We start from the raw sequence: 53,116 nt of genomic DNA on the forward strand, positions 1-53,116 counted from the left end.
AGGCTTTAAAAAGAATGGCAACTACGCCATCCACCGCCCCGAATTCATTCTCCTCTCCCTTTTTACTCACATTAAAGTAAGCACCCGGTCTGATCTTTGATTCTCCAACCGAAAAATATCCAGCCATCTTCTACCTCACTTTCCTTTTCATAAACGTTTCAACTGCCGCCTTTGCCGTTTTCACATCCAGCATCTCCGCCTTCAACGGCTTCAGTGCAGCAACCGCGCACTCTTTCCTTGTTCCAAAGAGCCTTTCGCTCTCCGCGATCAATTCCGCAACCGGGTACACCGCTGCTCCTGTGTTTTCCTTTTTTCCGCCACCAGAAGCCCCGGACTTTGATACAGCCGCTTCTTTCTTTTCTTCTGCCATAATCTTCTCCTTTCGCAGATCAGTAATCTGTAAATCCCATACCAATGAAATCCATATTATGTTTCTTTTCCGCGCCTCTCAGACATCCATATTTTCCAGTTACCAGAAGCTGTCCTTCCCGGAGATAATCCGCTTTATTATCCATCCGTAATTCCCGGATCATCATTGGAGACTGGTCTGGCATGATGATCTCTTCATTGATCTGCATAATCTGGTTGATGGAAGCGATCATCTTCAGCCGTGTGAGCGCCGTCGGATATAGTAAATGCACTGCCACTCCCGCGATAAACCATGAGACGGTATGCATACATGGGCCAGTTGTTCCATGGATGTCCTGCAATCTGCAGTAAAACACCGGTTTATCTGCCGGATTAACAAAATCCCCAATCCGGTCAACACCCAGCACGACTGCGTCCGGAAACATTTTTTTAATAAATTCTGCTACTGCCATCACCGGATCCGGATCCGTCGTTTCCTGCGCAGGAAACTCAATGACGTCGAACAGGATATCCCTGCACAGCACTGCAGATCCATACATCTGATAGGTTTCCGTTCTGGCCCATGCCACACAAAACGGCGCCTGGTCTGACGGTTTCATCAGCACATCTTTCAGACATTCCCTGACCTGTGTCTCCAGTTCCTCAATGATCCTTGATGTTCTGTCTGTGTAAACCGCAACATGCAGCGTTCCGGAAGAAGACCGCTCCTGGTTCACCTGCATATCTGTACGATAACAGATACGCGGATACTGATTCATTCCACCCCATCCTTCCTGCTGGTCGGACGGGAATTCTGTGTTAAAAATAGCCGGACCATCTGCATAGACAGCCAGTTTTTCTCCCAAAGCTCTGCACTCTGCCAGCCTATGATAAATCATCTCATCCAGCAGCATTTTCATCACCCCCTGCGGCATCCCGGACCGTATAGGTTAAAACGCTCTCAAGTCCATCAGATGAATACCGGATCTCCCATTCACCTGCTTCTACCTCACTGGCAGGAATCATATAATGGTTCCGGACATTCTGGATGGAAGGTAAATACTGTACCCGGAGCAGCGTTTCCGAAGCCTCTGTTACGATTCCCGGCTGTCCCTGCGTCCATGTCCTGTGCCTTGCACAGATCAGTGTCCCGCGCCGTATTTCCGTCAGATTAAATCCTGCAACCTCTGTCTTTACCAGCAACATGCCGTCAGCCTCCTATTTCTCCAAATATACGCATAATATCCGGCTCTGCCGTCTCCCGTATCCTGTCCACAAACGGCCTTGCAGCCATCCTGGAAGTACCTTCGTCAAGATACCCCGCATAATGAGCATAGCTCCGGATACCGAAAGAGCACGACGTACCGCCTCCGCTGCTAAATGCAGACCATGCGTTCCGTAAAATACCGGTCCGGCGTCCCGGAGGCATCCCCGGCGGCGAAGGACTCTGGTTTCCCGACAGGACCGTAAGTTCTGCATTCCTCAGCGCATTCGCTCCTCTCGGACACCGTATCCTTGCCTGGACCTCTGTCACGCGGCGTTCAATCTCCACGGATACCCGTACTGCTTCTATCGCTTCCGCCGGTCTCATCTGATATCATTCCTTTCTTCCAGATAGATCAGACCACTCGCTCCAAGATTTCCGATATCATCACACAGAAGTACCAGAAATCCTCTCTCCTGTGCTATGAGCTGATCTCCTTTCTGTACGTCAGCCCTGCCCCTTATTACCAGCGTGTGCGTCAGAGAATGCTGCTCCTGGTTCCATCTGTGTCTTGTGCGGTCAGCATCAGTAGCGGATGCCTCCGCAAGAATACCCGACAACACTCCACATGCCACATACTCTGTGACGGCAAACCCATTTTCATTTCTGGAAACACTGCGTCTTACCTCAAAATCCGTCCACAGATTTCCAGGACGGAGATACATCTGTCCAAACGGGCTTATCATATATCTCTCCCCTCACTTTCTTCTGTGGACATCATTCCTGCATAAAAATACGGTGGCGTAACAGCGCCGGTTTCCGGATTATTTACCTGCGCAAGTATGCCTCCTGCTGACGCAGCGCAGGCTTTCAGGTCATTTTTCAGCTCATCATACATTTCTTTCCACATTTTCGCGCGTTCACCGAACCCGAGCGATAGCGGTCCCACTTTTGTGTCCGGTTCATATGCAAATTTCCGCATGATACTCTCCAGGCACCGCAGCTTCGCCCTGTTCCATTTTCTCGCAGTGCTGATGTTCCCGGGAATCACGGCTCCATACTCTTCATCGCACAAAGCGCAGGTCTGTTCCCGGCCTTCCACCATTACATCGCCAAGCTCAAACCTCATACGGTCCTTCCCGTAAGCATTGATTCCGGCAGGATCATAGGTATATGTTCCCGGCATCACGCATCACCTTTACTTTCCTCCGCCCCGGCAATCTCTTTTGCCTTCGCCTCAGCTTCTTTCTTTATCTGCACACGTGAATCTGCCGCATCCAGAATGATGAGCACTGTATCATCCGTTACAGCGTCTCTGATATGGGCTACAGCATCCCTGGTACCCATCTGCATGGTTTTTATTACCTCGCGTATCTGGGCTTCCGTAACGCCAATCTCAAACATCCCATCCTCTTTCATGATCTGGATGGAAAATGTGACCTCCGGCATTCCTTCCTCTCTTCCATTGCTTTCCTTCCGGATGCCATCATGGATCACATGGATGATCCCCATTTTTTCAAGGGCTGCGGGATCCAGAATCTCATCCGGAGGGATTTCTTCGCCAATGAAATATCTCTTTCCGCCCATATTGCAGGGCTTATTTGCGACAAATCTCATTGCGCCCTCCTTCCTCAGACAACTTCTCTGTAGAATCTGCCGAGATCCGCGGAAGTAATTTTCATGTCTGCTGCCATCAGCCCCTCGATATACTCCGTATGCGTTCCCTGCTCGCCCAGGTAATTCAGAATCGGGAGAATCTGCCCATTTCCGAGCATGTCCCAGGAAAAGATATATCCGGCAGACGGTTCCTCAATACTTGGTGCATTGGTGGCATAAGCCAGCAGGAAGGCGTCTGGATCACCGATATACTGCATGTCTTCACCGGCACCCGTTTCAGCCTTATTCATGATGGACTTCAATACGACTACTTTTTCCACGCCAAAAAGCTGTGCCAGTACATTCGCCGTTACTGACGCCGGGTTTGCAGTGCTGCCGCCATACTTTACTCTTTCCAGGATTGCCGGATGGATCTTGAGTTTATTAAACACATTGATGCCAAGACCAAGGCGGTTCGGCATGCGTCCAGTCTGCTGGTTCATTTCTGTTTTCTCTGCATCAACAAAAGCAATCGGGTCTGAATTTGCATTCGAAAACTTGATAAACTGCCCCGAAGCCGGCGCCGTCGAATCGACACCTGCCTTTTCATTTGCCCAGACGCCTGCCTTGAAATAATTCTCGGCAAACAATCTGTCCTGGTGGATATTCGCCTGCTCCGCGATTGTCTTTGTCCTCTGCTGCTTTGGCTGCATAACAGACGGTCCCTGCCTCCTTGTCAGATCTGTCTGCCGGATCTGGTCAATGCCCATAATCATCTGGTCCACCTTGCAATTATAAGTTTCCGTATGCTCGGATACAACGGTCGGAGAGACCTTGCCATATGCCGGTTTCCGCTGCCAGCTGTCCCGGAGCAGATCTTCTTTGTCAAAGACATAGTAATTATCAGACGATAAGTTTACCGGGCATACCGGGAACATTGATTTTGCAAAATAATTCCCATCCGCCTGGTAATATGCCAGCGCCATGTTCGTCAGCGCTGTGTGAGGCCGGAAGATTCCCTTCGCAATCTCCGACTGTATTCCTGCTGTTGTGTTTCTATTATTTGCCATATTCCACTCCTCCTTAATCAGTTGATGTTCCGCCGGATGCCGCGGCTTTCTGGTATTTTACAATCTGGATCCTGCAGTATGCGCCTTTGCCTGCATTGCAAAGGGCAATGCCCAGAACATAGTTTCCCCCTGTCGCCGGGGAAACGGTTCCGCCAGTGCCTGCCGTCACTTCCTGCCCCTTCTTGATATCCGCTCCCGCAATGGCGTATCCGATATCCTTGATCTGGATATCAATGTCCTCTCCCTTTTTCACCTTTCCGGAATTCCCACCGGAAATATCATTGTATCCGGTCTCGATGATCGCAACGCCCAGCGGAATATCTGTTCCGGCTTCCGCAGGTACGACGTTTCCGTCCTCATCATATTTCATGACACGGTTACGGGCATCATCAATATCCATGCCAGCTTTCTCCACAATACTTACGGACTGGTTAATCTGCGTTCCATTGTAGTTCTTACCCATTTTTTCACTCCTCTCTTTAATATCCTGCCTCATCCTCATAATCGGCCATAAGTTCCGGATGGTTCTCCCAGGCTTTTGCAACTGCCGCTGCCATGGTCATGGATGGATCCTTTTCTATGTAGGATTTTGCAATCGTGTCGATCTTTCCCTCTGCAGATGATTTCGAAACGATTGTCTGTCCGCCTCCGGAGAAAGATTTCCCGAACTCAGTAAAAATCCCCGATTTCTCAACTGCTGCCACAGTTGCATCCAGGGTGTCGATCATATCCGCATAAGCACTTCCTCCGGCTGCCTTCAGTGATTTTAACGTCTGTACAAGTTCTTCCGGCTTCTTTCCAATGATCTCATACCTCTTCGCCACCTCCATCAGCTCCCGTGTCTCCGCTTCTTCCCGGAACTTTTTCAGCGCCTCCAGCTCCGACCGGACAGCCGGATGGAGTCCTTTGTACAGGTCTTCTCCTGTCCCGTGTTCCTGCCCCTCCTTAATATGAGTTGCGGATTTCGCACAGCTTTTCTTCTTTTCAGCCCCCTCTTCCTCGACCTCATCCGGATCTTCCTGCGGTTTTACTTTCCCGATATCATCGGGATCCTTCTCTTTTTCCACATCTACCGCATACTTTTTAACAATATCTTCATATACTGCTCTTTCCTCTGGCGTCATTTTTGCTTTATCGATCTTCAGCATTTCCTCCAGTTCTCCTTTCTTATTCCTTGATTTTTCAATAATCATTCCCAAATTCTCATGAGCCTTCATGATCATTGGCAGGTCCGTTTCATCCGGTGTATCAAAGCTTTTCCGGATGTCTGCCGTCGTTCCGGCCATCCATTTGGACGCATACAAATGGATGGCTGTCTGGAACTGCTCAAGGCTCTGTTCCATGGCGGACTGACGGGTCTGGCCATCCAGCTCCGGATCACACAGAATAGAATTCAGTGCATTCTGGAGCGCGTTACATACATACCAGATTTCATCCCGGATCTTATCCATACTCACCTCGTTAATCTGTTCATCAAACGTGGTAGCTGATTTCTTCACTTCACCCGTCAGCCAGTTCATAAACCTTTTAAACAGCCCGGTTTCTGCATCCGGTGTCTCTTCCGGCGTCCCCTCCCTGCTTTTCAGCAGTTTAATGTCTGCCCGCTGGTTCGCCCCTTCATCTACAAAATCCACTTTTTTCACATTCAGATTCTTCAATCTGGTTGCCATTCCATCTCCTCCTTTCTCCTGCAATTTCTGCTTATCATAAAAGCCATCTTCTAATTTCCGCTCCCCTGCTGCCCGGACACTTCTATTCTTTCGGCTTCTCCCTCAATGGAAAACATGCTGTATGTTCCATCCTTAACCTTTTCCCATACCGCTTTGTCCGTGATCTGGAATCCGATCCACCACCCGACAGGCAGTGTTCCTTCCGGAATTCCCATGGCCCGCATCTTCTCGGTCGTGAGGACAACACTTTCAATAAGGACAGCTGCTCCCCCGCGCAGGTGCATTTCCCCGCCTTCACGGTAAAGCTTTACATAGTTATATGCTGCCCTTTCCAGATCCTCCGGATCCAGAAGATCGCCCTGCCAGTCCTCAATGGTTACTCCCTCTTCGGTTATGGCTACGCTTGCCCAGCCGAACGCCTGCATTTTCCCATCATCGGACTTCTGTATCCGGAAACGCTGCTTCGCCATGGAACCAGCCTGCGTTTCTGGCTCATCCCTGATCTTGAGTATTTCGTTAAATGTCTTCACTCTTCTGCTTCCTTTCCGCTAAAATGGTACAAAAAAAGCACCCTGTAACCAGAATGCTTTTTCGTAACTGCCAGTAAGTTTTTATATATTATTGCACTTACAATGAATCAAAGTCTATTTCCCCGGCAAGCTCATTTAAAGACTTCCCACTGAAGAACGGTTCGGACATCAGAATATCAACATCGTCAAAATCCTTTAACTTATCCCCATGCCAGACATGAAATACAGGGATATAATTATTTACCTCAGCCGTTATCCCGGAAGGTTTCCCGTTATATGAGAATACCTGGTCGCTGCAACATTCAGAAATAATTTCTCTCAGCTCACTTGCACTCATAAAATATCACCGTTCTCCTTTCGCTCTGTCTCATACACTTCCCTGACGATTCTCTTCTTTAATCTTCCATCAGTATCCCATGCATAGATGTGAACATGTTCACCATTTTTTCCGTACGGATGCTGTCCGGAATTTCCATGATCTGTCGTATGCACCTCCCGACGCTTCATCCCAAGTGAATCGTAATATGTTCTGATATCTGCTTTTCCATTTTTTCCGATATGATCTATTACCACACCCGGTTTTTCTTCTTTAGGTGCTCTGTCATGTCCCTCAATAATTTTATCTGCCCTTATTATAGCATCTTTTCCGCTGCTTTCAACATATTTTATTGCGCAGGCGCAGCGTGGATGAAGCGGCGGAAGCATTTTTGTGATGGTCCTTTTTCCGGATTTTACAGAAAATTCTTCCTCCATGTCAATCGCAACTCCCTCAAGCGCCATACACGCGGGGCACACCTTGTCATCCAGAGAGGTAGACCATTCTTTTCGCATCCTGGGAAATGCATTATTTCTGATCCCATCCCTCACAGCCCGGTCATTTCCCTCATGATACGCTGTAACAATCTCTGTCCGGGCAATTGTTTCCGCTCTGCTCCTGTGCTGCTTTGACGCATATCTTGCCGCAGACTCCCTCGCCTTTCTTTCAATTGTTTCCTTCTGCATTCGCGGATGATTCTCCATCATCTGCTCTTTTATACTGTTATAATATTTCATATTTGCAGCAGTCTGACTCTCTGTAAGCCCTATAACCGGTCTTATGTACTGCGCGGTTTCTGCGGAACCCATCTGGTAGCGGACTGATTCCCCCATCACATAGCGTATCGCCTGCACCTGCTCTTCTACCAGATTCGTCACAAGCTCGGCGCCGTGGTCTGCAATCCAGTCTTTTGCCAGAGCTGCAGCGTCTATCTCCATGCCGTCCAGAACCGGATTCGACCGTACCCCTGCTGCCATCGCCGCTCTCCATACAGGTGTCACCTTATCTGCAATCAGCTTCGCGTAATCCCTCTGCCAGTCATCAATGACTGTTCCCGGAATATTATCTTCTGTCACGATGGCTCTTAGTTCGGCATAGGTAAGCACCATCGCCTGGTCACGCCAGAATCTTTCCAGCAGGCGCACAGGTCCTTCCTGCGCTTCCTCCAGACACTCCTGCAGCCGGTCCAGCGCTTCCTGCGATTCCTCATTTTTTTTAACAGATATCTTTCTTTTCTGAGGATTTATAAGGCAAAGTGCCATATCAGCTCCTTCCCAGACGTTTTCTCGCCTCTTCCATTTTTCCTGCATTGTCTTCCGGCGTTACTTCCGGTCTGTCCGCAGTCTTTTCAGGTGCGCGTCTCTGGTTTTCCCGGGTTTTATCTTTCACCCTGTTTTCACCGAATCTGCTCCTCTCCGGAAGATTTGCTGCTTCCCGCACATAGTCCTCCAGATCTTCATCCGGTATGAGTATCCCGACACCTACCATATCCCTGAGTAATGTCGAAAGCTTCGTGAGATCTCTCTTATCCACATCTCCATGGGCGAGCGAGGGATAATCCGTAATCCCGTCAAAATACGCTCCGTTCATGTCAATTAACCGCGGTATCCCCTGGTTATTAAAAGTCTCGCATATGACATCAAGGAACGCTCCAAGAGCAGATGAAAACAGCTCCGTCTTATCAGAACTGAGTGCGAAGCTTCCCGTTTTTTCATGCCCGAGCATAATAAAGTCTGCGAGAACAGTCTGCGCGATTTTATTATCATATCTGTTAATAATTGCATTTGTGTCAAACTGGCGTGCCCCGCCCGTACTCAGCAGCTCTGCTTTATAACCATGCGGGAGTACCAGACCCTCATACTCATTTCTCCGTATATTTTTGACCATCGAAATCAGACTGCTGTTAATTTTCACAAGATCCTGATCGCTGTCATCCCATATATCAACATCCTGCGCCGCATACAATACCGGCAGCCCGGCCAGGTCCCTCTCAATGCCTATCGCTTCAATTTCCTGGATACGGCGCTTGAAATACCACGGACGGTAGGCATTCCTCAGTATGCTCCTGCCCTCCGGATTATCTTTTACGGATTCCGTCCGGAACAGCATTGCCTTACTGATGGGAATTGTGAGCAGACCATAATCCGGTGGCGGTTGCTGCGTCATACCGATCAGATTATCCGCAGAATCGTATTCCCACCGGAAAAGCGTGTCCTGTGCCCTTGGCGGGATCTTCTGCCATCCGATAAGACCATCAGAATATTTGCTTGATGCATGCGGGTTTTTCGATTTTCCATTTCTTCTTTTGTAAACAATTTCGTGGAAACTCCATCCGTATACAAGAAATGACAGTATTTCCGAAACCGTATCCGTCCACGTATTCTGCATATCATTCATGCAGCTTTCTATGAACCGCGCTGCTTCTGCATCTTTTTCCGTATTCCCTCCGGGATCTGTCCGCCATTTTACCTGCCGGATCAGCATCTTGATCGCAAACATAACGGCTCCTACCGTATCATCGTTCTTTTCCATCTCCTGGTATACTTTAATACCCCGCATTCCGGACAGCTCTGGGAGGAACTCTTCTGCAAACTGTCCCTCCCAGCGTTTCTGCCCTATACGGCCATACTCTTTCAATGCCCATCACCTCCTCCAGTAATTTTCTTTTGTAAGCTCCCGTGCCGCTTTCTCATTTGGCGCCGCTCCGGTATGTTTCTTGATTTTCCCTAAATAGCAGGACAGCGTTAATGCATCCGCTCTGTCTGGCGAATCAAGTCCTCTTTTCTTCATTTCTTTCTTTGGCTCGATTTCTATTTTCCCATTACTGGCTACCGTGTATTTTCTCATGGATAGCTGCGCTACAGTTTCTGCATCATCTTCGATAACAATCTCCCTCTTTTCCAGCAGTTCTCTAACTGCCGCCCACATATGCGTAGTCAGATTATTATAGTATTCTGCTGCTTCTTTGCCGGCTTTTGTATCTGTTTCTATTTTTTCTGCCGCGTTTATCGGGATGATTACCATTCTTGTCAGTTTTTGTTCTTTTTTTACTTCCCGCAGCCGGTCTGTCACGCCTCCGCCCAGTCCGGTATCATCAATGTTTATGTATATTTTCCCATCAAATCCCGGATAGCCATCTACAATGTGCCTGTACTCCCGGACAATGTCCCCGGCAGTAGCCATAAGGTTCTGACCACGACGGTTTCTCACCATTTTTATCCTGCCCTTGAAATTTCTGTAAATAACAGTCTCATCATTTCCATAACGGGCAACATCCACTCCAAGTATAACCTGCGCCATCCCTCTGCTTTCCGGAAGCTCATACTGGCGGCTTGTGCACTGGTCAATAAGTTCCTGCGAAATAAAAACATCATCATCCTGCTTCGGGAAAAGTCCCTTAACGCGTACCCGGACGAGATTACTGTCCTCACCGTACTTCCGTATCAGTGCATCAATATTGTTTTTATCTGTGCGGCTGGAATCCAGGGAAGATACCGTGTGACAGGCAAATATGGAGCGGTCTTTGGTAAAGGCGTCATAAAATGTACCGGTTGTCCTTGTCGGGTTTCCGCACATCAGCAGCTTATTATTTCCGCCGGATAGTGTACCGAGAACCGCCTCCATGATCGGATCAGCGACACCGGAAGCCTCATCCACAATAAACAGCATATTATCCTCGTGGAATCCCTGCATGTTCTCCGGTTTTGTTGCGGTTCTTGCCACCGCAAACCATCGCTTTTCGTATCCTTTGACATACACATATGTCTTGGTCCATCTGAGGATAGCTTTTAAGAGCGGAGACCGTTCCTGCCATTTCGCAATCTCGCTCCACAGTACATCATGGAGCTGCTGCCTGGTCGGCGCCGTAGCTACTACCCTCGCATACCTGAAGCAGGACAGAAACCAGAGCACCGCTACCGCCTCTATTCCGGTCTTTCCGACGCCCTGTCCGGATTTCACTGCAACTCTTGACTCCTCCGCCAGATCCATCAGTGCATCCCTCTGCCACTCATCCGGTTCAAACTGCAGCACTTCTCTTGCATATAATACCGGATCTTTCCTGTACCGCGGGATGCGTTCCCTGAAGAATTTTCTCCTGCGTATCCTGTTCGGAGGCAGTTCTTTATCCATCTGCATTTCCTCATTCCTCCGCAGCATCGTCATTTACTGCATCAATCCAGTCCTCCACCTCTTCGTTTCCAGTGCTTACAGCATCTGCTGTCTGCGCTTTCAGCAGTTCGATTCTGGCACGCTGTTCGGCTGTAGCCAGATCCATGTGATCGGTCAGCCACTGCAGGGCTTTCATCCTGTCGGCAAGCTTTATACTTGCTCCGTCCCGTCCCTGCTTGACTTCGGAAATCAACGTGCCGTCTACGTCTGTGTGTTCCCTGAGCCGGACGGAATTTACTGTCTTCATCAGCGGCACCTTTTTTCCTGTCTCCGGATCAGCAACCTGTACCGGTCCATACATAGATATAACATGTATCTGTTCCTGCCCAAACTCTACGAAATCAGTTATATTAGCAAACGCAATGTCTATGTATTTCTGGAATATGTCATGCTCATCCAGCATTTCACGGTTCAGCCTGTCCTTCTTCAGCTCCCGGATTTCTTCTCTGACCCGAGTATTTTTGAGTAATGCCGATCCGTTTGTCAGCGCTGTTTCGTAGCTGCACCCATATGCTTTCTGATATGCCTTTGTAGCATTAAAGCAGCGTATATACAGGCAGCAAAAAAGCCGCTGTTTATCAGTCAGATCCGGATTTTCCAGTACCTGCGTGACTGCTTCAGCGATCATTTTTCTTTTTCTGTTCTGTTTTCTTTCCGAACGTTCGCTTTTCGCATCCGAACGCTCGTTATTTTTATCCGAACGTTCGTTATCGTCACCGTTCGGATTTTCCCATTTATATGTGCTCTTCCAGCGTCGGATTGTCCCTTCCGGCAGATTTAGCCGACCTGCAATCTCAACCAATTTCATGCCTCCGAGAAACATCTCTTTTGCCTGGCTCATTCTTTCATCTGGCTTCCGCGGCATTCACCTCACCTTCCTGTCTGATTGATTTTATGCACTAAAAAACCAACCACCGATATTGATGGCTGGTAATGTATCATATTGCCTTAAATTGTTCATAAAATTCCATAGCGGTTTTATGACTTTCTAAAAATCTCGGCAAAACAAATTTATCTTTGCACAATTCCTCAATCGCTGCTACAAAACCCAAATACTGCATAAGGTTATATTTACTATTATCTTCTTTAGTTATTTCATCTACGGTAATATATTCTTCGAGTGTTCTTGCAAGATTTTCAAATACGCCTTGACGCTCCTCTATGAAATCATCATATGCCATACCGGAAGATTCAAACATCTTTTCGTACAAATATCTCGTAGACATCTTTCTTGCCTCAAACTCGTCCCAATTCACAAATAAAATGTGTGAATAAAGTCTGTCATAATTTTGCCCTGTTCTATTACGATATTCTACTACATTGCGTACATGAACCATTTCATGCCACAAATTATACGTAACTAAGTCTGAATTAACTACCAGAATATCAAACCTATTTTCCGATAACGGAGGTATTATAATACAACCATCTGCGCTACTGTACTTATCCGACTGCAACACTTTCTTCATTCGCTCATCTGAAGTCATCTTTATTCTCTCTTCGCACATCCTACTACTGCTTTCGAATATATGCACTACCAGTTCGATATCTTCTGGAAACTTAATATACTGTTTAAAGTCCTCAGTAAACATATAACACACCTCTCCACATTTTTTTTGTGTATTATACATCGCTGGCAATTAATATTCAATTGTTAAAATATGCTGTATTGTCCCACAAGGCGCTCACAAATAAGAAAACTATGGGGAGAAAGGTAAAAGAAAAGAGACAGGTCGCCCTATCTCTCACTTCTTTCAGTTTACACTATAACACAGGTTGAGTATACCATTCCATACCATTTTACAAATTTTTTTATTTTTTTTATTTTGCCCCTACTTTTTCCATTAATGCTTCCTGCAGGACCTGTGAAAAATTAATGTTCTGCCTTATTGCAATATCATTCAGCCATTCCGGTATGCTCAATGTTTTCTTCACGGCCCTGGAGCAATGCTTCCGTCTGTATTCTGCCATGTCAAACTCAATGACCACAAGGAACGCACCATCTTCTGTCTGTATATCCTGCGGACTCGATGCATCCGGCACTGTTTCTCCACCGTCCTCCATTGATGCCAATGAGAACCCCAGTGCTTCAACCGCCATCTCATATGCCTGCTGCATATCATCCCCCTGCGTCAGACATTCCGGGATGTCCGGGAATTCGACCCAGAATCCCCCTTCTTCCGCCTCATGAAACAATGCCGGATAAAATAATTTATTCATGCGTGATACCTCCTGTTCGCAGTTTGCCGTAACCTGCTCCGTTTTTTATGCTGACGGCAGGGGCTTATTTCAGCCCCGCCTGTTTAAGTATTGCCTGCTCCAGTCCTTTTTTAAGGTCTTTGCAGTGATAAGGAACGATTACCGTTCTTCCTGTTTCTCCGTTTCTCAGCTTTACATGGGAACCATTCTGGCTGATTTCTTCGAAACCATTTTTCTTTAGGAGTTTTGTCATCTCCCTTGGAGTCATTGGCATCTTTTGTATCTCCTTTCCTTATCATGGCTCTATTATATCACGTATTATTACGTATGTCAATCATTTTTACGTAAAATTACGTATATTTTCATGTTTTCCAATGCCCTGCTATGAATTCTATGTGTCTGTGTCCACTTCTTTTCAACTCTCACGCTTATATCTTCCCAGCTCATCAGCCTCAGATACCGGTACGACATCACTTCCCGCTCATCCGCCGTCGGAAGCCGCTCAATCGCATTCCTGATCTCTGCAAACACCTTCATCCGCTTGTAGCGCGCTTTCTGGATTTTTCTCCATATCTTCTCCCGTTTTACCATCGCATCCGACAGATCAGCCTGTCCTCCTCCGCCCTTTGGCATATCGGAATACCGAATTGCGCCGGCGCTCTCCTGTATTTCTGTCAGTTCTTCCAGTTCTTCCTCCAGACGCCGGACATCTTTCTTCGCTTCCCGGTAGCGCCACAACCATGCCTTCACCTGCTCATTCTGCTTTCTGATATCATCCCGGTTCACGCCGTGCTCCTCTGAACATGTCCTGCTGCCCTGCACCTGCCCCGGTTCTTTTTTATCCGGCATGCCGCTATGTATTTTGCTGCCCTGCACTGTAATCACCCCATTCCCATACCATCATGCCATTGCGTTCGACTCTCTCCGGCGCATGTGCGTGCCGCCGCAGATACCAGCGGCTGAAACACTCCCTTGTTCCGTGCCGGTTTACCAGCAGGACAACGTGTGGATATATGCCTGCCACTGTCCAGATCTGGCAGACCACCGCTTTCTCGTTCGCTTTTCCGCAACCATCAGTTTCCTTTCTGACGAGTCTGAATAACTTTATTCTGTCTCCTGTTTTCATTTCTCCTCCTTGGCGCTTCTACCGTTTCCGGCTTCTGATTACCCTGCTGTCACCCTTGCTGCCCCTGGTCATCCGCATATAACCGTCCCGCTTTGCATCAGACAGCTCTTTATCTCTCATGCGCCGTGTATTTACCGTCCTGCTTTCCCTGGCATTCTGCGCCTTTGCGGATAAATACCCTTCGCAGGAAGCATGGCAGTTTTCACAACGCTTAGTGCACGTCCTGCACGGATATTCCGTCATCCTCACACCTCCGAATAAAACCTTGCCGCCTGCTGCACCTCTGTGCTCATAAGCGCTTCCTCCGGCGTAATGCCGTGTTCTCTGGCGTACCGGTTTACGTATTCCCTAAAATGCCTGTTGAATCTGTATTCGTTTTGTATCATTTTCACATATCCTCCAGTCTGTAAATTCCTTCTCCCGTTTCCAGATACCGCATCCCTGTTTTCGGATCCAGCAGGATTGTTCCGTCATAGTCACTCTCTATCACGATGTATTCCGGTTCCTCAGACTGCGCACTCCCCGTGGACAGCAGGGCTGCAAGTATCAGTAATATGCATTTAATCATAGCGCCTCTCCCTTCTCCCGCAGCTCCAGCAATACCCTGTGCACATATCTTCTGCTTACTCCCAGCCTGTGGGATATGTCTTTCTGGCTGATGCGCTGGCGTAACATTTCGATGATTCTGGTTTTTTCATTCATTTTGTCAGTCCTCCTTTGGGTGGTATGACTGCGGAAGCGGCATCCATGCATTTACATACAGATCGTTGCCGATGCATGTATCATCTCCGTCGCAGTCTCCCAGATAAAACGCTCCGCCCTCCCTGTCTGCTTCGTATCGACCTATCAATGGCATCGAAAAATTAGAAAACGAAAGAAGAACGTATGTGTCTGTTTTTGGTGGATATTCTACGGGAATCCAGTTATCTTCCGCACATCCAAATAATCTATACATCATCACCTCGTTGACGGGCTTCGCAATATTTTCTTCCGGAGAGATATATGCTGTTTCCGCAAATACATCATCCTCCATGCTTCTGAAGGTAAATTCCCCATTTTTGTATATTGCTTCGCAGATCTCCATCCACTCCGGATGTACTGTTTTTTCTTCCTCCGGTACCCAGTCCGAATCATAATCCGCAATCCATTTGTGATGTCTGATAAGCGCCTGCACCCTCATGGTTCTTTCTGGCAGAATTTTTGCTGAGATCCACTCACCAACTGTAGGCTGATTGTCAATAAACTCACATACCGATACACCATCAATCGCGACAGCAGGTTTTCTTCGTGGCATTTCCTGTATCGGACACCAATCTGGTTTTGCGAATAAAGTACATGGATTCCCTGTTCTCGAGCAATACGACCCGGCTCCCCAATCATCATTTTCCCTGTATTCCTCAAAATCGCAGTCTTTACAATTTTCCGGCATATCTACCACAATAATTCCTTTTGCCATAATCATTCCTCCTTTGGGCGGTAAGGCAGTGATGGCATCTTCCATGCTATGACATCCAGAATCCCATCATCGTCATATTTCCACCATTCCTCCCTATCCCTATCGTAATACCCAATACTTCTATACGGGGTTTTCAATATTTTAGGCTTAATAGTAACCTCTGCAAGTTCTCCTTCTGGCGGCAGATTCTTCCCATCCCATATAATCCACCCATCATCTTCCATGTGGGAGCGGATGATTTCTGCAATCCGCTCAACAGCTTCATTCCATCCATATGCTGCCGCTTCATACCTGTCGGTAATTCCGGCATCTTCCAGACCGCACCCGATTCCCTCTGTCGGATAAGGCATTTCTTCAATCTCTTCCAAAATCTTCTCTAAATCCTTCATTTCCAATCCTCTTCTGCCTTTGTGTCATAGTTCTTCTCATGTTTCATCCGGATTCCTTTTCTCCTGCAATAGCTTTCCCACGTTTCCGTTCTGTAGCATCCGCCATATACATATCTCTGCTGGAATTCCAACTGCACTGCGTCCGGCACAATCCCAATCCGTTCATTCCGCTCTGCCTGTGCATACAGATTGATTCCCCGGTATGCTTTCAGTGCTTCCACCCGTTCCGCAGCGTCTTTGATGTCTTCCGTCACCAGAATATACACGAAAATTCTGTACGGTCTGATTCCGTGATTTCCCAGAAGCTCTATGGTCCGTTTCACCGGCCCGATCTGCGACTTCTGATCGCACGAAAACCGGATAAACCGTATCCATTCCAGTTTTGACAATATGCCTGCTATCCGGTCATCTACCAGACGTGCATCCATTCCCTGGTTGAGATCTATCCGGTATCCGCTTCCGGCCATGCTTTCAAGCTGTGTGATTCCGTGATCGCTTGCAAGAATATTGTTGTCCATCAGCACCAGCTTATCTGTGTCCGGACGTACCAGCTCTCTCCATGTCCGGTATGGTCTTATCTTTCCTTCCTTCTGCGGAACCACACACCACCGGCAGTTGCGGATGCAGCCTCTCGTCAGATATCCGATCGCATAATCACAATCCGGGTAAAGGCTGTAATCCGGGAACATGCTTTCAACTTCCGGCGGAAGTTCTGCATCTGTCGGGATGTCACGGTATCCTGTTCCTCCTCTGACTGTATCTTCTGGAAGGTATGGGTCTTCTGGTGTGAAATCGAAAACTTTGCTGCTGTACACCCTGTCATACCTGCACAGTGGATTCCACCACTCCACAGTATCGCCTGCTGCCTTATGCCTTGCTGATATTTTCATCAGTGCGTAATTCGGGAAAGTTTTGTGCCTCAAATAATCTCTTTCTGCGTCATGTAATCCAATCAACATCTTTCCCTGTTTATTGTCTTTCATCTCTCGCTTCCTTCCAGCAATCCCGGATTATCAAATACATTCCCAACGACCTCACACTCACAGCTGCGCAGATAACCAAAACCAACTATCAGCCCGTTTCCGCTAAGCACAAACATCACGTCATCATCATCCCATCTAACGGTAAAATATCCATCTTCCTCATTGATGCCGTAGCCGTTAATAATGCAGATGTCATTCTCCCATATCTTCCTTCCGTTTCTGTCGGTCTTACCGGTATACTGGCAGATGGTTTCCGGATCACATATCCAGTCCCCTCTGTATTTACCCTTTATGCGGCATATGTCTTTTTCCAGACGCGTCAGCAGCCCATGGTACCATATTCCTGCCGTCTGTCCTTTTGCCTTAAACAGTATTTCCCTCATTCTGCATTTCCTCCGTAATATTTTCTTGCTTTTCCATCACGCGCGCACTATAATATCCATAATCACACCAGTTCTGGGAGGAGTACGGTATGCCGTATCGGAGGTGTCCGGTCTCACAATGTTAATCCCGGTGACACGCTCCGGCTGGTGTGGTCTTTATGCATTTCCCGATGCCGCGTCTTTTTCCCGCGTGCTTCCTGTGTGCTCCCTTCCTGTCTTATTGATCAGAGCGCAGCTCCATCGGTTCATGCCCGTAATATCTCCTTACCGGATTTATGGCATCTATCCACCTCTCCGGGAAATCCTGCATCATCTGCAGCTTGTGCCCGGTACCCTTATCGTCCAGGGCGCCTTTACTGATATCCTGTGTCAGCTCATATACTGTCTGTACCGGGATATGCAGCTCGGCTGCGATCTGCTTCGGCGGTTTCCCCTGTCCGTATAATCCGAGGACAGTATCTTTAACCGTGTTTCTGTCCATTGTTTTGTTCTCCCTTTTCGTCCTGCAGTCTTTCTATCTCGTCCATAACAAGCAGCAGCAGTCCCTGTACAAACTTTGTATTTCCGTATTTTTCCGCTATCATGTCAGTTTCCCGGATTATACTTTCCCATACCCCGTTGGAAATTACTGATTTACGGTATTTCAGAAACAGCCGCCAGCAGTCTGTTACCATCCTGTAATACTCTTCTTTCTGCCCGTCATTCATCGCAGTTCCTCGAGCCTTATGTAGATTCCCGGGATTTCCGCCCAGAATTTCTCTGCAATCTCCGATGCCACCTGTGCATCATCTTTCCAGAAGCCTGTGGCAGTCATGCAGTCTTTCAGCAGCTTCTGCAGATTATCCGTATCCGGCTTTGTTGTCCGGTATGCGCCGTCCGGATGCCGCCCTTTTGGGAAACACCATTTCACAACCAGCCTCACCCCGCCGTCATACATTTTTTCCGGTCTGTGCTTTGCCAGATGCGCCTGCAGTTTCTGACGGGCTGCTTTCACCTCCTGTGGTTCATAAAATACCGGTTTCCCATTTACCACATGTATCTGTTTCTCCTGGTGTGTACAGGTCGGCGGATCCATTGCCATGAAAAATTCAGTCATCATCTTTTACTTCACCCCTTTAACGTGCGAAATTCCAGGAACGATCTTTTATGTCCTTGGCTGCGGGTGTGGGGGAGGCGTCGTGCGTGAGCTTCCGCACGACTCGTCCCACCCCTGCAAGGACCCCGTGAGGGGGACGAACGGAATATATATACGTAGTATATATACTGGTCATTCGTACCCCCTTAACGACCATGGTCATTCCTGGTCGTTCCTGTTTCCGCGAATTACCGGAATAATCATGGTCATTCGCACTTCGCGCAGATAAGAACCACCATGGTCATTCTTATTCTTCCCGGTACGAACCATCATGGTCATTCCTGTTCATTCGTGGACGGAACAACCATGGTTATTCTTAGTTGTTCCTGTTTCCGTTTTTTTCTTTGCGGTAAATAATACCGTTATCATAATAATAGGAATTACTGTTTTTCAGTCTCTTTTTGACTGCATCCGGCGTGATCCCGAGGGACTCGGCAAGCGCTTTTACGGAAACAGGTCCGTCCATTTCGATGGCTGAATATGCCATTTCAAACTCAAGCGCCTGTTTTTCCCTTTTGCTTTTTGCGCTTTCTTTCCGTCTGTCTGCCGCCCTCTGCCACACGGGTTTATCCTCTTCCGGATGTATATCATTCAGTGCCCCGGATCTTTCGATCCGGTGCGCCGGATGGTCAAACCACAGGTTTACCGGATCAAACTTCGGGAATTCACGCAGTGTCCCTTCAATCCTCCACGCTGTCATTTTATTCACCCTTTCCAGCTCCTGGTCTATGTTGAACTGCAGTGTTGCCATCTGTCCGGATTCCAGCTTTTCACGGCAGTATTCCAGCATCTTTGTCCTGCTGCACAGATCATCCTGTGACAGGTCATCCTGCCATGCGCGGTGGCTGTCAAGATACATTTTGCATACCCTGCATACCGCCTTGTTTTCTTCCTGCAGCATAAGAGCATCGTTTGTTTCCAGTTCGATGAGATCCAGAAGTGCGTCCGGATCACGCGCAAACACGCCGGACCCGCTGGCGCGGTCCATGGAACGCTTGCTTCCCTGGCTGCCTTTGCTGTGATGATGGCAGTAAATGACAGCCGTGCCAAGCTCCGTACATATTTTGTCAAACTGGTTGCAGAATTTCGCCATCTGGTCCGCACTGTTTTCATCCCCGGTAATTACCTTGTAAATAGGGTCAATGATGACTGCTATGTAATCTTTCTTTGCTGCCCTTCTGATCAGCTTCGGTGCAAGACGGTCCATCGGCACGGATCTGCCCCTCAGATTCCATATATCGATGTTCCGCAGGTTATCCGGACGTATGCCCATTGCCTTATACACATCACGGAACCGGTGCAGGCAGCTTGCAGGATCCAATTCGAGATTCACGTACAGCACCTTTCCTTTTGCACAGTCCCATTTCAGCCATTTCCTGCCTTCCGCAATGCATACGCACATCTCTATCAGCAGGTACGATTTTCCGGCTTTTGATGGTCCCGCGATCAGCATTTTATGCCCCTGGCGGAGCACACTCCCGATCAGCGGCGGTGCCAGCTCCGGCATGTTGTTCCATGCTTCTTCCAGGCTTTCCGGATCCGGCAGGTCATCGTTCACTCCCTCGATCCATTCATGCCACTGCTCCCAGTTTTCTTTCCCGATGTCCGTGTCCACAATAAACTGTTTCCTGCCATTTCTGAGGACACCTGGCATCCTGGACAGCCTTGACGGGTTACGGTTCTGCGTATCGACCTTCATGCCGTTTCTGCGGCATACATCATACAGATAATCGACCCTTTTCCTGTATTCCCCGTAATCCGCAGCATCTATCCTCACAATTGCATGCAGGCTCTTTCCGCCCGAATAGACCAGGCAGGCGATCGGGAGTTCCAGTTCACGGAGTACGGCATTCTGCTCGCCGATCTCCATGCCGTCAGATTCCACGAGGGCATAACGGAAATCTGTCACATTTTCATTCCGTACCCCTTTCCCGTCCAGCGGATTGAAGCGTATCCACGCCCCTCCTTCCTGGTCATAGTCCCCGATGACATTCCCGATATCCCCGTCATGGCACTTCGACAGTGCTTCTATGAGCTGTCCGGCAGTACGGTCATAATTCCCCCTGTCCTTCGGCACATGACGTCCTTTTTCATTTTTCATGCTTCCGGATACATATCCGACATTTTCCCCTGCTTCAAACAGTGTTTCCAGATACTTTATAAGCTGAGCGGCCGGATCCCATTCCGCCGGTTCGGCAATATCCCTTCCTTCGAGCCAGTTTCTGTTGACTACCATGTGCGCATCATCATACCGGATTGTATCATCCCAGCCGAGTTCATGCCCGGTATCCGGTACCCATCCGCGCTCTTTTGCAAGCTGCACAATCGTACCGGCTGTAACAGGCGCACTGTTTCCGCGGAACCCGTTCCACTTCCGGCCGCATTCCCCTTTGTGGTAACGGCTGTCATTCCGGCTCCATCCGTCCCAGACAGATACATCAAAGCCTTCTTCTTTCAGCGCCATCCCTACGGCGCACCATTCCGTATAGCTCAGATCCGCCGGATTTAAAAAGTCCAGTGCGCTGAGCAGATATTCTTTATTGTCATGCATAGCTCTTATCCTGTTATATCCTTTTTATTTTTCTGCGCCATGGCAGCTGTTCTCAGACAGCCGCCTGTCCGGTATCCGGTCTGTACTCCTGCGGACTGATGCCTGCAGGTGTGCGCCATCCATTGGCAGCAATCCTGTCAATAAGGTTTTTTGCGGAATCAAAATCCCATGTACCGACGTGCCGGAACCCGCGCCCCTCCAGGAAACGGATCTGTTTTGGTGTCGTCAGATTCTCCGCCCGGCGTCTGTCAAGACGGTCCAGGAGCTTTGCTGCTTTTCCTGCATTGTCGATCACATCCGGAAGGATTCCAAGTTTCTCCAGTGTCTTTTTCTGTCTGTCGGTTGGCGGTCCCATCTCCCATCCGAACACGGGCACATATCCGGAAAGATCTTCCGCCTGTATGCTCATTTCGAACTGCAGGGGATCCACCAGCTTTTTCCTGCGCATGCGCATTTCTGCAAGCTGCTTCGCGAGTGCCTCCTCGCGCTGCGCGACAACATCCGCAGAAGCGGTCTTCTCTGCTTCCTCTATGTCTACCGGGCAGCCCGCGGCACTGATATTCTCCGTCATTTTCCTGGCAACCTCCTCATCCTGGCAGATAAGGCTTGCCGGATGGCAGAGTTCGTGGCGCTCCGTGTGCCACAGGAAGTCCAGGACGAGCAGGCTGTCCTTGCCCGGCGCCAGTCTCGTGCCGCGGCCCACCATCTGGCTGTACAGGCTGCGTACCTTTGTCGGACGCAGGACGATGACACAGTCCACATCCGGACAGTCCCATCCTTCTGTCAGCAGCATGGAATTGCACAGGACGTTATATTTTCCCTTTTCAAATCCTTCCAGTATCCCTGCGCGGTCCGCGCTGCCGCCGTTTACCTCGGCTGCCTTAAAGCCGCTGTCGTTCAGTATCTGGCAGAATTTCTGGCTTGTTTTTACAAGCGGAAGAAATACGACCGTCTTCCTTTCCATACAGTATTTCCGCATTTCCGCCGCGATCCTGTCAAGATACGGATCCAGTGCCGTGCCGATATCCGCCGCCCTGAAGTCTCCCGCCTGTACACCAACGCCTGTCATATCCAGTTTCAGTGGCAGTGTGAGCGCCCTGATCGGCACAAGATACCCGCTCCTGATTGCTTTCGGCAGCGTGTATTCATAGGCAAGCGACTCAAAATACTGCCCGAGGTTCCGCATATCCCCGCGATCCGGCGTGGCTGTCACCCCGAGCACATGCGCGCCCGGGAAATGCTCCAGCACCTTCTGGTAGCTTTCAGAAAGGCAGTGGTGCGCTTCATCTATGATAATGGTATCGAAATACCCTTCTGCAAACCGGCTGAGCCTTGTTTCCCTCATCATGGTCTGCACGGATCCCACAGTAATACGGTACCAGCTTCCCATACAGGTCTCTTCCGCCTTTTCGACCGCACATTTCAGACCGGTCGCTTTTGCAATCTTGTCGGATGCCTGCTCCAGAAGCTCCCCGCGGTGCGCAAGGATGAGCACCCTTTCCCCTCTGCGCACGCATTCTTCCGCTACTTTTGCGAACACGATCGTCTTGCCGCATCCCGTCGGGAGTACCAGGAGTGTCTTCTGTACCCCTTTTTCCCATTCCCCGAATACTGCATTTCTTGCCTCTGTCTGATAATCTCTCAGTTCCATGTTTTCCGCCTCTTAAAATTTGCCTGCTTCAAACTTTTTCGGTTCTTTCGGGTAAAGCTTATCAATATGGTTGTATTTTTTTGACGGGTCATTCCTGTCCGGTGAAAGAGTGACATGGGCACGTCCCGTCAGTCCGGGCAGTGCATTCCAGTTCATTCTCAGCTCTTCGCCCTTTTTCTTCAGTCCCACGCTGCAGAACAGTTCCGACAGTTTCCATTCCAGTTTTGAATGAAGAATGAAATTTTCACGGATTGTTGCCATGCTGCCATCCGGTCCCGTAATGTTGAAAAATACGGTTGCCATGTTGCTGGGAGGCAGCTTTTCGCTTCCTTTCGACCTGCCGCGCTCGTAATGATCGATCACAAAATCATAGTCCCCTTCCGGCAGTTCCACAAAGCTGCTGTCATTCTGTATGCTGTCATCCCAGTCCAGTTCTCTTCCTTCTGTATTCATTTTCTGTCTCCTCCTTATCCTTAATCAAACGGAATCTCTTCTTTTTCTTTCATGTCTTTAATCATTGCATGCACCTGCGGCCACGCTCCAACCAGTACCCCGGAAACGAAATCGGCAGGATAATCCCTTACAGGCATGTCCGGCGGGAAATATCCGCGTGCCGCAACCACGTTCTGGATATCCCATTCCAGTACCCTGTGCATCTGCATAAGATCACGCAGGGCTTTCGGGATCTTTGGATCCGGTTCCGGGAAGCTTTCCCCGCTGCTGCACCCTGGCAGCGTCATCTGTTCTCCATCTGCCGGAATATCCGGTACATTTTTTTCCGTCTCCGCCTCATCTTTTTTCTGGCTGTGCTGTCCCAGGGCGTTACTGGCGCCGTATTCCTGCCCTGCTGCCGCGTTCGCTGTCCCGGATATTTCCCTGGCAGGAGCACTGTTTTCCATGATATGGGCAATGGAGATATACTCAAACGGCACCTCATCCGGCAGTCCGTACCGGTTTTTTGCATCCCAGCAGTTATGGTGCGTCGTGTACATTACGCGCTTTCCACCCTGCGCTTTGTTCTTTCCTTTCTGCGCGCCCTGCCCGTCCACATTTACGACAATTGTTTTATAATTTGCAAACAGAACCATATCTGCCCATTCTTTTACCATGGGCGCAACCTGTTTGGACAGTTTCATTTCCCACCTGTCATACGCACCCATCTCGTCCGGCTGTTCAAATTTGCGCATTTTAGCATGGGCAGTCAGCACAACGTGTATCTTTTTCTGATCTGCCAGCTCCGTGAGAAGATTCAGAAGTCTTCCGAATTCTTCCTGCAGATACACGTAGCCTTTCCCGTATCCGAAATCCTCTATGCTTGTTTTCTGGTAGTGGCCGCAGACATGGAGTACGCAGAGCTGCTCTGCCCAGTCCGCAGTATCAATGACAAGCGTCCGGCACAGATCCGGATGCGCAATGACATACTTCACTTGCTCCATGAGCATCGCCCACGTTCCTGGTGCCGGGGTTCTGGAAACATCCATATCTTTTGTGCTTCCTTCCGTATCAATAAACAGCGGGTCCGGGAACCGGCTGGCGAGCGTACTCTTGCCAATTCCTTCGGGACCATAAATGATGGTCTTTTTCGCTCCGGGAAGCTTTCCCTTGATAATCTCCATTTAAAATTCACCTGCTTTCCATGCTGTTTTTTTCTCTTCCATGACAGGATGTGCCTGCCCTTCTATGTATCCGTCGCTGATGATGACGGAGCATTCATCCCCTGTTGATACCCTTGTTGCAATCACCTGCAGCCCTTCCTTCGTCAGCCATTCCCCGAATTCTTCCAGTGTGGACGGATCCATCTGTTCCAGCTTGTCCATCAGCACAAATCCACACTTCGGATTCAGTTTCCGCACAATTGCGGTGGAAACTTTCAGTTGGTCAGCACCGGACATGTTATCCCATCTCTGTCCGTTGTAAACGAGTTCCCGGTCATTAACTGATAATCCGGGCAGCGGAAGCTCCGCCTGGTCCAGCAGGGCATTTTTTCTCTCACGGACCTCCGTTATCTGTCCGGTCAGTTCGTTGTACTGGCGCTCATAGTAACGGGCATCTTCTTCCGCCTTGTCCTTATCAAGGTTTGCCCGTACCTTACGGTTTATTTCCTCTATATTGGCAAGGTCAGCCTCAAGTTCAGCGGTAGATTCATCCTGCAGTTCTTCAGCCGACTTCCGGGCATCCTCTATGTCGGAAGCCATTCTTTTCCGTTCAGCCTTCATATCTGCAAGCTGTTCTTCCATGCCGGCAATTTTTCTGTCCAGTTCCTCTGACTGCGCCTGCATCTGCTGCAGAGCATTCCGTTTCCTCTGGTTCTCGCCGTTCCGTGCCAGGATCTCCTGCTGCCTGCGGATAAGTTCCGACGGGGATACAGGTTCACGCGGTGCATCCGGATAAAAGACCTGCTCCCTGGCGTATTTCTTTTTCTGGTCCGCAATCCGCCCGACCGCCTGCCGGTCACTGTACAGATCGGTCTCTTTCTTTTCCAGAGCCTCAACCTGGTCGCCAACACCGATCAGCCGGAGCAGCGTTTCTGCCTTTTCCTTCCCGGATGAATTCATGAATTTCGGAAGATCAAGTGCAAGCTGTTCGATAAATTCATTCAGAAGCTGCTGCCCTGCTTTTTTACCGGAAGGGTCTGTTACTTTCAGATCACTGTTTTTCCCCTTCCGCTCCACCACAAGACCATTATCCATTGTGATACGTATGTATGGATGGATTACGGATCCGTCCCGCTGCGCGCGTGATGGTCTGTATCTGTCCCCGCCAAGCGCCCACGTAATGGAATCCAGCACAGAAGTTTTTCCCTGCCCGTTATTTCCCCCGATGATGGTCAGCCCGTTCAGAGCTGGCTCAACTTTTACTGCTTTTATGCGTTTTACATTTTCAATCTCAAGCTGGTTGATTTTCAATGATCTGCATCTCCTTCCGGCATGATATCCTTTTTCACTGCTTTGCAGATTACTTCCACGATTCTTACGGCTTCTGCTGCATTTTCGCCAGTCAGAGCGAACGCTGTATGCTCAAGCAGGTTTGCTATGCCGTCAAACACATCTCTCCTCTTGCCGCTGACCGAAACACTTACTGCCGGAGCACCTGCAATATGCTCTATACCCACCCGGAACGCACCGATATTCTCCGCCATGATCATAGCAAAACCTTTATGCTCTATGCAGGCATCGGTTTTTCCATCTGCAGTGTCATCCCCCTGTTCCGTCAGCCCGCACCCGCTCTCTCCGCGGGAACCAGATGCGCATTCTCCCTGTCCAATGCTGTCCTTCCCAGACATCCTCATGATTCTGCTTGCACATTCCTCCGCTGTTTTCTCCGGGTCGGCTTCGTTGCAGATTTTTGCCGCTCCCATTAAAATTTCTCCTAAAATAGTTTTCATAACTGTCCTTTCTGTGCTATAATGCACTTGTCATATTTTATTTACTGCCCTGTGGTTTTTCCGGAACCACAGGTATCCGTGCCCTGGTGATTCCCTTTAAATCCCGGGGCATTTGCCGTTCTTACATGCTCCTCTGATGGACTGCTGCACGGCAATTTCTCCTGTCTGCCTGTCAATAATATGCACCTCACGCTGTTCCAGTACTCCCCGGTCAATAATGTGCAGGTACCTGTTATCCTCATAACGTACCAGCCATTTCTCCGGATCCAGACCAGCGTCTGCAATAAGTTTTTTCTGCGCCAGTGTCGGCTTCTTCGGCTGTTTCATTTCTCCCTCCTGCCTTCCCGTGGAACCTGCGGTCTGCTGCTGATCCGCACCTGCTCCAGCGAAAGATCCGGTATATACTCTTCTTCCTTCATGTTAACGTATACCGTTTCTTCTCCTCCGTCTTTGTGTATCCAATGCTGGTAGCCCTGCTCTTCTGTCGAGACGCTTGCTGAGCCGACTCCTTTGCCCGTTACAAAAACGCTTATACTGACGCCTCTCTGCTTCGCCTCCCGGCGGATGTCAATCATCGTGTCCCTCAGCCATGTCATAAATTCCATATCTGTCATAGTTTTCGTATCTGTCGTAGTTTTCATATCTGTCATAGTTTTCATGCCTCTCCTCCTTATCTGCTTACCACAATGCGCAGCTCTTCCATGCCGTCGCATGTCTCTGATGGGATCCACTGCGGCTTCCCTTCCAGCGTATATATCTGCAGTTTTCTTTCCGGCTTTTTATGTTCCCTTATGCGCACCCTTCCCGGATAAGCTTCTGTCAGTACCATAAATCCCGATGCTGTGATGGAAAATACCAGCATTCCGGCAAACAGCAGGGAGCAGATGTCCATGTCTGTATTTATCCAGAGTATGGATGCTGTCCCGGCTCCCAGAAGCAGCCCGGTTGCGACTGCCGCGTAAGTTCGTAAAAACTGTATGTACTTCATTTTCCAGCCTCCCATAAATCCAGATTCTCCAGCACCTGTTTTATCAGCGCCCCGAAAACATATGTTACTGCATTTTTTCTGAGCTTTACGGCGCGCTCTCTTGCGCTGTGTACCTTCCTGGCATCCACCAGTATCGCTTCTGTCAGACCGGATCCGGTACTATCTACTGTATCAATGCCCATATATGCTTTTTTCTGCATTGGCTTGCCCTCCATCATCACAATTCCCTTTAGTCTCCGCTGCTGGATACTTTTCAATAAATCTCTCCAGATCGCTCCCTCGTATCTTTTTCTGCCCCAGGTTCAGATACGGTAGCTGTCCCGTATTCATTAGCCCATATACAGCCGAAACATTCATCAGCAATATTTGCGCCGCCTGTCTGACTGTGTATAATGGTTTATATGCCTCTACCATCCTGTCCCTCCTCTCTTTATCATTTTCCAGACATGGTTCATTGGATTAGCAGCCATATACTACCTATCGCAATAAGTCCTGCAGTTACCCATGCAGCAAGCCATCCCAGCATGAGCCCTTCGTGCGCTATTCCGATAGTTAATGCAGCGAACATTATCACAAGAATCAAAATATCCACCGCTTTCCGTATCCTGCGTTTTCTGCGTAGTGCTTTTATATGCCGCGCTCTTTCTTCTTTTTCCCTCATGAACTTCTCATAGTATTTGTCCATTGATCTGTACTCCTGTTCATTAATTAATTACATACATTTACGTTATTTGCATAAAATTGACTATGGCTATTACAAGTGCAATCAAGGAAATTATCAGCAATCCCCACTGAATCACCTCATATACAACAGGGTGCTTCTCCTCTAACCACGTCCACATAATTCTCACTCTCCTTTATTTGTATATTTCATTGACATTGTTCCGCTTTGCTCCTATTCTTGTCTTACAGGCTGTGCCGCAGCCGAGTATAAAAGAAAGGAGTATCCTGCAGATGCTTGATAGCGAAACAGCAAAACGCCTTGAGCACAAAGTTCTTGAAAAAATGAACTTTAATCAATCAAATATCTCTAGATCCGATTTGCTTTTAAAAACGATTTCTGAAATTGCCATTAAGACCACCATTATCACACTGCAAGAGTATGAGCGGCTCAATAATGAAGATGCTGATTGAGTTTTTGCAAAGATTCAGTCATCCTTTTATTGAGAAGCATTTCAGCATTTTCAAGTAAATTATTTTCTGAAATAACACTTAGCCATCTGGCGGACACAAGCTCCGCCAGAGCTTTTGTCATTTCTGGAACCACGCTACCATCGTACATTCCGTCCGACTCCTTAATTTGAACCTGTATCCAGTCACAGATAGATTCAATTGTTTCATCTACTTTATCCATTCCCCCGCTCACCACCTTTCCTTTTTACGGCTCCCGATCAGTGCCTAAATAGACTTTTTATATATAGATTTCAAAATCGTATTTAGCCAATTGACTTTCTCATCAATTTCTACTATTCTTTAATTGCAAATACTAAAAAATATACAAATTAACGAAAGGAGTCCAGTATGAATTCAAATTCTGCTACACAGAGCAGCGATTTAACCGTTGAAAAAATACTTCGTTCAAGCATCAGAGTCTCTGTAACCAAAACATCTGGCGAACAACATTACGGTACCGCATTCTTTTTTAACTTTATGATTAATCAGTCACCGTATCCCGTATTGATTAGTAACCGCCATGTTTTTGAAAATGCGTCAGAAATGTCATTTTTTGTTAACGCCTCCTGCAGCAACTTATCTTGGGCAGAACGTTGCAAACATAATGAAAAAAAACATTTAATTTACGCACTACCTAAAATTATTTTTCATCCAAATCCAGACATTGATCTTGCTTTATTTCCGATGGAAACTACTATTAATCAGTTCGCAGAACAAGGTATTTCTTTTGTTCACTGGTACTTAGATGAAAGTATTATTCCATCGGCTCAAGAGTGGTCTCGCTTATTACCGCTTGAGGATGTCATAATGGTCGGATGTCCAGATGCTATATTTGATTTAAAAAACAATCTTGCTTTGATACGTAAAGGTATTATTGCCTCCCATCCTGCATATGACTTTAACTATAAGCCTGTTTTTATCTCTGACATTGCATGTTTTCCAGGCTCCAGTGGCTCTCCTATTTTAATGCGTGATACCAGTCCCTTTTTCTCCGATGAAACACTGTACTTAGATTCCTCTCGCTACGCCTTATTAGGAATTCAAAGCCGCGTTTTCCAGCATAGCGAAAATTATTTCAATAATCTCGCCATCGCGATAAAATCTACCGAACTACTTGCTTTCCGGAACCTGCTCTGGTCCTGAACCTTGATACACTATCGGCAGTGACATGTTAATTAGTTTTACGCCTGTTTCCAAAACCATAATTCTTATTTTTATGTCCTCTAAATACTCTAAGCTTCTTCTTATGTCACACAAACTTTCATTTATTGCTTGGAGTTCCTTTTTAATAGATTTCTTTTTTCTCATGCTATATCACCTCCGCATTATTAATCGTGGGCTTATCAGTCTTCTACCGTCTTATCCCCCCGTTTTCTTCTATATGCTTTGTTGATTTTAAATCATCTTTTGTGCAAAAAAAATTTTTTCTTTTTCACTCAAAGAATCAATCTGCAGTAATTCACATAGCGCTGAAACCTCACTTGTCTTAAACTCCTGTTTGTTCTCTACTTTAAGCTGAAATCCATATGCAGATAATCCTAAATACTCTGCAACATATTTCATTTTCAGCCCCTTTTTGCCAATCAATTCTTTAAGCGCCACTGTATCAGTCAATTTCTCACTCCCTTTCTTTTTGATGATTTTAAATCATCTGTTTGTAATATACCATCTTATTGATTTAAAGTCAACTATTTTTTTAAATTTATTCAAAAATAATTGATTTTAAATAAACAATATGATATGATACGATTATCAAGGAGGAAAAAATATGGCCGAAATAGGAATACGAATACGTGAACAGCGCGAAGCTATTGGAATGACCCAAGAGGAACTGGCTTCAAAGCTTGGCTACAAAAACAAATCATCTATAGCAAAAATCGAGACTGGTGCAAACGATATTGTGCAGAGCAAGGTTATTGAATTTGCCGACGCACTAAATACAACCGTTTCTTATCTTATGGGTTGGGAAAAAACCAATGTTAACTCCAGGAAAAAAGGCGTAACTATCAACGTCCTCGGTCGTGTCGCCGCTGGCATCCCGATCGAAGCGATTACAGACATTATAGATACGGAAGAGATTCCGGAAGAAATGGCAGCTACAGGAGAGTTCTTCGGGCTCCAGATTCACGGCGACAGTATGGAACCAAAATTTAGCGAAGGCGATGTCGTGATCGTCCGGCAACAGGATGATGCGGAATCCGGTGATATTGTGATCGCAATGATAAACGGTGACGATGCAACCTGCAAACGCCTAAGAAAGTATAGAGATGGAATCGAACTGGTATCCACGAACCCAAGTTATGAGCCGATGTTCTTCAGCAACGAGGATATCGAACAGAAACCTGTGAAGATTATCGGAAAGGTCGTAGAATTAAGAGCAAAGTTTTAAGTATGAAACACTTCGATGTTTTAACAAAATCAAAGGAAAAGAGGGAATGAGTTATGAAGAAAAAGATTTTGATTTTCAACATTATTTTTATACTGTTTTTATTAATAGGCATCACGGCAAATAGTGCGGAACAGCAAATTACTATTGACGAACAAGTTCTGGTGGACGAAAACGGGATAAAAATAAAGGCAACAAAATACGGCGAATCCTTTGATTTAGATTCTCCATACATTGCATTAGAGTTAATAAACAATACTGATTACGACTTAACGATCAGTTTGAATCGCACATCTGTAAATGGAATCATGTTCCAAGATGCTTCATTATATAAAACAATAGCAGCCCAAACAACCGATAAGGCAACTATTAATTTTATGTCATTTTTATTGGAGGATGTTGGCATAACAACGATAGGAGAAGTTGAAACTTCATTCAAAATTATCGGAGAAGGTAAAGATGCGCCCAATTTTGAAACTGATATCGTAAAAATACGTACTTCTGCTTATACCAACCTTGTTCAGTCGTACGACGATTCGGGTGAAATAATATTTGATGAAAATGGAATACGATTGATAAAAAAAGATTTGTCTATTACAGAATTTGTAACAGGACAAGATTTTTATATTGATAATACTTCCGGAAAGCGTATTCAAATTATTGCTACAGAAAACAAAGTAAATGATACTTTGATAGACTCAACTATAACTTTCCCAGCTATTGAAGTTGATAAAAAAGCGAATTACACACTATCATTTATGAAAGATGATCTTGATAAGACCGGTGTAGACAAAATAGAAAGCATATCCTCACACTTTGCATTTTATGATGCAGATACACAAGAGATGTTGATAGAAAAAGTTGTCACCTTTAAGCAGGAATCACAAGGTATGATTACTGCATTAAATCTTAAAGATGAGCTTGCCTACTCCGATGAATATATCCAAGTAAAAGCATCAAATATGCAGATTGATAATCTCGGAATCACTACGCTTGATCTTGCAATAAAAAATATGTGCAACGAAACAATCACCTATTCTGGCGGGAAAATACAAGTAAACGGAAAAGAAATAAGCGGATCTGTTGGTGCATTTGGAAATCCTGATTTTTTAGTAGAAATAAAAAGTGATGAAGAACATTTAACTGTCCTTCGCATTAAACGTGACAGTTTAGCAGAACAGGGGATTACGGAAATTTCTTCAATTGCATTGGAACTAGGTATTTTCGTAGGATATTCTAAAACCTACGATGCGATCATAAACATTCCATTTGATGATGCTTCAAGTGTATCAACCAGTGTAGCTACCAATCTTTCAAATGTAGCTGATGAATATATAGCAAATACATATATCATTCGTAATACAAGTAAACTTTCTGTATTATATGAATTGAAAAACATAAATGATGAAACGATATCTCTTCGTGGCACATTAAACTTTAAAGATGCCGATGGAAATGTTATTGATACCAAAGAAGATTTCATTGATTACATGTCTCCTAATTGCTACAACTTTATGATATTTTCAACAACAGAATCAGCGGAAAAAGTTAGTCTTTCATTAACTCCATCGATATTTACAGATAAAATTGCTTCTCTTTCTTATGACGTTGATGATTCATTGGAAAATATCTTAAAGGTTAAAGTTACAAACAACAGCGATAATATTTCCAGCAATACCGTGCTTACAGTTATATTTGCAAAAAACGGAAAAATCAATGGATATTCCAGAGGTCTTTCTGGAAAGAAAATTATAGATATTAATCCGCACGACAGTCTGGAAAGTACAATATCTGATATGCCTTATGACGATTATCGCATTTATTTAACCGGTGTAGTTAAATAAACCGTAGCCTACCAGTACAACTTTCTATTTACAAATTATCGGCAGGGTCGTGGAACTGAGAGGAAAATTTTAGATTAAACCGCTTCGGCGTTTAAAGAATGAAGAGCGGCGACCTTTGCTGCCATCCAAATTATAACTAAAAAGGGAGGGCTATAGTATGATGTATCCATACATGACACTAAATGACAATACTGAAATTACACATTCCGAGATGAAACCGGATGGACGGGTGAAAGTTTATATTGAAACCCCTGTATATGGTGGTTTTCATGATGCCACATGCTGGCTTCCAGAATATACATGGGAGTTTCATGGATACTCCGAAACCGAAATGAGTTATTTCAAGCAGCTAATACGTGATAATGCTCATCTAATGATGGAGTTTTCACAAGAAGGAGGTTCTAGTTATGCCCGATAAATCATCTGCACCCAGCCCGCAAGATATTAAACGGTTCTTTGAGTTGTTTCCCCAGCTTTCCGTGGAAATGCAGGAATTACTTATTGATCTTGCAGAGAAGGCACTGAGCAATACGCTGTCTACTGAAGAAGTGATGGAAGAGCTGAGAAAGTTTGAGGATTAAACCACTCCTGTGGAGTGCACTTTGACAACATAATATATTTAACCGGGCAGCCGGGAGGGCGTGCATATCATCCGCCTAAGTCTTGAGAGGAGGATGATGCTTATGAGTACATATGAGGAATTCATGGTTATCATAGCTATTGCTGGATTGATTGTTGCGATTCTGAATTTAAAAAATAAGTAAGCCGCCCTGTCCCTGGAAAAGATAGGCGGCTTCACTTAGCTTATACTTCGCCGGGCGGATAGGTGTGCTCTATCTTTCGGCTGTCTTGTTAAGTATATTATATGTCAAGCAACAGCATTTGTCAAATGCAAAACCGCCCCTGCGCCAACAGGAACGGTTTCACATAGATTCTATACAGGCACGGAGCCGGTACAATCATCTATCAGCAAGAAGATTATACCACAATCCTCCGGCACCTGTACAGGTGTATTTTTTATACTCATTTTCAAAAAGGAGGAATCACTATGGGACAAGTTACAGCCAGAAAACGTGGAAAGACCTGGGAATATGGCTTTGAAGGAGCCAAAATTGCAGGCAAGCGCAACAGGATCACGAAAGGAGGTTTCCGAACTAAAGCCGAGGCTCTGGAAGCCGGTAATAAAGCCTTAGTGCAATATAACAGTGCCGGTCAGAGCTTTTCTCCGTCAGAGATAAGCGTAGCTGATTATCTTGACTACTGGATGGATAATTACTGTAAAATGAATTTAAAATATAATACACAACTTGGCTATCTTAATATCATCGAAAACCATTTAAAACCTAAATTTGGTCAATACCGTCTTTGTGCGATAAGTGCCGCTCCTATACAGGAATATGTTAACCATCTAAAAACACAAGGATACGCCAAAAGCACTGTTTCCGGAATCATCAGCACGCTTTCCGGTGCATTTAACTATGCGGTAGAGCCGATGCATTATCTCCAATATAATCCATGCAATAATATCCGTTATCCAAAATTTAGGGATACCAAAACAGAAGCCCGTTATATTATATCCCCGGAAGATTTCCAGCGGATCATTGCCCGCTTTGATTCCAGGAGTCAATACTACCTCCCTCTGATGATTGGATATTATACGGGTCTGCGCATTTCAGAAGCATTTGCCCTTACATGGGATGACATAGATCTGGATAACCGGACGCTTTCTGTCAATAAGATTACCCTCAAAAGAAATTATGGTGTTGATGTACGAACTGTACTGCAGAATAAGGGGAAGAAAGAAGAGAAATCTGCCTGGTATTTTGGCACGCCCAAAACCGCCGGTTCAGAGCGAACCATTAAATTCGGAGACGCTCTTTATCACGCTCTAAAGTACGCGAAAAAAACGCAGTTAGAAAACCGGCTGCACTATGGGGAATACTATACTGATATCTATTTAAAGCCCGAGAAAGATGAAAAGGGCGACGAAATATTCCGCTTAATCGAAACTGAACGCAGCATACCATGCGCATTGAATCGCGCTAACATGATATGTGTCCGTGAAAACGGTCAATATGTTTCTACTGACAGTTTTAAATATTGCGCGCGCGTAATCCATTATGATTTAAAAATTGCATTTAACTATCACTCGCTCCGGCACACACATGCAACGACACTGATCGAGAATGGAGCCGATATAAAAGATGTCCAGGAGAGACTCGGGCATGACAACATCCAGACAACGATGCAGACTTATGTCCACAATACTGACACCATGTCCAGCCGCTCCGTAGACATCTTCGAGCAGGCAGTAAGCCAGAAACTTGTCAACCAATGAAAATCCGGTTGACAAACGGTCGACAATACATCTTTTTTTGTACGCAAAAATATTCAGCTTCCTTATTTTATGCGGGATAAACGGCACACAGTCTCAACATGATATGTTCCCGGAAAAAGGTCTACGCAGCAGACGCGCTCCGCCTTATAGCCATGCTGCTGCAGAACGGCAAGATCCCTCGCAAGGCTGGTCGGCTTGCAGGAAATGTAGACGATTTTCTCCACGCCGAATGCAATGATTTTGATAGCCGCGTACATTAGGGCAAAGAAACATACATATTATCTTTTTCAAATATAACATAATGGAGGTATCAAATGCAAGGTTATAAAGTGCCACATACTACGCAAATAAGCAATTTAAAAATTGTACGCATAAAAAAGGGAATGAAGCAGTCTGATTTGTCTGCTGCTTCTGGTGTCCCCGTTAAATGTATTGGAAATTATGAACAATTACGACGAAATATTAATCATGCCAGAGTAGATATAGTTTATCGTCTGGCCATCGCTTTAGACTGTAAAATTGAAGATATTTTAGAGCTCAATAGTTTATGAGCTATGCTGAATAATTTATTTCCCAGAGCGGTGAACAGCCGCTCTGGGAGTTTATTTTATAATTGCATCAAAGCCCGCTGCCTGCAGTCGTTTTACCTGTGCCTGCGCATTTGCCAGGACATCATAGGCACCTGCCTGTACCTTATAAATCCTGCCTTCCGTCTTGATGATGGCATCAAAACCGGCTGCTTTAAGCTGCGTGACAAGCTTTTCGGCGTTCTCTCTCTTCGTGAAGCTGCCGCACTGTACTCTGTTCTGTTTATTGAGCGTTTCCGGCTGTCTGTCCGTTTTATGCCCGAAGTACAGGTGCCCCCACTTGGTGCTGCTGGAATCCTTGCCGAGGTACTCATACTTCTCCAGGAGCTGCGCACACTTCTGCCTGTCCATATTCCCGTTTCCGTCGGAATAGTTCGTAAAACTCCGGAACTGGAGTATTTCCGCATCCGCGAAGCGCCGCACGCCCTTTTTGAACACGTCAAAGACTGCCTGCTGCGCTGCGTCGGATGTCACCTTGGAGCCATATGCAGAGTAGTTTTTCTGCATGACTTCCCTGACAGTCTTTCCATATCCGCCATTTTCCAGCATGTCGTGGATACACTGGGCGACGCCGAGGAATCCGTTCCGGCTTGCAATCACGCCAGCCTCACCATAAACCACTTTGGCAATAGCTTCCACATTACTGTCGCCAATCTGCACACCTGAGATGTTCTCGTCAGACGCGCCGATCAGCTTCTTGAACCGCTCCCAGTCCCCTTTCGCGCGAATCTGGGACGGGCAGTTTTTCGCACATACATCGTAGTGGGTGTATACCCGGCTTGCGGGAATGTTTAATTCCTTCATGAGCTGCTTTGTGACCTCTACGGTGTTCTGGAACGCTTTCTCATAGTTGTAACCGGCATTAACGCACATTTCGATTGCGACGCTGTTGCGGTTGTTTACGGTGCCAAACAGTTTCCCACCGTAGTTTACCCCGACATGCCAGGTGCCACGATTATACGGCGCTGCAAGGTATGCGCTCTTGTCGTCCACGTACAGATGCGCAGACATCCCCTGGAAATTGCCGTCATGCTGGGCTTTTGCGTGCGCTTTGGCATCGGCGCCTTTGTTGAAATTATCTGTATTGTGGATAACAATATTTACCGGATTATTCTCCGCGTACGTATTCTGGTTTGAAATATATTCTTTGTTGATATTCATATGTACTCCTTCCCGCTGCGGAAACGCAGCATAAAAAGAGGACGGTCGCCCACCCTCATCGTCTGATCTGTGAGATTGTCTGCATCACCTTGTCATATCCCACCATCGCTGACAGCCATGACAACAGCACGAGAGCAATCAGATATACCGCCATTTTGGAATTTAAAACAGCCCCGGCCAGTATCACATAACCCGCATCAACCAGAACCGCCAGAACCGCAGCTGTCGCCCCTGCCAGGATATTAGAGCAGTATGCCTTTCCAAAATCATCCAGGGTTTTCTTTACCGCCTCTGTGAACAGGCCTGTCAGTACCGAAACAATAAGCAGCATTGCCAGAAACATGTCCATGCTCATCCCAGGTCCTCCTCATTTTCACAATATTCCCCGGCATCCGTCATGCCGCCGGCAGTATAATCATCCGGAACTCTTTCCCAGCTCTCCGTCCCATCCCTGGTGCCACGGTTCCTGTGCTTTTCCTTACTGGTCTTTATCCATCCGCAGATACCGCATTCCCCAAGAAGCGCGGCAATCAGCGAACACCATGCCGTTTCTGGTGCGGAACCGCACATAAGGAATATGTCCAGCATCTTCCAGTTAATATAAATCATGTAAGCAAATACACATATCAGCACAATGTTCAGCGTTCCGATTTTTCCAATGGAATTTTTAATTCTTTCAAGACATGCCGGATGTTTATTCTTCCGTGTCTTTCTTCTTTTCATTTTCCCGATACCTCCCGCCTCTTTGTCCTAACGCAGAACCCTGTGACAGGTCCGTGCGCCGTTTTAAAATATGAAGCCTGTAATTAATCACATGGAATATAAAGGGCGAATTCTGGGCCGTTCCGGCATCCCGGTCCGCCCTTATGAATTTTATTACATTCCAATCTGGGCGAAAACGAAACCTGTCACGATACTGATTACCGCTGTGACGATATATCCGGTGACCTTGCGCCACATCTCGCCATCCCGCCCCTCCAGCTCCTCCAGCCGGTTTCCCTGCTGGTTCTGCACTTTCAGCATGTTCTCCATGTTGACCGCCAGCTTTTCCACGGAAGCAGTAAGCGTCGTTAGCTGTTTATTGCTTTCCTCCAGCAGATCAATCCGTTTGTCCTGCCTTCTGTTTTCTTCCTCAATCCTGCGGCGGAACTCCTCATGCTCTGCCCTTGTAATCGGTGTATCCATACAAATTTCCTCCCGTTATGCAGCGTATTCCTCACCGGTAATCCCTGCATACTGCTCCGGTGTGATTTTTCCGGCAGTCACGAATACCTTTACATTCTCCTTTGTGTAGATTCCTTTATCGTAGTATCTTTTTATAATCTTATACATATCCCTCAGCCTCCTGCCTGGTTTAAAAGGATGGCCGCAAGCACTTCATCCGCAGCATCCTGGTTGCTCAGTATCATTGCCTGGTTCAGCAGGATTTCCGCGTTGATGGTATCCTGCTCTGACGGTTCCTCCTCCACCGGTTCCGGGATGTAGTCCTCCCATTCCCCGCCGGCATATCTTTTCCCGGCCAGTTCAAAATCATCCGGGATTGGGATGAGCTCCGGTCTGTCCACCGTCCCGCTTAAATGGCTGTCGCTTACCACTATCCCGGTTTCCATGTTTATCTGTGCATATCTCGGCATGGTTCCTTCCCTCCTTTAATAAAATTCGATGACCTGCCATGAGACAGCTGTTCCTTCAGTGTCTGTTCCTATTTTTATACTGCTGCTGCCCACTTCCAGTAAAATAGCACTCTGAAAATATGCGCTTTCAAGCAGTACAATACTTTTTTCCGGATTTATCGTCCCGATATTAACAGTTGTATAGTAATCCGTGTTGCCTTGATTGTTCATCTGATTTATTGTGGTGGCAATTCCCCGTTGCACACTCTTTACCGCGCCTTTTGCCACGAGTTCATCCAGCCTGTTCCCTACGTCCCCGCTTGTCAGCAGTTCGATGACGTGCGTGAGTTTCTGGCTGAGCGTGCCCGTGGCGGAACCTGTGTTGTTGACGGCTGTACTGGATTTTGCGGCTTCCGCATCTGTCTTGATGGTGTCGATATAGCCTGCGCGGGTAGCTGTCCATGCTGTCATATGGGATACAAGGTCTGAAATTAACTTATTCAGTTTTCCCATCACCGTCCCGGCTGTTTCGCTTCCACCAGTGTCATCTGCTGCACCAATCCTGTCCGTACTGGTCTTAATTTCGTCCGTGCCGTTCTTTGCCTCTGCCACGTCTGTTTTGACTGCAGCTACATCTGTCTTAATGGTATCGATATAACCTGCGCGGGTAGCTGTCCATGCTGTCATATGGGATACAAGGTCTGAAATTAACTTATTCAGTTTTCCCATCACCGTCCCGGCTGTTTCGCTTCCACCAGTGTCATCTGCTGCACCAATCCTGTCCGTACTGGTCTTAATTTCGTCCGTGCCGTTCTTTGCCTCTGCCACGTCTGTTTTGACTGCAGCTACATCTGTCTTAATGGTATCGATATAACCTGCGCGGGTAGCTGTCCATGCTGTCATATGGGATACAAGGTCTGAAATTAACTTATTCAGTTTTCCCATCACCGTCCCGGCTGTTTCGCTTCCACCAGTGTCATCTGCTGCACCAATCCTGTCCATCACTGCCTGTACTGATTCAGAGTTTGTCTGCAGTGCCTGTTTCTCTGCTGCTGTCACAAACTGGTGCTCTGTATCCTCGACCACATTTTTTGCCTCGGCACCGAAGTCCAGCACGATCTCGGTGTCATCCTCCTGTTTCTGTACAATCTGTCTTGTTACCATTTTTTCATCTCCTTCCGGTAATCCCGGACACTGCTGTCCGGGATTCTGTATATGCTAGGAAACCAGGAAACACACGGAGCCTGCTGGTGCTGATGCAGGCAGTGCCTCCGCAAAGTAAACAGTTGCTTTCGCGTTCCATGCTTCCTTTTCCGTGTCACTGACAAAGCGGTGGGTGGCGTCCTGGGAAATCATGGATGCCGGATGGGTGGACGGATGGCTATACACGGTATCGGTAAATTTGGCATCTGACGGGACATCTGCTCCCACTGTATGCCCGTTTACCGTGGCAGCGTCACCCCCATCCGCCGGAAGACTGGACGGCTTGTTTCTGATATAGGCATCGCTGGATGCATCCGTCTCGTTCCAGTCGCTCTGGACATTTGCCTCCGCATTTGCGGGCGCATGTGCCGCCTGGCTGTGCTCATAGGCAGTCTTTCCACGGTCGCCGCGGTATGCCGTGGAAGATGTTTCCCCAAGGGCAACCGTATCGGAAATCACGGCAAACGCTGTCCCGGACCAGCGGTACGTTTTTGACGTGGCAAGGTCCACATAGATTTTTCCGGATTCCCCAGCGATCTCCGTTGTATGTGCAGCCTCCTCGTACAGCTTTCCACCGGACAGGTATCCTTCGATTACATCATCCACATAGGACGGCAGCTGCGCAGCCGGGACCTTCCCGGTGCTGTCCAGTTCCGCAACGCCTCCGGCAGCTCCCTTTGCGGTTGCCGGGACTGCCCCGACATCTGCCGCGGCAAGCGTGACATCAGCTGTCAGTGCCTTCCCGTTTACCTTCCGGGCAGACGGGACCGCTGCCGCGACCTTCGCTTTCTCCTCATCCGTGTAGTCGTTGGAGGACAGTCCTTTTCCTTCCTCTTTGGAAACATAGCCGTCCAGTGTTCCGGACATGTTTCCTTTGGGCACCTCATCCCATCCGGTGCCGTTATAGACATACGCCGTCTTATTTTCTTTTACATACACCTGGAGACCGGCAGTGACCGCATTCAGTGTGACCAGTTCATCTCTTTCCGCAAGTGTTTCCACCTGTCCGCGCGCATCCAGGAGCGCGCCTGCCTGCAGCTTGAAGCCGCTGGCAACTGTGATACCTTTTTTATCTGCAAAGCCCATTCTCTTTTACCTCTCTTTCCTAGTAGTTAAATGTCATCTTAAAGGCAGATACCGTTGACGGGTCGTTCGTATACACATAATACGCCACACCGCCCACCGTCACCTCACTGCGTGTGAATGTGCCGGTAACATCAAAACTGTTGGCATCCAGAATCTTCGACAGTGCCCCGTAGGATGCCGGGTATGCATAAAGCATCTTCTGGTTATTACACGTGTAGTTGAAGGATTTATTGCCCTTTGCCTGCACGGATTTTGCCGCCGCTTTCACCAGTTCCTCATTTACCACGGCATCTGCCGCAACAGCACCATAATAGTACGGGTTTACGAAGGTATATGAGCCGGTCTTTGCCGTCACGGTTTTGCCATCCGCATCCGTCACCGTCACGGAAAGCTGTTTGTTTGCTGTCACGGACAGCTGGGATGCAAGCGTTACCGTGTTTGCCCCTGCCTTGATACCGCTTGTGAGGCTGCCAATGGATGTGGAACCGTCAAATACCTCAATCTTACTGATGGCTGCACTTCCCGGTGTGATATTGACGGTAACTGCACTGACCGTCTGCGTGGTCCCTGCCTCGACCACACCGCCATTGGACGGGGACATTGCCGCTGTAACCACCGGTGCCACATACGGATGCAGCAGCCTGTTAATCATTTCCACTGCTTCCACACCTGCTGCAGGCGGCACATAACCTTTCTCAATGCCTCCCACCGCCACGGTGGACGGCGTCTGGTTTTTATACAGGGTATCATTCGCGGTAGCCCCTGCCTCGACCCCTGCCAGTTTTGATTTTTCCTCATTGGTATAATCATTTGTGGACAGACCCTTTCCTTCAACCTTGTTCACCTTGTTGCCTACCGCGGCATTCAGCGCATCTGCGACATTTTTGTGGGATGCGATATAGTCCGCAATCTCTTTGAGTGTGTCATACGTCTCCGGCGCGCCACCAATCAGGTCTGAAATCTTCTTGTTCACATACTGCACGATGTTCTGTTCCTCACCGTCTGCATCGCTCATCATTACTGCATCAGCGACTGTCCGCGCGAACCATTCCTCCCATACGGGAGCTGATTCCGTACCGGTATTCCGGTACATGGTTACTCTTTCCTTTGCCATTTCTTTTTGTCCTCTCTTTCTTTTTTATTATATTTTTGCTAAAAAGACAGTGCCGTCTGGAACATCCGTTCCTTCTGACACTGCCAGTCCGCCATTGATAATGGATGTATCTGCTGCACCGGATGTTTCTCCCCCGGACGCAATCGCCATATCTGCCCAGTATTCTGCCGCATCCGGCTGTGTGGCGCTGAACACCACATTTGAAAATGCCGCCGCTTTAAAGGTTTCCGGCAGGCCGTCCACCACAAACAGGGTATCACCGCCCTCCAGCTGGGTATCGCGCGCACCTATGCGCACCCTTCCTGTGCCGGTCTTTTTCTGTAATTCTGCAACTATTTTCGCCAGGTCTTCCAGGTCACTTGCGAGGGCTGCCGCCCCGCTGTCTGCCTTTATCGTAATTTCTGCGGAATTACTTACTGTGGCATAATAATCCTGTATAATTTGTACTGGATGAAAGCCATTGTATGGTGGCATGAAATCTCCAACCGTGTCTGAAACAACTGCAATACTATAAAGTATTTCTGGAGCTTTTTCATTGTCCGCCTCTTTCGCATAAAGCCCCATTTCGTTGATGTAATACCCTTCTGTAACCAGAATATCTCCCGTTTTCGGATCTTGATTTGAAATAATTGCTGTCATTTTTACACTATAAGTATTATTGATGCCAATACTTGAAAGTGCATAAGCATTACGAATCGACTTCATTTCACTCCGCTTCTGTAATATGTTGGGTTCTTTCTCTTCGTCGCTATAGATTCCATCTCCAACAGCAATACGTGTAAATTCTATCCTGCACTCCCCGGCCTGAGCTTTTGTAAGTAACGCAGCTCCATGATCAGTCATAATTGCATTATTAAATGGCTGCGGCATATCCTATTCCTCCTTTCGGTTATGCATGCAGGATGGCAGCCGGATAATATTTTGCCATCTCTGCCTCACCTGCATGAGTATTTTGTGAAATTTTCCGTTGTGCCTTATGCCCATCAAAAATTGCAGCTGGATAATACCCCGTTGTCCCTGTCATACCTGTGAAAATAGTCTGCATAGCTTTATGTTGCATTTTATGCCCGTCAATAATCGGGGCCGGATGGTAAACTGCAATGGTTCCGCAACCAGCAAACACCACATTTCCAGTATGTCGCTCAATTTCAAGTGCCTCTAAATGGCTTCTTGTATTTTTCACCCTTTTGATCATTTCCCAAAAGTATGTCACCAGCTCCTGGTTTAAAATTGCACTGGTTCTTATTTTAAACCAGTATGGTTTTCCATCATACTCGAACCACTCTACGACCTTTCCTTCTCCGAACGCCACCGTCACTAACTCTTCAACGGCTGCCGGGGTTCCGGCTGTCATATACCATATCAAGGTATTGCGGACAAGACTCCGTTTTGTGTTAATATCAAGGCTGTCATTGTAATACTGGGTTCTAAGTTCCTTGGCTAATAAATCTAAAACCTTGTCCGGAGCAGTATCTATACTGCAGTATGCATAGCAAATCTGTGTATATCTATGCAGGAGTCTGGTACCTTCCCTGATAGCATAACTAAACGCTTGCGAAGCGGGAGCATCCATCAGATTATGAGGCATAATATCTGCAATTTGACCATCATAATAATTAATCATTTTCAAGCCCTCCATACACAATATTCTTACGGGCAGTTTGAGCCACCTGTGTATCTGTTAAAACAGTAAATGCAGGTTCCCTTATAATTGCACGTTTTATGCCTGCCTTTTTAAGATAAGCCATTAATTCATCCGGATTAATGTCCCGTCCTATTCCTGAGTTCTGCCATAGCAAATATTTATCAACAGCATCTGACACCTGCAGCTGTATTTGCATGGCTGAAGCGCGGTCACTCGTATTAATATAATATGTAAAGTCTGCATTATAAGGCACTATTTCCGGAGCAGCCACCTGCACAAAATCCGTAAGCGGACGTTTCCCCCGTTGCTGTAAATGTTCTGTCATCTCTGCAATGAGCGTGTCATCCGGAATAGAGCCGTCACTCATTATAAAGCGTATATCTACCACACCCGGTGTCGGCGAAGTAGCTACAACATCGCCAATATCGCTGCTATAATTTTTCACATGATATATATACGCATCATCTGGTCCGGCTGTTGAATAGCTTGACGGGGCCAGAAATGTCCGTTCCGCTATGCTCTGATCTGTTTCTATCCCAGTTCCCCCACTCGTAGTCCTTATATTGGTTACACTATCAATAAACGGTACTGGGTCAACCATTGTGTTTAATTCTCCGGGCATATAACCATTCCCCTGTTCTCCCGCTTCAGTACAATACATCATGATTGTAATTTCAGTTTCTCCAGCCGGTATTTCAACGTAACCCCCTGTTTCAAAGTACACTGCATAATCTGCTGTAACCCTGCTTCCAGCCGGGATAGGTGTTGCCGCTTCCCTTGCCTGAGAAAGTTTCCAGCAAACCTGTGCAATAGCTCTCTCCGGTTCATTCTCTGTAACATTCTTAAGCGCAGCTAAATTTCTGAGATAATCCCCATAAGCATATTTCAGAAAATTCATCTTCCCCGCCTTGTCCACCTGCTGCAGCCCTTGATAAATAATCTGGGCACAGGAAAGCATCATAATGCGATATGGATCTGCCCTTGCCAGAGTAATTCGTTTGCCTGTGGCCTCCTTATAATAACTATAAAAAGCATTAATAATAAGAGACTGTACATCCGATAAGGTAAGATTATCAATAAAACTAATGTCCGGTAAATCCTTTATACTCTCTAGTAAGTCTGACACATAATCCCTCCTCACTCTTCATCAGCTTCTGTTTCCTCATAATCTTTATTAGGCCCAATTAAATAAATATTTTTAAGGTGTCCGCTTTCAAGATCTGTTTCTGTTGTAATCTCCTTTAATTCCACTCTGGGTTCGTAAACTTCCAGCTTATCAATAACTGATAATGCTGCAAGGTTTTTAGCTACATTAATTGGCATATCAACAAAATCAAATGAAATACCATATGCCCGATCCCCAGGACAGCTTCCTTCCGGCGTTTCAAGGAGTGCCGTAACATTACGTTTTATTTCAGCCACAATTTCTTCATTCATATAGTCAAATCCCACAAATACTACTGCCATATTTTCTGCCCTTTCTGTTGCTATTCCGGATACTCCTCCATAGTAAGATCCAAAGAAGCCCTTATAAGCTCGCCCGCATTCCATATTTCATCCCATGTTTCGCTCACACTACTGATTGTCATTTTATTGCTGCCAACCTTTTTGCCGCCGATTACCAGTATATCTGGGATACCGTTCTCTACATATTTTTCGATAGCATCTATCGTATTCCTGGGTTTTACGCCATGCCTCGCATCCACCTTGATAGTAAATGTCACTTTATCTATGTCCGACCCCAGGAACTGACGCAATGGCTTTTTCCCAATGCGCGAATGCACGGCCCATCTGCCAGATACTTCCCGCTTAAAGTTCGAAAAACTTAATATTCGTGCATCACTTGTTTCAAAAGTAATAAGTTTTCCTAAGTTCCCAATCGCCATTTCGACCTCCGATTTTCGAAGATAACCTATAAATTTGCCAACTTTCTTATAATTTCTTCCACTGTTATCTCCCCATCAGCACAACTAAGCACTATTTTATCGCTATGTATCTTAAGTATCTTGTTTTCATCATTGTATTCACAATATGCCATTCCAGGTTTGCTACCATACTCTTTTCGAAAAACGCCTTTTCCAGTTTTACCCGGTGCATGCGCAATGTTCCAATATCCTCCCAAAATATAACCCAGCTCTGAACCATTACTAAGATGTACAACAAGGACATGACTTCCAATCTGTGGCATTTTATACTCATCGTTAAAAGTAAGTATTGGTAACAACTTCGTAACGGCATCATCACGGTCTGAATACATCACTTTAGCCATTCCTTTTTCATAATCAATACTTGAAATCTTTCCGATTCTGATATTTTCCATATTCTCCCCCTATTACTTTGTAATCCTGGCTTGCACTTTGTGCAGGTCAAGATTCATGGTATATGCCCCATCGGCTTCTATGTTATGGGTTACTTTATCTACAAAATATTTTCCGTTAAGATTATAGGCATCTTTGATTTCGATGCATACTCCTGCAGCTACTTTATGATTTGCTTTGATTGTTGCACTCATTGTAATTGCATTCCGGTTTTCCTTATTTACCCTCGCGCAGGCCTTTATCTGAGCGTCGGACAGGCTGTCCACCTTTTCGTTAATATTTAAAATCCGTTTTCCGGATCCTACAGTAAATGTTAATTCTGTATCGTCATCACCTTTGGCATATTTAATCGTTGCTCCTGTATATGTACTTGTCAGCGTCGTATTATAAGTCCATGATTCAAAGTCATCTATACTATAAGTCGTGACGGATTTTTGAGATTCATAATCCCCAATGTCATAAATTACGATTTTCCCATAATAAACTTTTATATACAGCCCATAATCCTCGCAGAGTTTATTCAAAAAGTCGCAATCAGTTTGCTTATTCTGTTCCATATCAGCTATATATATTTTTTTTGCATCATAAAACAGCGTAAGGTTATACCGGCCGGCAATTTTTCTTGCAATTTCCTGTATAGTAACCTTTTCCCATGTTTTCGTTCGCTGTGTCGCACGGAAAGCCTGGTTTTCCGGAACAGATACACCCCCAATTTTACAGACAAGTGTCGGTCCACTAAAAGTAAGATCATCACAGCAGAATTTCCCGCAAGTGAATGTATTGTCTTTTCCCTCAGCATCCCAGCTATATAAGTTTATTTTTGCAACTATCTTGTCGCCCTTTTTCGGCAGCCATTTATCTGCCCACCGAAGATCCTTATTGCAAACCTTAAGGCTCATCGTGTCAGACTGGCTGGTGGCTGCATCAACATAAGAAAAGCTTTCTATGTATTTTGCTATTTCCTCTGCTGTCTGAATAGACTTTGCTCCCTTCGGGGTATATGTAACATTTACTATCGCTTTCCTTGGTGTGCTTACTTCCACGGCGTGCTCTCCTATTCATCATATGGATCTATGTCCCCGGCTTCCCCGGTTCGCCATAAAGGCAGATCTCCGTCCTGTTCCTCCGGCAGCGCCGGGGTACTAAGGACGGCTCCTGCGGAAAAAACGAGGGTTTCCAAAAAGGCGTAATTGCTCTGCATCAAGTAATCGGCATGTCTTTCATCGCCGTATACCTGCAAGGCGATATTGTCCCAGGTGTCTCCCTGGACCGTGGTATAGGTCTCCTTTCTGGCCATCCCTAAAACCTCCTTTAAAACATGGTTCTGTCGTTTTCCCTTTTCCACTGTTTCATCATTTTGTTAAATTCTGTCTGACTCATCTTCTCCGCCTGGACTGCATCCTCTTTCGTCGCGCTGCCATGCAAATGATAGACTGGCGCGTAAGTTATATTCGGTCCGCCTGCTCCCGCAAGCTCCGGTCCGAAGCCTCCGCCTCCGCCACCGTTTCCGATTCCCTGTAACCTCTGCAACAGCGCTTCAATGATGCCGCCTCCGCTGCTCTGTTTAATGGCATCGGAAAGAATGCTTTTCATTTTGCTCCACAAGGTATCAAGTGGCAGAACTGCCTCCGGCCCTGCTTCGCCCACTCCCTGCAGACCATTGTTCGCGGTATTTAGTATCGTCGGTTCTCCGAAGATACCACCCAGGGCGTTCCAGCTTACTGAAAAATGCGGAACACTTACATTTCCACCTTCTCCGTATGAAACAGAGCTTGTCGAAACGCTAATCACCGGGATGCGCGGCCGTGGGATGGTTATGGTCATATTCTCAAATGCAGATTTTACTGCCTGAGCCGCTGCTTGAGCTTTCGACGTAACCGTCGCGGCCAGGTTGCTCATGGCGCTTTCTGCGCTGCTCCGGGCCGTGCTCCATCCGGCGTCTAAAGATGTATTCACCTCGGTCGCCAGGGTAGTGGCAGCCGCTGTAACTGTGGCGGCGTTGTTGCTGATTCCGGTACTCAGCGCCATCGCGCCTGCCGTGCCGGCTGTTGTAAAGCCCGTCGTAAGCCCTGTTGTGTCAATTACAAGACCGGATGTATCCACGCTCACACCTGCCAGCGAAGTGGTAAGACCGGAAGTAAGTGCTTCTCCTCCGGCCATTCCGGCTGCCTGCAGGTTGGTCGTCAATGCGCTTGTATCAATTCCAATGCTGGAAGCGTCAAACGTATAAGCTCCGATGCTGCTATCAAGGCTCGTCATAAAGGCTGATCCGCTCTCCGTGCCAGTGGTGTTAAGATTGGCCGTCAGTGCGCTGGTATCCAGTCCAATACTGGAAGTATCAAACGTATAGCCAGCCAGTCCATCCGTAAGGCCGGTCGTATAAGCGTTTGCTCCGGCCGTTCCGGATGCCGTTGCCGCCGAGTAATCCGTCGCTGAAAAGCTGGACGCAATCATGGAATTTGCCGCTGCTGTGGCTGCCTCTGAATTTGAAGTAATGCCGCTCGCATAGCTGGTGGCCACCCCCTCGCCGGATGCTGCCGCTGCTGCGTTGTCTCCTTCTCCAAACAGCCAGCCAGTAAAATCAGACCACAATCCCTTTACGTTATCTACCAGCTTTGTAAAACCGGAAATAAAACCGTCTGCAATTCCGGCTATCATATCCTTTCCGATCTGGAGCCAGTCCGTTGAAAGGATTGTGTCAATAATAGCATCCAGAAGCTGTGCCATCCCCGCGACAAGCTGTGGTATCGCAGAAAATAAGCCTGTTATCAAAGCCATTACAATTTGTACAGCCGCCTGCATAATGACCGGCAAATTCTGAATAATGCCCTGCAGAAGACTCACAATTAACTGTATTCCACCCTGTATAATCATGGGCAGCATTGAAACGAGACCGTTTACGAGACTTACAATAATCTGTGCGCCTATCTGCAGAACTAACGGCAGATTTGATAAAATTCCCTGCGCCAAACTCAAAATAAGCTGTATTCCCATCTGTAATAACCGGGGCAACATTGAAACAAGACCTGTTGCCAGATTACCGATAAGCTGAACCGCCGCCGAGATAAGCATCGGAGCATTGGTCCCTATGCTGCTTACTAAAGTCTGTACCAACGTAAGCGCCGTAGAGATAATAATGGGTAGCCGCTGTGTTATTCCATTTACAAAATTCGTGATTGCCTGAGTGCCGTTTTCAACCAGCGTCGGAAGCTGACTGGTTATACCGCTTACAATCTCCGTTACAATGTCAATTCCTGCAAGTAAAACCTGCGGAACCAACGAAAAAAGACCGTCTATAAAAACAGTCAATGCCTGGGCGCCTACATCTGCAAGTGCTCCCGCATTATCAGCTATTCCCTGGACAAAGCTGCTTATAAGGTTTACGCCCATAGAAACAACCTGCGGAACATACCCCGCTATAACGTCTACAGCCTGGGAAAGGCAGCCGCCAATAGCGCCGACCATCCCTTCCAGGCCACCTTCGCTATAAGCTGCGGATAATTCCCCGACCATGCTCGTTGCAAGTTGTGTCATGGAGCGTAGCGGCCCGTTCAAATCCTGGTAAATACTGATCCCCAAATCGGCAAGCCCGGACTGAAGGATTTTTATATCGCCATCCAGGTTGTCAAGCTGGATTCCATACATATCTTCGCAAGCTCCGGCGCTGTTCTCAATGGCTACGGACAACTCGTCCCACCGGTCGGTGCAATTCGCCAGCAGGGCGTTTGCTGATGTAAGGTCTGTTTTATTGAAAATAGTACCTATTACGTTATCCTTTTCAGCCTGCGTCATACTGGCCATAGCTGTATTTAAGTCCCCAAAAATATCGCTGAGACCTCTCATGTTTCCCTTGGCGTCGTATACGCTGATTCCCATATTATTCAGCGCTTCTGCCGCTTTATCCGTTGGACTCTGCAAAGAAAGAATAACGTTCCTTAAATGTGTTCCTCCTTCTGCTCCCTTTAAGCCGTTGTCGGCAAGAATGCCGAGTGCGGTATTTAACTCTGTCGTGCCTCCTGCAAGATTGGCGCCGGTAGCTCCGACTGTTAAAATCGCTTCACCTAACTGCGCCACGGAAGTATTTGCTTTTGATGCTGTCTGAGCCATCTGGTCGGCGAAGCTGTTTAAGTTCTCTTCCGTAGCTTCAATTTGCAAGGCAGACATACTGTCCGTTACCATATCACTGGCCGCTGCTAGATCCATAGCGCCCGCTCCCGCAAGCCTCAAGACCGTAGGCAGCGCAGTTGCTGCCTTATCAGCATCGTACCCCGCAAGGGCTAAATAATTTAGTGCTTCGGCCGCCTCCGTAGCCGAGAAAGCAGTGGATCGTCCACATTCCCTGGCGGCTTCCTCCAGCGTAGCGTATGCTGCCGCTCCTTCTTCCGTGGAAGTGTCTATAAGCATCGTAGCCTGCACCTGGCTCATGGCGCTTTCAAATTCTTTTCCGACGTTTACGGCGGCGACGGCTATTGCTCCGACTGCTGCTGCAGCTGCGGTAGTTGCAGCGGTCATGGTCTTTGTGAGGCTGGTGATTTCCTTCGCGGCTGCACTCAAGGCTCCCGTAAAAGATGATTCTACTTTTCCCGCTATTTTTATAGCAAGCTCAAGCTCTTTACCGCTACTTGCCATACACCTCCGCCACCTCCTTTGCTATTTCGATAAGCTCAAAAATAGACAGGTCCTCGATGGTGTCGAGGCCTGTCCTCATCAAAATGGAAAGTCTAACCGTCAATTTACGAAGATGTGCGCCGTCTGTCGACTTTAATCCTCGCCGTAGAAAAAATTTGTAATCTTGTTCTTAATCTTGATTGCTTCCTTCGGCGGCATTGCCTGGAAGAACTCGACCGGCATCTTCGTGGCCTTGCTGGCGAAAATGCAGGCATACTCTAAGGACATTTCCGGCAAAACATTAATACTACCGGACCTCTCCATCGTGCGCTGCACCTGGATCATATCTCTGGCGCTCATATCCTCCAGACCGCTCAAGTCGATTTCTGTATAGGTGTTATCCTCCCATACAAACGGTTTGCGGAACTTGATTAAATACTTATTTTCCTCCTGCTCTTCCGGAACCTCTGCTATGGGCTCCTTAACCGCTGTTTCCTGCTGCTTCATGTCCTTTAAATTCTCCATACTTTTACACCTGCTTTCTTACCTTCACCAGAAGATCAGCATCGTTTACTTTGTAAACAAAATTCAGTTTATCGAGTTCAAATTTCTTTTTTCCGTTTACCTCAATCAAAATATAAAGAATCTCTATCTTCGCTGAGGAACCGGTGCCGTTGCCCTGCTTTACCTTACCGCCCGTAAATCCCTTACTTTTACCCTTAATAACCACCCGGCTCGGCATAAAATCGGTCTCCATCGTGGACTCCTGGATCGCCTGCGTACTCAACCGCAGGGTAAGGTTTACGGCGCTTCCCTGGGCCAGAAGTCCGAACATTTCTTCGTTTAAAGTCCTAAACGGGATTTCAATTTCTGAAGCCCCAAAATGCCCTAAAAGCGGTTCATCAATCTCCCCCAGGAAACCCGGACCACTGATTGTTTCTGTCAGCGCCTCAAAGTCCGGCAGGGTTACTTCGTCAGAAAGCCCGACCAGTCTGGTGCCTGCGTTGTAAACATTGTAAGCGTTAATTTTCGTAGCTAACATTATGCTTCACCTCCTGTAAATGCTGCTTCCAAAAGCTCTGGATCAAACTCCAGAACATCCAGAATATCTTCTGCCGGTGTCCAGGGTGCCAGGTGATGCAAAAAGCGCATCTTTCCAGCCATAATATCGTTGACTGTGTTCTCGTCCTCACGCCATTCGATATACGCTCCAGCACACTTACCCTGGGCCACATAGGAATTACCCTTTACGTTTTCATCGTCAACGATGGCTTCAATCAAGCGCGGATTATTGCTATCGTCCACCCTCTCGTGATAAGTCAGAATAAAAGAGTTTCCCCACCAGCTAAAGAAGCGGCGGCAGCAAAGCCAACGGTCTTTCGGATCGCTGGAAGCCGGATAAATGGCCGTATTATTTCCCCAGGTGGTCCATCCGGAGAAATTATTAAACGTGCACACACCATAGCTGTTCACAACATTAGCCTGTTGCTCGTCTAAAATAACCTCCGTTCCATCTTCAAGGCAAAGGCCGGAAATACCCACCGCCTTATTGGAAGGGCTCAATGAAGGCACGTCGTCGTTGCCTGCATCGGTATAGGCAATCAGCGCAGCCTTTATGGCGCTGGCGTGATAGATTTTCTCCCCAATCCTTACGCAGGGCCATTCAACGTCCAGATGCTCGCTTACAAACCCTGAAGCCTGTTTTACAGCCAGAACGTCGGTATACTTACGGGCTCCGCTGTCCTCAGTGGTGTCAAGGTCTACGACCGCCTCGCAGGAAAATACGCCGTTAATTCCGGTACATTTTGCCGCAATAGCCGCACCTACGTTAGGCTGCTTGCTCCATCCAGGGCAAACCAGAAGACCAGGAGTAAGCTGCAGCTTCGGGAAAACGTGCCGGATAACCTCCATCCCCTTTTCCTCTCCGGTGCTTACATTGTATCCGCCAATGATGTCCTGGTAAGTAATCAACGTAGGATCAATAACGTAGCCAGAAACAGTAAGCTCTGTAATCCCGGTCGCGTCTACCAGCGTAATAACCGCCATGCCTTCATCGTCAAAAGTTATCAGATAGTCGGTATCGGCCGTCATGGTTCGGTCGCCGGTCTTTACGACCAGCGTATCAGCCAAAATTCCGAAAGTGTTTACTACAGCCTGTCCTTCTGTAACCACTACTGTCTGTTCTGTCAGTACTTTACGATGTGTCCTGGGGTCAAGTACATTAATAAGTACAATCGGCGCAATATTTAAAACTCTGAAAGATGCGTCGATAGATTCGCAAATATTATAGTTTTCAAAATCGTCACAGTAGCCTACCGCCGCGCTTGCCTCTGCAAAGCTATACGCCATTTTCGGCTTATTGGTGGCATCGTAGGGGTCCTCTGCAAGGTTTACCGGCGCCACGCCAATAATAACCTGCAGCCCTGCCGTACCATTGCGCGGCGTGGTTAAGCTGGTCTTGTTTTCCTGGACTCTTACTCCATGATTGTATGCCATTTTGCTTTTCCTCCTCTACTTTTATTTCTCCTGCTGATGCTGCAGCTTAGCGCAAACGGCATTATACAAATTATTAAGAGCCGTTCCCTGGGTTCTGATTGCTACTCCTGCATTTGCCAGGTTAGAAATTGGAACCACCAGACCTTTAATGGCCGGTATTTCCTCGATTTTCTCCTGCAGTGCCTTCGGAAGACCGCAAACGTAAACTGTGCCATTAATGGCAATGTTTTTAAGATCCGGTCCTATGTATGCCACCGGCTCTGCAGCCGCTGCTACGGGTTTCTTGATGCTCATATAAATGGATCCTCCCTTCTGATCGGTAATGTACCAAAATTCAAAGCAATTCCTCCGATAAAGTACGGGTAGCTTTCTTCCTCCTGTAAGGTCCATTCTA

Annotated in this window: 79 protein-coding genes and 1 pseudogene (2 of these 80 only partly in view); 8 read left to right on the forward strand and 72 right to left on the reverse strand. The window is 47.0% G+C overall.

The window, feature by feature from the left end:
• The 45 genes from NQ534_RS01730 to NQ534_RS01950 all read right to left on the reverse strand — a co-directional run.
• On the reverse strand, positions 1-127 hold the 5' end (the start) of the coding sequence (locus tag NQ534_RS01730) for a phage tail sheath subtilisin-like domain-containing protein (RefSeq protein WP_006862405.1). It extends 1,277 nt beyond the left edge of the window; 127 of the gene's 1,404 nt are visible here — the first part of the coding sequence; its start codon is at positions 125-127; its stop codon lies beyond the left edge, outside the window.
• Positions 128-130: 3 nt separating this feature from the next.
• A complete protein-coding gene (locus tag NQ534_RS01735; RefSeq protein ID WP_006862404.1) occupies positions 131-370 on the reverse strand; it encodes a YqzN/YkzM domain-containing protein in 240 nt (79 codons plus the stop codon).
• A 19-nt stretch (positions 371-389) separates the two neighbouring features.
• Positions 390-1,262, reverse strand: coding sequence for a hypothetical protein (locus NQ534_RS01740; protein WP_040783574.1), 873 nt, complete (start codon positions 1,260-1,262; stop codon positions 390-392).
• Entirely contained in the window at positions 1,249-1,554 is a 306-nt protein-coding gene (locus NQ534_RS01745; protein WP_006862402.1) for a DUF5026 domain-containing protein, read from the reverse strand. Before NQ534_RS01745 ends, NQ534_RS01740 begins: the two co-directional genes overlap by 14 nt.
• 4 nt (positions 1,555-1,558) lie before the next feature.
• A complete protein-coding gene (locus tag NQ534_RS01750) occupies positions 1,559-1,939 on the reverse strand; it encodes an HK97-gp10 family putative phage morphogenesis protein (protein WP_006862401.1) in 381 nt (126 codons plus the stop codon).
• The gene (locus NQ534_RS01755; RefSeq protein WP_006862400.1) at positions 1,936-2,298 is read right to left on the reverse strand and encodes a head-tail adaptor protein; all 363 of its coding nucleotides are present in this window, start codon (positions 2,296-2,298) and stop codon (positions 1,936-1,938) included. The genes NQ534_RS01750 and NQ534_RS01755 overlap by 4 nt, the downstream gene beginning before the upstream one ends.
• Complete coding sequence (locus NQ534_RS01760; RefSeq protein ID WP_006862399.1) at positions 2,295-2,738, reverse strand: hypothetical protein; 444 nt, start codon at positions 2,736-2,738, stop codon at positions 2,295-2,297. Before NQ534_RS01760 ends, NQ534_RS01755 begins: the two co-directional genes overlap by 4 nt.
• Positions 2,738-3,169: a hypothetical protein gene (locus tag NQ534_RS01765; RefSeq protein ID WP_006862398.1), complete on the reverse strand. Its 432-nt coding sequence runs from the start codon at positions 3,167-3,169 to the stop codon at positions 2,738-2,740. Before NQ534_RS01765 ends, NQ534_RS01760 begins: the two co-directional genes overlap by 1 nt.
• 14 nt (positions 3,170-3,183) lie before the next feature.
• Positions 3,184-4,218 (reverse strand): hypothetical protein, encoded by a 1,035-nt coding sequence (locus NQ534_RS01770; RefSeq protein WP_006862397.1) that lies wholly within the window; start codon positions 4,216-4,218, stop codon positions 3,184-3,186.
• A 13-nt stretch (positions 4,219-4,231) separates the two neighbouring features.
• Positions 4,232-4,681, reverse strand: coding sequence for a hypothetical protein (locus NQ534_RS01775; protein WP_040783662.1), 450 nt, complete (start codon positions 4,679-4,681; stop codon positions 4,232-4,234).
• 16 nt (positions 4,682-4,697) lie between these two features.
• Entirely contained in the window at positions 4,698-5,888 is a 1,191-nt protein-coding gene (locus NQ534_RS01780; RefSeq protein WP_006862395.1) for a hypothetical protein, read from the reverse strand.
• Positions 5,889-5,938: 50 nt separating this feature from the next.
• Positions 5,939-6,418, reverse strand: a complete 480-nt coding sequence (locus NQ534_RS01785; protein ID WP_006862394.1) for an XkdF-like putative serine protease domain-containing protein — start codon at positions 6,416-6,418, stop codon at positions 5,939-5,941.
• A gap of 97 nt (positions 6,419-6,515) precedes the next feature.
• Positions 6,516-6,755, reverse strand: a complete 240-nt coding sequence (locus NQ534_RS01790; protein WP_006862393.1) for a hypothetical protein — start codon at positions 6,753-6,755, stop codon at positions 6,516-6,518.
• Complete coding sequence (locus NQ534_RS01795) at positions 6,752-7,996, reverse strand: phage minor head protein (protein ID WP_050778328.1); 1,245 nt, start codon at positions 7,994-7,996, stop codon at positions 6,752-6,754. The genes NQ534_RS01790 and NQ534_RS01795 overlap by 4 nt, the downstream gene beginning before the upstream one ends.
• Before the next feature lies 1 nt (position 7,997).
• On the reverse strand, positions 7,998-9,371 hold the full coding sequence (locus tag NQ534_RS01800) for a phage portal protein family protein (protein WP_006862391.1): 1,374 nt from the start codon (positions 9,369-9,371) through the stop codon (positions 7,998-8,000).
• Positions 9,372-9,377: 6 nt separating this feature from the next.
• Positions 9,378-10,865 (reverse strand): terminase B, encoded by a 1,488-nt coding sequence (locus NQ534_RS01805; RefSeq protein WP_040783656.1) that lies wholly within the window; start codon positions 10,863-10,865, stop codon positions 9,378-9,380.
• A 10-nt stretch (positions 10,866-10,875) separates the two neighbouring features.
• The gene (locus NQ534_RS01810) at positions 10,876-11,769 is read right to left on the reverse strand and encodes a terminase small subunit (protein WP_006862389.1); all 894 of its coding nucleotides are present in this window, start codon (positions 11,767-11,769) and stop codon (positions 10,876-10,878) included.
• Between the two features lie 73 nt (positions 11,770-11,842).
• Positions 11,843-12,496, reverse strand: a complete 654-nt coding sequence (locus NQ534_RS01815; RefSeq protein WP_040783572.1) for a hypothetical protein — start codon at positions 12,494-12,496, stop codon at positions 11,843-11,845.
• A 229-nt stretch (positions 12,497-12,725) separates the two neighbouring features.
• Entirely contained in the window at positions 12,726-13,124 is a 399-nt protein-coding gene (locus NQ534_RS01820) for a type II toxin-antitoxin system HicB family antitoxin (protein WP_006862387.1), read from the reverse strand.
• Between the two features lie 64 nt (positions 13,125-13,188).
• Positions 13,189-13,377, reverse strand: a complete 189-nt coding sequence (locus NQ534_RS01825) for a type II toxin-antitoxin system HicA family toxin (protein ID WP_006862386.1) — start codon at positions 13,375-13,377, stop codon at positions 13,189-13,191.
• 56 nt (positions 13,378-13,433) lie between these two features.
• Positions 13,434-13,952: a hypothetical protein gene (locus NQ534_RS01830; protein ID WP_006862385.1), complete on the reverse strand. Its 519-nt coding sequence runs from the start codon at positions 13,950-13,952 to the stop codon at positions 13,434-13,436.
• A gap of 4 nt (positions 13,953-13,956) precedes the next feature.
• Complete coding sequence (locus NQ534_RS01835; protein WP_006862384.1) at positions 13,957-14,229, reverse strand: hypothetical protein; 273 nt, start codon at positions 14,227-14,229, stop codon at positions 13,957-13,959.
• A gap of 18 nt (positions 14,230-14,247) precedes the next feature.
• A complete protein-coding gene (locus NQ534_RS01840; protein WP_006862383.1) occupies positions 14,248-14,472 on the reverse strand; it encodes a hypothetical protein in 225 nt (74 codons plus the stop codon).
• 2 nt (positions 14,473-14,474) lie between these two features.
• Positions 14,475-14,615: a hypothetical protein gene (locus NQ534_RS01845; RefSeq protein ID WP_157200735.1), complete on the reverse strand. Its 141-nt coding sequence runs from the start codon at positions 14,613-14,615 to the stop codon at positions 14,475-14,477.
• Between the two features lie 2 nt (positions 14,616-14,617).
• Positions 14,618-14,797, reverse strand: a complete 180-nt coding sequence (locus tag NQ534_RS01850) for a hypothetical protein (RefSeq protein WP_006862380.1) — start codon at positions 14,795-14,797, stop codon at positions 14,618-14,620.
• Positions 14,794-14,931 carry an HTH domain-containing protein gene (locus NQ534_RS01855; protein WP_006862379.1) on the reverse strand — a complete coding sequence of 46 codons (138 nt, stop codon included), beginning with the start codon at positions 14,929-14,931 and terminating at the stop codon, positions 14,794-14,796. The genes NQ534_RS01850 and NQ534_RS01855 overlap by 4 nt, the downstream gene beginning before the upstream one ends.
• A 4-nt stretch (positions 14,932-14,935) precedes the next feature.
• Positions 14,936-15,685, reverse strand: coding sequence for a hypothetical protein (locus NQ534_RS01860; RefSeq protein WP_050778327.1), 750 nt, complete (start codon positions 15,683-15,685; stop codon positions 14,936-14,938).
• Between the two features lie 2 nt (positions 15,686-15,687).
• On the reverse strand, positions 15,688-16,074 hold the full coding sequence (locus NQ534_RS01865) for a hypothetical protein (RefSeq protein WP_006862377.1): 387 nt from the start codon (positions 16,072-16,074) through the stop codon (positions 15,688-15,690).
• The gene (locus NQ534_RS01870) at positions 16,071-17,057 is read right to left on the reverse strand and encodes a radical SAM protein (RefSeq protein ID WP_006862376.1); all 987 of its coding nucleotides are present in this window, start codon (positions 17,055-17,057) and stop codon (positions 16,071-16,073) included. The genes NQ534_RS01865 and NQ534_RS01870 overlap by 4 nt, the downstream gene beginning before the upstream one ends.
• The gene (locus NQ534_RS01875; RefSeq protein WP_006862375.1) at positions 17,054-17,440 is read right to left on the reverse strand and encodes a YopX family protein; all 387 of its coding nucleotides are present in this window, start codon (positions 17,438-17,440) and stop codon (positions 17,054-17,056) included. The genes NQ534_RS01870 and NQ534_RS01875 overlap by 4 nt, the downstream gene beginning before the upstream one ends.
• A gap of 217 nt (positions 17,441-17,657) precedes the next feature.
• On the reverse strand, positions 17,658-17,921 hold the full coding sequence (locus NQ534_RS01880; protein ID WP_006862374.1) for a helix-turn-helix domain-containing protein: 264 nt from the start codon (positions 17,919-17,921) through the stop codon (positions 17,658-17,660).
• Positions 17,902-18,147 carry a hypothetical protein gene (locus NQ534_RS01885; protein ID WP_006862373.1) on the reverse strand — a complete coding sequence of 82 codons (246 nt, stop codon included), beginning with the start codon at positions 18,145-18,147 and terminating at the stop codon, positions 17,902-17,904. Before NQ534_RS01885 ends, NQ534_RS01880 begins: the two co-directional genes overlap by 20 nt.
• Positions 18,144-18,539 carry a RusA family crossover junction endodeoxyribonuclease gene (locus NQ534_RS01890; protein ID WP_006862372.1) on the reverse strand — a complete coding sequence of 132 codons (396 nt, stop codon included), beginning with the start codon at positions 18,537-18,539 and terminating at the stop codon, positions 18,144-18,146. The genes NQ534_RS01885 and NQ534_RS01890 overlap by 4 nt, the downstream gene beginning before the upstream one ends.
• Positions 18,540-18,891: 352 nt before the next feature.
• On the reverse strand, positions 18,892-21,126 hold the full coding sequence (locus NQ534_RS01895; protein WP_006862371.1) for an AAA family ATPase: 2,235 nt from the start codon (positions 21,124-21,126) through the stop codon (positions 18,892-18,894).
• A gap of 52 nt (positions 21,127-21,178) precedes the next feature.
• Positions 21,179-22,777: a DEAD/DEAH box helicase gene (locus NQ534_RS01900; RefSeq protein WP_006862370.1), complete on the reverse strand. Its 1,599-nt coding sequence runs from the start codon at positions 22,775-22,777 to the stop codon at positions 21,179-21,181.
• 12 nt (positions 22,778-22,789) lie between these two features.
• The gene (locus tag NQ534_RS01905) at positions 22,790-23,230 is read right to left on the reverse strand and encodes a hypothetical protein (RefSeq protein WP_006862369.1); all 441 of its coding nucleotides are present in this window, start codon (positions 23,228-23,230) and stop codon (positions 22,790-22,792) included.
• A 20-nt stretch (positions 23,231-23,250) separates the two neighbouring features.
• Positions 23,251-24,393 (reverse strand): ATP-binding protein, encoded by a 1,143-nt coding sequence (locus tag NQ534_RS01910; protein WP_006862368.1) that lies wholly within the window; start codon positions 24,391-24,393, stop codon positions 23,251-23,253.
• Positions 24,394-25,683, reverse strand: coding sequence for an AAA family ATPase (locus NQ534_RS01915; RefSeq protein ID WP_006862367.1), 1,290 nt, complete (start codon positions 25,681-25,683; stop codon positions 24,394-24,396).
• Positions 25,680-26,162, reverse strand: a complete 483-nt coding sequence (locus NQ534_RS01920) for a hypothetical protein (protein ID WP_006862366.1) — start codon at positions 26,160-26,162, stop codon at positions 25,680-25,682. The genes NQ534_RS01915 and NQ534_RS01920 overlap by 4 nt, the downstream gene beginning before the upstream one ends.
• Positions 26,163-26,258: 96 nt before the next feature.
• Positions 26,259-26,489 carry a DUF6906 family protein gene (locus NQ534_RS01925; RefSeq protein ID WP_006862365.1) on the reverse strand — a complete coding sequence of 77 codons (231 nt, stop codon included), beginning with the start codon at positions 26,487-26,489 and terminating at the stop codon, positions 26,259-26,261.
• The gene (locus NQ534_RS01930; protein ID WP_006862364.1) at positions 26,486-26,821 is read right to left on the reverse strand and encodes a hypothetical protein; all 336 of its coding nucleotides are present in this window, start codon (positions 26,819-26,821) and stop codon (positions 26,486-26,488) included. Before NQ534_RS01930 ends, NQ534_RS01925 begins: the two co-directional genes overlap by 4 nt.
• A gap of 11 nt (positions 26,822-26,832) precedes the next feature.
• The gene (locus NQ534_RS01935) at positions 26,833-27,150 is read right to left on the reverse strand and encodes a hypothetical protein (protein WP_006862363.1); all 318 of its coding nucleotides are present in this window, start codon (positions 27,148-27,150) and stop codon (positions 26,833-26,835) included.
• Positions 27,147-27,350: a hypothetical protein gene (locus NQ534_RS01940; RefSeq protein ID WP_040783565.1), complete on the reverse strand. Its 204-nt coding sequence runs from the start codon at positions 27,348-27,350 to the stop codon at positions 27,147-27,149. Before NQ534_RS01940 ends, NQ534_RS01935 begins: the two co-directional genes overlap by 4 nt.
• Entirely contained in the window at positions 27,322-27,564 is a 243-nt protein-coding gene (locus tag NQ534_RS01945; RefSeq protein WP_006862361.1) for a helix-turn-helix domain-containing protein, read from the reverse strand. The genes NQ534_RS01940 and NQ534_RS01945 overlap by 29 nt, the downstream gene beginning before the upstream one ends.
• Before the next feature lie 37 nt (positions 27,565-27,601).
• Positions 27,602-27,835 (reverse strand): hypothetical protein, encoded by a 234-nt coding sequence (locus NQ534_RS01950; RefSeq protein ID WP_006862360.1) that lies wholly within the window; start codon positions 27,833-27,835, stop codon positions 27,602-27,604.
• Positions 27,836-28,104: 269 nt separating this feature from the next.
• On the opposite strand from NQ534_RS01950, the gene NQ534_RS01955 reads away from it, so the two are divergent.
• Complete coding sequence (locus NQ534_RS01955; RefSeq protein ID WP_040783563.1) at positions 28,105-28,284, forward strand: hypothetical protein; 180 nt, start codon at positions 28,105-28,107, stop codon at positions 28,282-28,284.
• On the opposite strand, the gene NQ534_RS01960 is transcribed toward NQ534_RS01955, so the two are convergent.
• Positions 28,262-28,504: a hypothetical protein gene (locus tag NQ534_RS01960; protein ID WP_006862357.1), complete on the reverse strand. Its 243-nt coding sequence runs from the start codon at positions 28,502-28,504 to the stop codon at positions 28,262-28,264. The two genes, NQ534_RS01955 and NQ534_RS01960, sit on opposite strands and share 23 nt — an antisense overlap.
• A gap of 167 nt (positions 28,505-28,671) precedes the next feature.
• On the opposite strand from NQ534_RS01960, the gene NQ534_RS01965 reads away from it, so the two are divergent.
• Positions 28,672-29,466 carry a S1 family peptidase gene (locus NQ534_RS01965; protein ID WP_006862356.1) on the forward strand — a complete coding sequence of 265 codons (795 nt, stop codon included), beginning with the start codon at positions 28,672-28,674 and terminating at the stop codon, positions 29,464-29,466.
• Here the strand turns inward: NQ534_RS01965 and NQ534_RS01970 are convergent.
• A complete protein-coding gene (locus NQ534_RS01970) occupies positions 29,434-29,631 on the reverse strand; it encodes a hypothetical protein (protein ID WP_143115881.1) in 198 nt (65 codons plus the stop codon). The two genes, NQ534_RS01965 and NQ534_RS01970, sit on opposite strands and share 33 nt — an antisense overlap.
• Before the next feature lie 87 nt (positions 29,632-29,718).
• Positions 29,719-29,937 (reverse strand): hypothetical protein, encoded by a 219-nt coding sequence (locus NQ534_RS01975; RefSeq protein WP_040783560.1) that lies wholly within the window; start codon positions 29,935-29,937, stop codon positions 29,719-29,721.
• A gap of 154 nt (positions 29,938-30,091) precedes the next feature.
• Here NQ534_RS01975 and NQ534_RS01980 point away from each other — a divergent pair, with 154 nt between their 5' ends.
• The 5 genes from NQ534_RS01980 (at position 30,092) to NQ534_RS02000 (ending at position 34,891) form a co-directional block, all read left to right on the forward strand.
• Positions 30,092-30,712 carry a LexA family protein gene (locus NQ534_RS01980; protein WP_006862354.1) on the forward strand — a complete coding sequence of 207 codons (621 nt, stop codon included), beginning with the start codon at positions 30,092-30,094 and terminating at the stop codon, positions 30,710-30,712.
• 53 nt (positions 30,713-30,765) lie between these two features.
• Positions 30,766-32,553: a hypothetical protein gene (locus tag NQ534_RS01985; protein ID WP_006862353.1), complete on the forward strand. Its 1,788-nt coding sequence runs from the start codon at positions 30,766-30,768 to the stop codon at positions 32,551-32,553.
• Positions 32,554-32,710: 157 nt separating this feature from the next.
• On the forward strand, positions 32,711-32,971 hold the full coding sequence (locus NQ534_RS01990) for a hypothetical protein (RefSeq protein ID WP_006862352.1): 261 nt from the start codon (positions 32,711-32,713) through the stop codon (positions 32,969-32,971).
• Positions 32,961-33,134 (forward strand): hypothetical protein, encoded by a 174-nt coding sequence (locus NQ534_RS01995; RefSeq protein WP_006862351.1) that lies wholly within the window; start codon positions 32,961-32,963, stop codon positions 33,132-33,134. The genes NQ534_RS01990 and NQ534_RS01995 overlap by 11 nt, the downstream gene beginning before the upstream one ends.
• 467 nt (positions 33,135-33,601) lie before the next feature.
• The gene (locus NQ534_RS02000) at positions 33,602-34,891 is read left to right on the forward strand and encodes a site-specific integrase (RefSeq protein ID WP_006862350.1); all 1,290 of its coding nucleotides are present in this window, start codon (positions 33,602-33,604) and stop codon (positions 34,889-34,891) included.
• 62 nt (positions 34,892-34,953) lie between these two features.
• Here NQ534_RS02000 and NQ534_RS21665 read toward each other — a convergent pair.
• Positions 34,954-35,133: pseudogene (locus NQ534_RS21665) on the reverse strand (23S rRNA (uracil-5-)-methyltransferase RumA); the annotation flags it as partial.
• A 72-nt stretch (positions 35,134-35,205) separates the two neighbouring features.
• Here NQ534_RS21665 and NQ534_RS02010 point away from each other — a divergent pair.
• Positions 35,206-35,442: a helix-turn-helix transcriptional regulator gene (locus NQ534_RS02010; RefSeq protein ID WP_050778326.1), complete on the forward strand. Its 237-nt coding sequence runs from the start codon at positions 35,206-35,208 to the stop codon at positions 35,440-35,442.
• Positions 35,443-35,493: 51 nt separating this feature from the next.
• Here the strand turns inward: NQ534_RS02010 and NQ534_RS02015 are convergent, their stop codons facing one another.
• The 23 genes from NQ534_RS02015 to NQ534_RS02125 form a co-directional block, all read right to left on the reverse strand.
• Entirely contained in the window at positions 35,494-36,639 is a 1,146-nt protein-coding gene (locus tag NQ534_RS02015; RefSeq protein ID WP_006862348.1) for an N-acetylmuramoyl-L-alanine amidase, read from the reverse strand.
• A 55-nt stretch (positions 36,640-36,694) separates the two neighbouring features.
• Positions 36,695-36,994 carry a hypothetical protein gene (locus tag NQ534_RS02020; RefSeq protein ID WP_006862347.1) on the reverse strand — a complete coding sequence of 100 codons (300 nt, stop codon included), beginning with the start codon at positions 36,992-36,994 and terminating at the stop codon, positions 36,695-36,697.
• Complete coding sequence (locus NQ534_RS02025; protein WP_006862346.1) at positions 36,991-37,362, reverse strand: hypothetical protein; 372 nt, start codon at positions 37,360-37,362, stop codon at positions 36,991-36,993. Before NQ534_RS02025 ends, NQ534_RS02020 begins: the two co-directional genes overlap by 4 nt.
• Before the next feature lie 153 nt (positions 37,363-37,515).
• Positions 37,516-37,824 carry a hypothetical protein gene (locus NQ534_RS02030; protein WP_006862345.1) on the reverse strand — a complete coding sequence of 103 codons (309 nt, stop codon included), beginning with the start codon at positions 37,822-37,824 and terminating at the stop codon, positions 37,516-37,518.
• Positions 37,825-37,839: 15 nt separating this feature from the next.
• Positions 37,840-37,971: an XkdX family protein gene (locus NQ534_RS02035; protein ID WP_006862344.1), complete on the reverse strand. Its 132-nt coding sequence runs from the start codon at positions 37,969-37,971 to the stop codon at positions 37,840-37,842.
• Between the two features lie 5 nt (positions 37,972-37,976).
• On the reverse strand, positions 37,977-38,273 hold the full coding sequence (locus NQ534_RS02040; RefSeq protein WP_006862343.1) for a hypothetical protein: 297 nt from the start codon (positions 38,271-38,273) through the stop codon (positions 37,977-37,979).
• A gap of 15 nt (positions 38,274-38,288) precedes the next feature.
• On the reverse strand, positions 38,289-39,416 hold the full coding sequence (locus NQ534_RS02045) for a hypothetical protein (RefSeq protein WP_260043047.1): 1,128 nt from the start codon (positions 39,414-39,416) through the stop codon (positions 38,289-38,291).
• Between the two features lie 54 nt (positions 39,417-39,470).
• Entirely contained in the window at positions 39,471-40,541 is a 1,071-nt protein-coding gene (locus tag NQ534_RS02050; RefSeq protein ID WP_006862341.1) for a hypothetical protein, read from the reverse strand.
• A 19-nt stretch (positions 40,542-40,560) separates the two neighbouring features.
• Positions 40,561-41,655, reverse strand: coding sequence for a hypothetical protein (locus NQ534_RS02055; protein ID WP_006862340.1), 1,095 nt, complete (start codon positions 41,653-41,655; stop codon positions 40,561-40,563).
• Between the two features lie 27 nt (positions 41,656-41,682).
• Positions 41,683-42,525: a phage tail protein gene (locus tag NQ534_RS02060; protein ID WP_006862339.1), complete on the reverse strand. Its 843-nt coding sequence runs from the start codon at positions 42,523-42,525 to the stop codon at positions 41,683-41,685.
• Between the two features lie 19 nt (positions 42,526-42,544).
• Complete coding sequence (locus NQ534_RS02065) at positions 42,545-43,279, reverse strand: phage tail protein (protein ID WP_050778325.1); 735 nt, start codon at positions 43,277-43,279, stop codon at positions 42,545-42,547.
• Complete coding sequence (locus NQ534_RS02070; protein ID WP_040783553.1) at positions 43,272-44,426, reverse strand: baseplate assembly protein; 1,155 nt, start codon at positions 44,424-44,426, stop codon at positions 43,272-43,274. Before NQ534_RS02070 ends, NQ534_RS02065 begins: the two co-directional genes overlap by 8 nt.
• Before the next feature lie 11 nt (positions 44,427-44,437).
• Positions 44,438-44,767: a GPW/gp25 family protein gene (locus NQ534_RS02075; RefSeq protein ID WP_006862336.1), complete on the reverse strand. Its 330-nt coding sequence runs from the start codon at positions 44,765-44,767 to the stop codon at positions 44,438-44,440.
• A gap of 20 nt (positions 44,768-44,787) precedes the next feature.
• Positions 44,788-45,186 carry a phage tail protein gene (locus NQ534_RS02080; RefSeq protein ID WP_006862335.1) on the reverse strand — a complete coding sequence of 133 codons (399 nt, stop codon included), beginning with the start codon at positions 45,184-45,186 and terminating at the stop codon, positions 44,788-44,790.
• Between the two features lie 26 nt (positions 45,187-45,212).
• Positions 45,213-45,620: a hypothetical protein gene (locus NQ534_RS02085; protein WP_006862334.1), complete on the reverse strand. Its 408-nt coding sequence runs from the start codon at positions 45,618-45,620 to the stop codon at positions 45,213-45,215.
• Positions 45,621-45,632: 12 nt separating this feature from the next.
• The gene (locus NQ534_RS02090) at positions 45,633-46,661 is read right to left on the reverse strand and encodes a phage late control D family protein (RefSeq protein ID WP_006862333.1); all 1,029 of its coding nucleotides are present in this window, start codon (positions 46,659-46,661) and stop codon (positions 45,633-45,635) included.
• An 11-nt stretch (positions 46,662-46,672) separates the two neighbouring features.
• The gene (locus NQ534_RS02095) at positions 46,673-46,915 is read right to left on the reverse strand and encodes a tail protein X (RefSeq protein WP_006862332.1); all 243 of its coding nucleotides are present in this window, start codon (positions 46,913-46,915) and stop codon (positions 46,673-46,675) included.
• Positions 46,916-46,929: 14 nt separating this feature from the next.
• Complete coding sequence (locus tag NQ534_RS02100) at positions 46,930-50,247, reverse strand: phage tail tape measure protein (protein ID WP_006862331.1); 3,318 nt, start codon at positions 50,245-50,247, stop codon at positions 46,930-46,932.
• A 132-nt stretch (positions 50,248-50,379) separates the two neighbouring features.
• On the reverse strand, positions 50,380-50,751 hold the full coding sequence (locus NQ534_RS02105) for a phage tail assembly protein (protein ID WP_006862330.1): 372 nt from the start codon (positions 50,749-50,751) through the stop codon (positions 50,380-50,382).
• Between the two features lie 4 nt (positions 50,752-50,755).
• Positions 50,756-51,268 (reverse strand): phage major tail tube protein, encoded by a 513-nt coding sequence (locus NQ534_RS02110; RefSeq protein WP_006862329.1) that lies wholly within the window; start codon positions 51,266-51,268, stop codon positions 50,756-50,758.
• On the reverse strand, positions 51,268-52,722 hold the full coding sequence (locus tag NQ534_RS02115; protein WP_006862328.1) for a phage tail sheath family protein: 1,455 nt from the start codon (positions 52,720-52,722) through the stop codon (positions 51,268-51,270). The genes NQ534_RS02110 and NQ534_RS02115 overlap by 1 nt, the downstream gene beginning before the upstream one ends.
• Before the next feature lie 21 nt (positions 52,723-52,743).
• Entirely contained in the window at positions 52,744-53,016 is a 273-nt protein-coding gene (locus NQ534_RS02120; RefSeq protein WP_006862327.1) for a hypothetical protein, read from the reverse strand.
• A protein-coding gene (locus NQ534_RS02125; protein ID WP_006862326.1) for a hypothetical protein crosses the window boundary here: on the reverse strand, positions 53,013-53,116 show its 3' portion. The gene runs 424 nt beyond the window's last position; 104 of the gene's 528 nt are visible here — the last part of the coding sequence; the start codon falls outside the window, past its right edge; it ends in the stop codon at positions 53,013-53,015. The genes NQ534_RS02120 and NQ534_RS02125 overlap by 4 nt, the downstream gene beginning before the upstream one ends.

This window comes from Marvinbryantia formatexigens DSM 14469 (assembly GCF_025148285.1).
Taxonomy (GTDB): Bacteria; Bacillota; Clostridia; order Lachnospirales; family Lachnospiraceae; genus Marvinbryantia; species Marvinbryantia formatexigens.

Bases quoted from the DNA above. Each gene is read 5' to 3' on its own strand.
- NQ534_RS01955 (WP_040783563.1), top strand. From the start codon at position 28,105: ATGCTTGATAGCGAAACAGCAAAACGCCTTGAGCACAAAGTTCTTGAA.
- NQ534_RS01780 (WP_006862395.1), bottom strand. From the start codon at position 5,888: ATGGCAACCAGATTGAAGAATCTGAATGTGAAAAAAGTGGATTTTGTA.
- NQ534_RS02080 (WP_006862335.1), bottom strand. From the start codon at position 45,186: ATGGCGATTGGGAACTTAGGAAAACTTATTACTTTTGAAACAAGTGAT.
- NQ534_RS02025 (WP_006862346.1), bottom strand. From the start codon at position 37,362: ATGAAAAGAAGAAAGACACGGAAGAATAAACATCCGGCATGTCTTGAA.
- NQ534_RS01745 (WP_006862402.1), bottom strand. From the start codon at position 1,554: ATGTTGCTGGTAAAGACAGAGGTTGCAGGATTTAATCTGACGGAAATA.
- NQ534_RS01770 (WP_006862397.1), bottom strand. From the start codon at position 4,218: ATGGCAAATAATAGAAACACAACAGCAGGAATACAGTCGGAGATTGCG.
- NQ534_RS01850 (WP_006862380.1), bottom strand. From the start codon at position 14,797: ATGATTAAATGCATATTACTGATACTTGCAGCCCTGCTGTCCACGGGG.
- NQ534_RS01925 (WP_006862365.1), bottom strand. From the start codon at position 26,489: ATGAAACAGCCGAAGAAGCCGACACTGGCGCAGAAAAAACTTATTGCA.
- NQ534_RS01960 (WP_006862357.1), bottom strand. From the start codon at position 28,504: ATGGATAAAGTAGATGAAACAATTGAATCTATCTGTGACTGGATACAG.
- NQ534_RS02020 (WP_006862347.1), bottom strand. From the start codon at position 36,994: ATGAGCATGGACATGTTTCTGGCAATGCTGCTTATTGTTTCGGTACTG.
- NQ534_RS01775 (WP_040783662.1), bottom strand. From the start codon at position 4,681: ATGGGTAAGAACTACAATGGAACGCAGATTAACCAGTCCGTAAGTATT.
- NQ534_RS01995 (WP_006862351.1), top strand. From the start codon at position 32,961: ATGCCCGATAAATCATCTGCACCCAGCCCGCAAGATATTAAACGGTTC.
- NQ534_RS02095 (WP_006862332.1), bottom strand. From the start codon at position 46,915: ATGGCCAGAAAGGAGACCTATACCACGGTCCAGGGAGACACCTGGGAC.
- NQ534_RS01840 (WP_006862383.1), bottom strand. From the start codon at position 14,472: ATGACGGAATATCCGTGCAGGACGTGCACTAAGCGTTGTGAAAACTGC.
- NQ534_RS01880 (WP_006862374.1), bottom strand. From the start codon at position 17,921: ATGGACAGAAACACGGTTAAAGATACTGTCCTCGGATTATACGGACAG.
- NQ534_RS02065 (WP_050778325.1), bottom strand. From the start codon at position 43,279: ATGATTAATTATTATGATGGTCAAATTGCAGATATTATGCCTCATAAT.
- NQ534_RS01805 (WP_040783656.1), bottom strand. From the start codon at position 10,865: ATGGATAAAGAACTGCCTCCGAACAGGATACGCAGGAGAAAATTCTTC.
- NQ534_RS01900 (WP_006862370.1), bottom strand. From the start codon at position 22,777: ATGGAACTGAGAGATTATCAGACAGAGGCAAGAAATGCAGTATTCGGG.
- NQ534_RS02035 (WP_006862344.1), bottom strand. From the start codon at position 37,971: ATGTATAAGATTATAAAAAGATACTACGATAAAGGAATCTACACAAAG.
- NQ534_RS02050 (WP_006862341.1), bottom strand. From the start codon at position 40,541: ATGGGCTTTGCAGATAAAAAAGGTATCACAGTTGCCAGCGGCTTCAAG.
- NQ534_RS01970 (WP_143115881.1), bottom strand. From the start codon at position 29,631: ATGAGAAAAAAGAAATCTATTAAAAAGGAACTCCAAGCAATAAATGAA.
- NQ534_RS01815 (WP_040783572.1), bottom strand. From the start codon at position 12,496: ATGTTTACTGAGGACTTTAAACAGTATATTAAGTTTCCAGAAGATATC.
- NQ534_RS02055 (WP_006862340.1), bottom strand. From the start codon at position 41,655: ATGGCAAAGGAAAGAGTAACCATGTACCGGAATACCGGTACGGAATCA.
- NQ534_RS02100 (WP_006862331.1), bottom strand. From the start codon at position 50,247: ATGGCAAGTAGCGGTAAAGAGCTTGAGCTTGCTATAAAAATAGCGGGA.
- NQ534_RS01760 (WP_006862399.1), bottom strand. From the start codon at position 2,738: ATGCCGGGAACATATACCTATGATCCTGCCGGAATCAATGCTTACGGG.
- NQ534_RS01740 (WP_040783574.1), bottom strand. From the start codon at position 1,262: ATGCTGCTGGATGAGATGATTTATCATAGGCTGGCAGAGTGCAGAGCT.
- NQ534_RS01755 (WP_006862400.1), bottom strand. From the start codon at position 2,298: ATGATAAGCCCGTTTGGACAGATGTATCTCCGTCCTGGAAATCTGTGG.
- NQ534_RS01735 (WP_006862404.1), bottom strand. From the start codon at position 370: ATGGCAGAAGAAAAGAAAGAAGCGGCTGTATCAAAGTCCGGGGCTTCT.
- NQ534_RS01825 (WP_006862386.1), bottom strand. From the start codon at position 13,377: ATGCCAATGACTCCAAGGGAGATGACAAAACTCCTAAAGAAAAATGGT.
- NQ534_RS01835 (WP_006862384.1), bottom strand. From the start codon at position 14,229: ATGAAAACAGGAGACAGAATAAAGTTATTCAGACTCGTCAGAAAGGAA.
- NQ534_RS01950 (WP_006862360.1), bottom strand. From the start codon at position 27,835: ATGGACAAATACTATGAGAAGTTCATGAGGGAAAAAGAAGAAAGAGCG.
- NQ534_RS01830 (WP_006862385.1), bottom strand. From the start codon at position 13,952: ATGCCGGATAAAAAAGAACCGGGGCAGGTGCAGGGCAGCAGGACATGT.
- NQ534_RS02115 (WP_006862328.1), bottom strand. From the start codon at position 52,722: ATGGCATACAATCATGGAGTAAGAGTCCAGGAAAACAAGACCAGCTTA.
- NQ534_RS02045 (WP_260043047.1), bottom strand. From the start codon at position 39,416: ATGGTAACAAGACAGATTGTACAGAAACAGGAGGATGACACCGAGATC.
- NQ534_RS01845 (WP_157200735.1), bottom strand. From the start codon at position 14,615: ATGATACAAAACGAATACAGATTCAACAGGCATTTTAGGGAATACGTA.
- NQ534_RS01810 (WP_006862389.1), bottom strand. From the start codon at position 11,769: ATGCCGCGGAAGCCAGATGAAAGAATGAGCCAGGCAAAAGAGATGTTT.
- NQ534_RS02030 (WP_006862345.1), bottom strand. From the start codon at position 37,824: ATGGATACACCGATTACAAGGGCAGAGCATGAGGAGTTCCGCCGCAGG.
- NQ534_RS01980 (WP_006862354.1), top strand. From the start codon at position 30,092: ATGGCCGAAATAGGAATACGAATACGTGAACAGCGCGAAGCTATTGGA.
- NQ534_RS01935 (WP_006862363.1), bottom strand. From the start codon at position 27,150: ATGAAGTACATACAGTTTTTACGAACTTACGCGGCAGTCGCAACCGGG.
- NQ534_RS01765 (WP_006862398.1), bottom strand. From the start codon at position 3,169: ATGAGATTTGTCGCAAATAAGCCCTGCAATATGGGCGGAAAGAGATAT.
- NQ534_RS02040 (WP_006862343.1), bottom strand. From the start codon at position 38,273: ATGCCGAGATATGCACAGATAAACATGGAAACCGGGATAGTGGTAAGC.
- NQ534_RS02010 (WP_050778326.1), top strand. From the start codon at position 35,206: ATGCAAGGTTATAAAGTGCCACATACTACGCAAATAAGCAATTTAAAA.
- NQ534_RS01945 (WP_006862361.1), bottom strand. From the start codon at position 27,564: ATGGTAGAGGCATATAAACCATTATACACAGTCAGACAGGCGGCGCAA.
- NQ534_RS01860 (WP_050778327.1), bottom strand. From the start codon at position 15,685: ATGGCAAAAGGAATTATTGTGGTAGATATGCCGGAAAATTGTAAAGAC.
- NQ534_RS01865 (WP_006862377.1), bottom strand. From the start codon at position 16,074: ATGAAGGATTTAGAGAAGATTTTGGAAGAGATTGAAGAAATGCCTTAT.
- NQ534_RS01885 (WP_006862373.1), bottom strand. From the start codon at position 18,147: ATGAATGACGGGCAGAAAGAAGAGTATTACAGGATGGTAACAGACTGC.
- NQ534_RS01795 (WP_050778328.1), bottom strand. From the start codon at position 7,996: ATGGCACTTTGCCTTATAAATCCTCAGAAAAGAAAGATATCTGTTAAA.
- NQ534_RS02105 (WP_006862330.1), bottom strand. From the start codon at position 50,751: ATGGAGAATTTAAAGGACATGAAGCAGCAGGAAACAGCGGTTAAGGAG.
- NQ534_RS01870 (WP_006862376.1), bottom strand. From the start codon at position 17,057: ATGAAAGACAATAAACAGGGAAAGATGTTGATTGGATTACATGACGCA.
- NQ534_RS01905 (WP_006862369.1), bottom strand. From the start codon at position 23,230: ATGAATACAGAAGGAAGAGAACTGGACTGGGATGACAGCATACAGAAT.
- NQ534_RS01790 (WP_006862393.1), bottom strand. From the start codon at position 6,755: ATGAGTGCAAGTGAGCTGAGAGAAATTATTTCTGAATGTTGCAGCGAC.
- NQ534_RS02075 (WP_006862336.1), bottom strand. From the start codon at position 44,767: ATGGCAGTAGTATTTGTGGGATTTGACTATATGAATGAAGAAATTGTG.
- NQ534_RS01930 (WP_006862364.1), bottom strand. From the start codon at position 26,821: ATGAAAACTATGACAGATATGAAAACTACGACAGATACGAAAACTATG.
- NQ534_RS01875 (WP_006862375.1), bottom strand. From the start codon at position 17,440: ATGAGGGAAATACTGTTTAAGGCAAAAGGACAGACGGCAGGAATATGG.
- NQ534_RS02060 (WP_006862339.1), bottom strand. From the start codon at position 42,525: ATGCCGCAGCCATTTAATAATGCAATTATGACTGATCATGGAGCTGCG.
- NQ534_RS02120 (WP_006862327.1), bottom strand. From the start codon at position 53,016: ATGAGCATCAAGAAACCCGTAGCAGCGGCTGCAGAGCCGGTGGCATAC.
- NQ534_RS02085 (WP_006862334.1), bottom strand. From the start codon at position 45,620: ATGGAAAATATCAGAATCGGAAAGATTTCAAGTATTGATTATGAAAAA.
- NQ534_RS02015 (WP_006862348.1), bottom strand. From the start codon at position 36,639: ATGAATATCAACAAAGAATATATTTCAAACCAGAATACGTACGCGGAG.
- NQ534_RS01920 (WP_006862366.1), bottom strand. From the start codon at position 26,162: ATGAAAACTATTTTAGGAGAAATTTTAATGGGAGCGGCAAAAATCTGC.
- NQ534_RS01820 (WP_006862387.1), bottom strand. From the start codon at position 13,124: ATGAATAAATTATTTTATCCGGCATTGTTTCATGAGGCGGAAGAAGGG.
- NQ534_RS01985 (WP_006862353.1), top strand. From the start codon at position 30,766: ATGAAGAAAAAGATTTTGATTTTCAACATTATTTTTATACTGTTTTTA.
- NQ534_RS01895 (WP_006862371.1), bottom strand. From the start codon at position 21,126: ATGCATGACAATAAAGAATATCTGCTCAGCGCACTGGACTTTTTAAAT.
- NQ534_RS01855 (WP_006862379.1), bottom strand. From the start codon at position 14,931: ATGAATGAAAAAACCAGAATCATCGAAATGTTACGCCAGCGCATCAGC.
- NQ534_RS01750 (WP_006862401.1), bottom strand. From the start codon at position 1,939: ATGAGACCGGCGGAAGCGATAGAAGCAGTACGGGTATCCGTGGAGATT.
- NQ534_RS01965 (WP_006862356.1), top strand. From the start codon at position 28,672: ATGAATTCAAATTCTGCTACACAGAGCAGCGATTTAACCGTTGAAAAA.
- NQ534_RS01940 (WP_040783565.1), bottom strand. From the start codon at position 27,350: ATGCAGAAAAAAGCATATATGGGCATTGATACAGTAGATAGTACCGGA.
- NQ534_RS01890 (WP_006862372.1), bottom strand. From the start codon at position 18,539: ATGATGACTGAATTTTTCATGGCAATGGATCCGCCGACCTGTACACAC.
- NQ534_RS01910 (WP_006862368.1), bottom strand. From the start codon at position 24,393: ATGGAGATTATCAAGGGAAAGCTTCCCGGAGCGAAAAAGACCATCATT.
- NQ534_RS02110 (WP_006862329.1), bottom strand. From the start codon at position 51,268: ATGTTAGCTACGAAAATTAACGCTTACAATGTTTACAACGCAGGCACC.
- NQ534_RS02000 (WP_006862350.1), top strand. From the start codon at position 33,602: ATGGGACAAGTTACAGCCAGAAAACGTGGAAAGACCTGGGAATATGGC.
- NQ534_RS01990 (WP_006862352.1), top strand. From the start codon at position 32,711: ATGATGTATCCATACATGACACTAAATGACAATACTGAAATTACACAT.